At 68.9% G+C, this 52,865-nt stretch carries 58 protein-coding genes, 1 tRNA gene and 3 pseudogenes (2 of these 62 only partly in view); 31 read left to right on the top strand and 31 right to left on the bottom strand.

Going from position 1 to position 52,865, the window contains the following annotated elements:
- From CK951_RS14395 to CK951_RS14355, 9 genes are all read left to right on the top strand, one after another.
- On the top strand, nt 1-146 hold the final stretch of the coding sequence (locus tag CK951_RS14395) for an RsmB/NOP family class I SAM-dependent RNA methyltransferase (protein ID WP_096786804.1). 1,087 nt of this gene lie to the left of the window's left edge; 146 of the gene's 1,233 nt are visible here — the last part of the coding sequence; its start codon lies off the left edge, out of view; the stop codon is at nt 144-146.
- Nucleotides 147-288: 142 nt separating this feature from the next.
- Nucleotides 289-1,986, top strand: a complete 1,698-nt coding sequence (locus CK951_RS14390) for a heparinase II/III family protein (protein WP_096786803.1) — start codon at nt 289-291, stop codon at nt 1,984-1,986.
- A gap of 30 nt (nt 1,987-2,016) precedes the next feature.
- Nucleotides 2,017-3,606: a bifunctional phosphoribosylaminoimidazolecarboxamide formyltransferase/IMP cyclohydrolase gene (purH, locus tag CK951_RS14385; protein ID WP_096786802.1), complete on the top strand. Its 1,590-nt coding sequence runs from the start codon at nt 2,017-2,019 to the stop codon at nt 3,604-3,606.
- Nucleotide 3,607: 1 nt separating this feature from the next.
- On the top strand, nt 3,608-4,159 hold the full coding sequence (lspA, locus tag CK951_RS14380; protein ID WP_096786801.1) for a signal peptidase II: 552 nt from the start codon (nt 3,608-3,610) through the stop codon (nt 4,157-4,159).
- A 52-nt stretch (nt 4,160-4,211) separates the two neighbouring features.
- On the top strand, nt 4,212-4,739 hold the full coding sequence (locus tag CK951_RS14375) for a DUF3035 domain-containing protein (RefSeq protein WP_096786800.1): 528 nt from the start codon (nt 4,212-4,214) through the stop codon (nt 4,737-4,739).
- 82 nt (nt 4,740-4,821) lie between these two features.
- Nucleotides 4,822-6,162, top strand: a complete 1,341-nt coding sequence (locus CK951_RS14370; protein WP_096786799.1) for a pitrilysin family protein — start codon at nt 4,822-4,824, stop codon at nt 6,160-6,162.
- Nucleotides 6,159-7,466, top strand: a complete 1,308-nt coding sequence (locus tag CK951_RS14365) for a pitrilysin family protein (protein ID WP_096786798.1) — start codon at nt 6,159-6,161, stop codon at nt 7,464-7,466. The genes CK951_RS14370 and CK951_RS14365 overlap by 4 nt, the downstream gene beginning before the upstream one ends.
- 88 nt (nt 7,467-7,554) lie before the next feature.
- Entirely contained in the window at nt 7,555-9,390 is a 1,836-nt protein-coding gene (gene mutL / locus CK951_RS14360) for a DNA mismatch repair endonuclease MutL (RefSeq protein WP_096786797.1), read from the top strand.
- A 10-nt stretch (nt 9,391-9,400) separates the two neighbouring features.
- Nucleotides 9,401-10,537, top strand: coding sequence for a DNA recombination protein RmuC (locus CK951_RS14355; protein ID WP_096786796.1), 1,137 nt, complete (start codon nt 9,401-9,403; stop codon nt 10,535-10,537).
- A gap of 86 nt (nt 10,538-10,623) precedes the next feature.
- Here the strand turns inward: CK951_RS14355 and CK951_RS14350 are convergent, their stop codons facing one another.
- On the bottom strand, nt 10,624-11,265 hold the full coding sequence (locus tag CK951_RS14350) for a ChrR family anti-sigma-E factor (RefSeq protein WP_096786795.1): 642 nt from the start codon (nt 11,263-11,265) through the stop codon (nt 10,624-10,626).
- Between the two features lie 8 nt (nt 11,266-11,273).
- The gene (gene rpoE / locus CK951_RS14345) at nt 11,274-11,855 is read right to left on the bottom strand and encodes an RNA polymerase sigma factor RpoE (protein WP_394341570.1); all 582 of its coding nucleotides are present in this window, start codon (nt 11,853-11,855) and stop codon (nt 11,274-11,276) included.
- Nucleotides 11,856-12,071: 216 nt separating this feature from the next.
- On the opposite strand from rpoE, the gene CK951_RS14340 reads away from it, so the two are divergent.
- The 5 genes from CK951_RS14340 to CK951_RS14320 are packed head-to-tail and all read left to right on the top strand — an operon-like array spanning nt 12,072 to nt 16,610.
- On the top strand, nt 12,072-13,364 hold the full coding sequence (locus tag CK951_RS14340) for an NAD(P)/FAD-dependent oxidoreductase (RefSeq protein WP_096786793.1): 1,293 nt from the start codon (nt 12,072-12,074) through the stop codon (nt 13,362-13,364).
- Nucleotides 13,361-14,110, top strand: coding sequence for a DUF1365 domain-containing protein (locus CK951_RS14335; protein WP_096786792.1), 750 nt, complete (start codon nt 13,361-13,363; stop codon nt 14,108-14,110). The genes CK951_RS14340 and CK951_RS14335 overlap by 4 nt, the downstream gene beginning before the upstream one ends.
- Nucleotides 14,097-15,311, top strand: a complete 1,215-nt coding sequence (locus CK951_RS14330) for an MFS transporter (protein ID WP_096786791.1) — start codon at nt 14,097-14,099, stop codon at nt 15,309-15,311. The genes CK951_RS14335 and CK951_RS14330 overlap by 14 nt, the downstream gene beginning before the upstream one ends.
- 4 nt (nt 15,312-15,315) lie before the next feature.
- Entirely contained in the window at nt 15,316-15,876 is a 561-nt protein-coding gene (locus tag CK951_RS14325; protein ID WP_096786790.1) for a DUF3833 domain-containing protein, read from the top strand.
- Nucleotides 15,873-16,610: an SDR family oxidoreductase gene (locus tag CK951_RS14320; RefSeq protein WP_096786789.1), complete on the top strand. Its 738-nt coding sequence runs from the start codon at nt 15,873-15,875 to the stop codon at nt 16,608-16,610. The genes CK951_RS14325 and CK951_RS14320 overlap by 4 nt, the downstream gene beginning before the upstream one ends.
- Before the next feature lie 35 nt (nt 16,611-16,645).
- On the opposite strand, the gene CK951_RS14315 is transcribed toward CK951_RS14320, so the two are convergent.
- From CK951_RS14315 to CK951_RS14305, 3 genes are all read right to left on the bottom strand, one after another.
- The gene (locus CK951_RS14315) at nt 16,646-17,701 is read right to left on the bottom strand and encodes a saccharopine dehydrogenase (RefSeq protein WP_096786788.1); all 1,056 of its coding nucleotides are present in this window, start codon (nt 17,699-17,701) and stop codon (nt 16,646-16,648) included.
- Nucleotides 17,698-17,943 (bottom strand): WGR domain-containing protein, encoded by a 246-nt coding sequence (locus tag CK951_RS14310; RefSeq protein ID WP_096786787.1) that lies wholly within the window; start codon nt 17,941-17,943, stop codon nt 17,698-17,700. Before CK951_RS14310 ends, CK951_RS14315 begins: the two co-directional genes overlap by 4 nt.
- 97 nt (nt 17,944-18,040) lie before the next feature.
- Nucleotides 18,041-18,262 carry a hypothetical protein gene (locus CK951_RS14305; RefSeq protein ID WP_157764561.1) on the bottom strand — a complete coding sequence of 74 codons (222 nt, stop codon included), beginning with the start codon at nt 18,260-18,262 and terminating at the stop codon, nt 18,041-18,043.
- A gap of 328 nt (nt 18,263-18,590) precedes the next feature.
- Between CK951_RS14305 and CK951_RS14300 the strand changes: the two genes are divergently transcribed.
- Both CK951_RS14300 and CK951_RS14295 read left to right on the top strand, forming a co-directional pair.
- Complete coding sequence (locus CK951_RS14300) at nt 18,591-18,794, top strand: hypothetical protein (protein ID WP_096786786.1); 204 nt, start codon at nt 18,591-18,593, stop codon at nt 18,792-18,794.
- A 74-nt stretch (nt 18,795-18,868) separates the two neighbouring features.
- A complete protein-coding gene (locus CK951_RS14295; RefSeq protein ID WP_232520733.1) occupies nt 18,869-19,519 on the top strand; it encodes a winged helix-turn-helix domain-containing protein in 651 nt (216 codons plus the stop codon).
- On the opposite strand, the gene CK951_RS14290 is transcribed toward CK951_RS14295, so the two are convergent.
- Nucleotides 19,516-20,709: a glycosyltransferase gene (locus tag CK951_RS14290; protein ID WP_096787274.1), complete on the bottom strand. Its 1,194-nt coding sequence runs from the start codon at nt 20,707-20,709 to the stop codon at nt 19,516-19,518. The two genes, CK951_RS14295 and CK951_RS14290, sit on opposite strands and share 4 nt — an antisense overlap.
- A gap of 353 nt (nt 20,710-21,062) precedes the next feature.
- On the opposite strand from CK951_RS14290, the gene CK951_RS14285 reads away from it, so the two are divergent.
- Nucleotides 21,063-21,272 (top strand): hypothetical protein, encoded by a 210-nt coding sequence (locus CK951_RS14285; RefSeq protein WP_096786785.1) that lies wholly within the window; start codon nt 21,063-21,065, stop codon nt 21,270-21,272.
- Nucleotides 21,273-21,297: 25 nt separating this feature from the next.
- Here CK951_RS14285 and CK951_RS14280 read toward each other — a convergent pair whose 3' ends face one another.
- The 6 genes from CK951_RS14280 to CK951_RS14255 form a co-directional block, all read right to left on the bottom strand.
- Complete coding sequence (locus CK951_RS14280; protein ID WP_096786784.1) at nt 21,298-21,519, bottom strand: formate dehydrogenase subunit delta; 222 nt, start codon at nt 21,517-21,519, stop codon at nt 21,298-21,300.
- Nucleotides 21,509-22,327, bottom strand: a complete 819-nt coding sequence (gene fdhD / locus CK951_RS14275) for a formate dehydrogenase accessory sulfurtransferase FdhD (protein WP_096786783.1) — start codon at nt 22,325-22,327, stop codon at nt 21,509-21,511. The genes CK951_RS14280 and fdhD overlap by 11 nt, the downstream gene beginning before the upstream one ends.
- Nucleotides 22,324-25,206, bottom strand: a complete 2,883-nt coding sequence (gene fdhF, locus CK951_RS14270; RefSeq protein WP_096786782.1) for a formate dehydrogenase subunit alpha — start codon at nt 25,204-25,206, stop codon at nt 22,324-22,326. The genes fdhD and fdhF overlap by 4 nt, the downstream gene beginning before the upstream one ends.
- Nucleotides 25,203-26,732 (bottom strand): NADH-quinone oxidoreductase subunit NuoF, encoded by a 1,530-nt coding sequence (locus tag CK951_RS14265; RefSeq protein ID WP_096786781.1) that lies wholly within the window; start codon nt 26,730-26,732, stop codon nt 25,203-25,205. The genes fdhF and CK951_RS14265 overlap by 4 nt, the downstream gene beginning before the upstream one ends.
- Nucleotides 26,729-27,202, bottom strand: a complete 474-nt coding sequence (locus CK951_RS14260; RefSeq protein ID WP_096786780.1) for a formate dehydrogenase subunit gamma — start codon at nt 27,200-27,202, stop codon at nt 26,729-26,731. Before CK951_RS14260 ends, CK951_RS14265 begins: the two co-directional genes overlap by 4 nt.
- Before the next feature lie 91 nt (nt 27,203-27,293).
- Entirely contained in the window at nt 27,294-28,187 is an 894-nt protein-coding gene (locus tag CK951_RS14255; RefSeq protein ID WP_096786779.1) for a LysR family transcriptional regulator, read from the bottom strand.
- A gap of 88 nt (nt 28,188-28,275) precedes the next feature.
- Here CK951_RS14255 and CK951_RS14250 point away from each other — a divergent pair, with 88 nt between their 5' ends.
- The 7 genes from CK951_RS14250 to CK951_RS14220 all read left to right on the top strand — a co-directional run bounded on the left by CK951_RS14250 (nt 28,276) and on the right by CK951_RS14220 (nt 33,623).
- Nucleotides 28,276-29,073 (top strand): S49 family peptidase, encoded by a 798-nt coding sequence (locus tag CK951_RS14250; RefSeq protein WP_096786778.1) that lies wholly within the window; start codon nt 28,276-28,278, stop codon nt 29,071-29,073.
- Complete coding sequence (locus CK951_RS14245) at nt 29,074-29,259, top strand: hypothetical protein (RefSeq protein WP_096786777.1); 186 nt, start codon at nt 29,074-29,076, stop codon at nt 29,257-29,259. It begins immediately after the preceding gene.
- Entirely contained in the window at nt 29,259-30,032 is a 774-nt protein-coding gene (locus CK951_RS14240) for an SDR family oxidoreductase (RefSeq protein ID WP_096786776.1), read from the top strand. Before CK951_RS14245 ends, CK951_RS14240 begins: the two co-directional genes overlap by 1 nt.
- A 305-nt stretch (nt 30,033-30,337) precedes the next feature.
- On the top strand, nt 30,338-32,209 hold the full coding sequence (gene uvrC / locus CK951_RS14235; RefSeq protein ID WP_096786775.1) for an excinuclease ABC subunit UvrC: 1,872 nt from the start codon (nt 30,338-30,340) through the stop codon (nt 32,207-32,209).
- A gap of 61 nt (nt 32,210-32,270) precedes the next feature.
- Entirely contained in the window at nt 32,271-32,936 is a 666-nt protein-coding gene (pgsA, locus tag CK951_RS14230; RefSeq protein ID WP_096786774.1) for a CDP-diacylglycerol--glycerol-3-phosphate 3-phosphatidyltransferase, read from the top strand.
- Nucleotides 32,933-33,181 carry a molybdopterin converting factor subunit 1 gene (gene moaD / locus CK951_RS14225; protein ID WP_096786773.1) on the top strand — a complete coding sequence of 83 codons (249 nt, stop codon included), beginning with the start codon at nt 32,933-32,935 and terminating at the stop codon, nt 33,179-33,181. The genes pgsA and moaD overlap by 4 nt, the downstream gene beginning before the upstream one ends.
- 1 nt (nt 33,182) lies before the next feature.
- Complete coding sequence (locus CK951_RS14220) at nt 33,183-33,623, top strand: molybdenum cofactor biosynthesis protein MoaE (RefSeq protein WP_096786772.1); 441 nt, start codon at nt 33,183-33,185, stop codon at nt 33,621-33,623.
- A gap of 3 nt (nt 33,624-33,626) precedes the next feature.
- Here CK951_RS14220 and CK951_RS14215 read toward each other — a convergent pair whose 3' ends face one another.
- From CK951_RS14215 to argB, 3 genes are read right to left on the bottom strand one after another with little or no spacing between them, the layout of a single operon-like run.
- Complete coding sequence (locus tag CK951_RS14215) at nt 33,627-34,133, bottom strand: histidine phosphatase family protein (RefSeq protein ID WP_096786771.1); 507 nt, start codon at nt 34,131-34,133, stop codon at nt 33,627-33,629.
- Nucleotides 34,130-34,774 carry a ferredoxin gene (locus tag CK951_RS14210; RefSeq protein ID WP_096786770.1) on the bottom strand — a complete coding sequence of 215 codons (645 nt, stop codon included), beginning with the start codon at nt 34,772-34,774 and terminating at the stop codon, nt 34,130-34,132. Before CK951_RS14210 ends, CK951_RS14215 begins: the two co-directional genes overlap by 4 nt.
- Nucleotides 34,774-35,655, bottom strand: coding sequence for an acetylglutamate kinase (gene argB / locus CK951_RS14205; protein ID WP_096786769.1), 882 nt, complete (start codon nt 35,653-35,655; stop codon nt 34,774-34,776). The genes CK951_RS14210 and argB overlap by 1 nt, the downstream gene beginning before the upstream one ends.
- Before the next feature lie 129 nt (nt 35,656-35,784).
- On the opposite strand from argB, the gene CK951_RS14200 reads away from it, so the two are divergent.
- Complete coding sequence (locus CK951_RS14200) at nt 35,785-36,516, top strand: SDR family oxidoreductase (RefSeq protein ID WP_096786768.1); 732 nt, start codon at nt 35,785-35,787, stop codon at nt 36,514-36,516.
- A gap of 97 nt (nt 36,517-36,613) precedes the next feature.
- Here the strand turns inward: CK951_RS14200 and yihA are convergent, their stop codons facing one another.
- The 11 genes and pseudogenes from yihA to CK951_RS21055 form a co-directional block, all read right to left on the bottom strand.
- The gene (gene yihA / locus CK951_RS14195) at nt 36,614-37,267 is read right to left on the bottom strand and encodes a ribosome biogenesis GTP-binding protein YihA/YsxC (RefSeq protein ID WP_096786767.1); all 654 of its coding nucleotides are present in this window, start codon (nt 37,265-37,267) and stop codon (nt 36,614-36,616) included.
- Nucleotides 37,264-38,007 carry an MOSC domain-containing protein gene (locus CK951_RS14190; protein WP_096786766.1) on the bottom strand — a complete coding sequence of 248 codons (744 nt, stop codon included), beginning with the start codon at nt 38,005-38,007 and terminating at the stop codon, nt 37,264-37,266. Before CK951_RS14190 ends, yihA begins: the two co-directional genes overlap by 4 nt.
- Nucleotides 38,004-39,875: a membrane protein insertase YidC gene (gene yidC, locus CK951_RS14185; RefSeq protein WP_096786765.1), complete on the bottom strand. Its 1,872-nt coding sequence runs from the start codon at nt 39,873-39,875 to the stop codon at nt 38,004-38,006. Before yidC ends, CK951_RS14190 begins: the two co-directional genes overlap by 4 nt.
- A gap of 133 nt (nt 39,876-40,008) precedes the next feature.
- Nucleotides 40,009-41,541, bottom strand: coding sequence for a bifunctional diguanylate cyclase/phosphodiesterase (locus CK951_RS14180; RefSeq protein ID WP_096786764.1), 1,533 nt, complete (start codon nt 41,539-41,541; stop codon nt 40,009-40,011).
- A gap of 71 nt (nt 41,542-41,612) precedes the next feature.
- On the bottom strand, nt 41,613-42,479 hold the full coding sequence (gene ttcA, locus CK951_RS14175; protein ID WP_096786763.1) for a tRNA 2-thiocytidine(32) synthetase TtcA: 867 nt from the start codon (nt 42,477-42,479) through the stop codon (nt 41,613-41,615).
- Between the two features lie 562 nt (nt 42,480-43,041).
- Entirely contained in the window at nt 43,042-43,590 is a 549-nt protein-coding gene (locus CK951_RS14170) for an AAA family ATPase (protein ID WP_232520732.1), read from the bottom strand.
- 51 nt (nt 43,591-43,641) lie between these two features.
- Entirely contained in the window at nt 43,642-44,010 is a 369-nt protein-coding gene (locus tag CK951_RS21695) for an AAA family ATPase (protein WP_232520632.1), read from the bottom strand.
- Between the two features lie 150 nt (nt 44,011-44,160).
- A pseudogene (locus CK951_RS22110) lies at nt 44,161-44,277 on the bottom strand (hypothetical protein); the annotation flags it as partial.
- 135 nt (nt 44,278-44,412) lie between these two features.
- Nucleotides 44,413-44,559: a hypothetical protein gene (locus CK951_RS21060; RefSeq protein WP_157764560.1), complete on the bottom strand. Its 147-nt coding sequence runs from the start codon at nt 44,557-44,559 to the stop codon at nt 44,413-44,415.
- A 251-nt stretch (nt 44,560-44,810) separates the two neighbouring features.
- Entirely contained in the window at nt 44,811-45,200 is a 390-nt protein-coding gene (locus tag CK951_RS14160; RefSeq protein ID WP_096786760.1) for a hypothetical protein, read from the bottom strand.
- Between the two features lie 5 nt (nt 45,201-45,205).
- Nucleotides 45,206-45,358: a hypothetical protein gene (locus CK951_RS21055; RefSeq protein WP_157764559.1), complete on the bottom strand. Its 153-nt coding sequence runs from the start codon at nt 45,356-45,358 to the stop codon at nt 45,206-45,208.
- A 59-nt stretch (nt 45,359-45,417) separates the two neighbouring features.
- Between CK951_RS21055 and CK951_RS14155 the strand changes: the two are divergent.
- Nucleotides 45,418-46,390 (top strand): annotated as a pseudogene (locus CK951_RS14155) (DDE-type integrase/transposase/recombinase); the annotation flags it as partial.
- 13 nt (nt 46,391-46,403) lie between these two features.
- On the opposite strand, the pseudogene CK951_RS14150 reads toward CK951_RS14155, so the two are convergent.
- The 4 genes and pseudogenes from CK951_RS14150 to rpmH all read right to left on the bottom strand — a co-directional run.
- Nucleotides 46,404-46,577 (bottom strand): annotated as a pseudogene (locus tag CK951_RS14150) (tRNA 2-thiocytidine(32) synthetase TtcA); the annotation flags it as partial.
- Nucleotides 46,578-46,598: 21 nt separating this feature from the next.
- The gene (gene yidD, locus CK951_RS14145; RefSeq protein WP_096786759.1) at nt 46,599-46,850 is read right to left on the bottom strand and encodes a membrane protein insertion efficiency factor YidD; all 252 of its coding nucleotides are present in this window, start codon (nt 46,848-46,850) and stop codon (nt 46,599-46,601) included.
- Nucleotides 46,847-47,260, bottom strand: a complete 414-nt coding sequence (gene rnpA, locus CK951_RS14140) for a ribonuclease P protein component (protein WP_096786758.1) — start codon at nt 47,258-47,260, stop codon at nt 46,847-46,849. Before rnpA ends, yidD begins: the two co-directional genes overlap by 4 nt.
- A 22-nt stretch (nt 47,261-47,282) precedes the next feature.
- Entirely contained in the window at nt 47,283-47,417 is a 135-nt protein-coding gene (gene rpmH, locus CK951_RS14135) for a 50S ribosomal protein L34 (protein WP_002721419.1), read from the bottom strand.
- Between the two features lie 198 nt (nt 47,418-47,615).
- On the opposite strand from rpmH, the gene CK951_RS14130 reads away from it, so the two are divergent.
- The 4 genes from CK951_RS14130 (at nt 47,616) to CK951_RS14115 (ending at nt 51,346) form a co-directional block, all read left to right on the top strand.
- Nucleotides 47,616-48,332: a TVP38/TMEM64 family protein gene (locus tag CK951_RS14130; RefSeq protein WP_096786757.1), complete on the top strand. Its 717-nt coding sequence runs from the start codon at nt 47,616-47,618 to the stop codon at nt 48,330-48,332.
- On the top strand, nt 48,333-49,745 hold the full coding sequence (locus CK951_RS14125; RefSeq protein WP_096786756.1) for an NAD(P)/FAD-dependent oxidoreductase: 1,413 nt from the start codon (nt 48,333-48,335) through the stop codon (nt 49,743-49,745).
- 61 nt (nt 49,746-49,806) lie between these two features.
- Entirely contained in the window at nt 49,807-51,210 is a 1,404-nt protein-coding gene (locus CK951_RS14120; protein WP_096786755.1) for a HAMP domain-containing sensor histidine kinase, read from the top strand.
- Nucleotides 51,211-51,269: 59 nt separating this feature from the next.
- Nucleotides 51,270-51,346: transfer RNA gene (locus tag CK951_RS14115), tRNA-Arg, on the top strand.
- A gap of 368 nt (nt 51,347-51,714) precedes the next feature.
- Here CK951_RS14115 and CK951_RS14110 read toward each other — a convergent pair.
- On the bottom strand, nt 51,715-52,533 hold the full coding sequence (locus tag CK951_RS14110; RefSeq protein ID WP_096786754.1) for a sulfotransferase family protein: 819 nt from the start codon (nt 52,531-52,533) through the stop codon (nt 51,715-51,717).
- A gap of 112 nt (nt 52,534-52,645) precedes the next feature.
- On the opposite strand from CK951_RS14110, the gene CK951_RS14105 reads away from it, so the two are divergent.
- On the top strand, nt 52,646-52,865 hold the 5' portion of the coding sequence (locus tag CK951_RS14105) for a DUF5928 domain-containing protein (protein ID WP_096786753.1). 1,358 nt of this gene lie beyond the right edge of the window; only the first 220 of its 1,578 coding nucleotides appear in the window; it begins with the start codon at nt 52,646-52,648; the stop codon falls past the right edge of the window.

Here is a 52,865-nt window from a genome sequence, read left to right as displayed (position 1 = left end):
CCGGCCTTCGGGTCGAGCGGCCCGAGATCGCGGGGGTGGAAGCCGTATGGGTGACCGAGGCCGGCGGGCTGCGGCTGCGCCCTGACCTCTGGGCCGACCGCGGCGGGATGGACGGCTTCTTCATGGTCCGGGTGCGCAAGCCGTGAGGGGCGCGGGCGGCCGGTTCCATGGCGGCCTGCCGCCCGTGGCTCGGTCGCGGGTCCCGGGCAGGGCGGGCGTGGAAGCCCTGCCTCCCCCGCTTCCCCGATCGGAGCATCGCCTGCGACAGCAACCGGAAGGGGTGCGGCCATGACCGGCGCGGGCAGGGTCGGGTTCCTCGACCGGCTTGCAGCGCGGCTGGCCGGCCTCCGCCGCGGATCGCGGCGCTTCGTCCTGCTGCCCGAACCGGGATGCATCGGCCTTGCAGAACGGGGGCGCTGGCTGCTGGCCGGCAGCCACCTCGTCGACGGCCGGCTGGTCCAGGCCGTCACCGTGCCGCCCTGGGAAGTGCCGGGCGCGGATGCCGCGGTGCTGGCTGCGGCGCATGGCTTCGGCTGGCTCGACGATCTGGCGGGGCTGGGCGACCGCGCCGCCCGCAGGCAGGCGCAGGACTGGACGCTGCGCTGGATCGCCCGCTACGGCCGCGGTGGCGGTCCCGGCTGGGCGCCGGCGCTGGCCGCGCGCCGCCTTGGCCGCTGGCTCTGCCATGCCGCGCTGCTGACCGACGGGGACGAGCGGCTTTCGGCCGACCTTGCCCGCGCGGCGTCGCGCACCGTCCCGTTCCTCGTCCGCCGCTGGACGACCGCCGAGGGCACGGCCCGGATCGAGGCGCTTGCCGCGATCCTCCGCGCGGGGCTGGCGCTTGACGGGATGGAGCGGCACGTCACGCCCGCTGCCGTCGCGCTGGGCCGCGAGGCCGCGGCGCAGGTCGATGGCCATGGCGGCATCGTATCGCGCAGCCCCGAGGATCTGGCCGACCTCTTCGTGCTGCTGGTCGAGACCGAGGCCGCGCTGGTTGCCGCGGGCCGTCCGGTGGCCGAGCCGCATCGCGCCGCGATCCGCCGGATCGCGCCCGTCCTTCGCATGCTGCGCCACGCGGATGGCGGGCTTGCGCGGTTTCACGGCGGCGGCCGCGCCTTTCCCGAGCGGGTGGAACGGGCGCTTGCGGCGGCCATGGTGCGGGCGGTGCCCGCCGACGGCGCCGCGATGGGCTTCATGCGTCTCGCCGACGGGCGCACGAGCGTCATCGTCGATGCCGCCGATCCGCCGCCGGGCAGCCATGCCCATGCCTCGACCCTGGCCTTCGAGATGACCTCGGGGCGGCGGCCGGTCGTCGTCTCCTGCGGCTCGGGCCGGGCCTGGGGGGCGGAGTGGCACCGCGCCGGGCGGGCGACGCCCTCGCATTCCACCCTGACGCTGGAGGGATTCTCGTCCTCGCGGCTCGGCCGTTCGGGCGAGGCGATCGCGGACCGCGCCCGCGTCCTTTCGGCGCACCGGCAGCGCGGACCGGCCGGCACGCAGCTGCATCTGATCCATGCGGGCTGGGCCGAGACGCATGGCCTGACCCACCGCCGCGATCTCGTGCTGGCGCCGGACGGGCGCAGCCTGTCGGGCGTGGACACGCTGGCGGCGCTGACGGCGGCCGAGCGCAGGCGGCTGGACGCCGTCCTGAAGGCCGCCCGCGGCGCCGGAGTGCGCTACGCGCTGCGCTTCCACCTGCATCCGGACGTCGATGCCGCCATCGAGCCGGGGGGGACGGGCGTCCGCCTGACCCTTGCCAGCGGCGAGCACTGGACCTTCCGCGCCGAGGGTCCGGCCCGCCTGACGCTCGACCCGTCGGTCTATCTCGATCGCGCGCATCTCTTGCCGCGGGCTTGCCGGCAGATCGTGCTGGCGGGCGTGCTTCTCGATGTCGAGGCCCGGATCGGCTGGACCTTCGCCAAGACAGAGGATACTCCGCTGGCCATTCGTGACGTGGAGCGCGACGACCTGCCGGACCGCCCCTGACCTGACCGGTTTTGACCTGGAGGCACTGTGATGACGAACCTCGTTCCTGTTGGCCGCGCCCTTCTGTCGGTTTCCGACAAGTCGGGGCTTCTCGATCTCGCGCGGGCTCTGGCAGAGCTGGAGGTGGAGCTGATTTCCACCGGCGGCACCGCGGCGACACTGCGCGCGGCCGGGCTGAAGGTGCGGGACGTGGCCGAGGTCACGGGCTTCCCCGAGATGATGGACGGCCGGGTCAAGACGCTGCATCCGATGGTGCATGGCGGGCTTCTGGCGCTGCGCGACGATGACGAGCATCTGGTGGCGATGGCCGCGCACGGGATCGAGCCGATCGACCTGCTGGTCGTGAACCTCTACCCGTTCGAGGCGGCCGTGGCGCGCGGCGCCTCCTACGACGACTGCATCGAGAACATCGACATCGGCGGCCCGGCGATGATCCGGGCGGCGGCGAAGAACCACCGCTTCGTGAACGTCGTGACCGATACCGCCGACTACAAGGCGCTGCTGGACGAGCTGAAGGCGCATGACGGCGCCACGACGCTCGCCTTCCGGCAGAAGCTGGCGCTGACGGCCTATTCGCGCACCGCGGCCTATGATGCGGCCGTTTCCGCCTGGATGGCCGGGGCACTGAAATGCGAGGCGCCGCGGCGCCGCGCCTTCGCCGGGACGCTCGCCCAGACCATGCGCTACGGCGAGAACCCGCACCAGAAGGCGGCGTTCTACCTCGACGGCTCGAACCGCGCGGGCGTCGCCACGGCGAAGCAGTGGCAGGGCAAGGAGCTGTCCTACAACAACATCAACGACACCGATGCGGCCTTCGAGCTGGTGGCGGAGTTCGATCCGACCGAAGGCCCGGCCTGCGTGATCGTCAAGCACGCCAACCCCTGCGGCGTGGCGCGCGGCGCTACACTGGCCGAGGCGTATTCCCGCGCCTTCGACTGCGACCGCGTTTCCGCCTTCGGCGGCATCATCGCGCTGAACCAGCCGCTCGACGGGCCGACGGCCGAGAAGATCGCCGAGATCTTCACCGAGGTGGTGATCGCCCCCGGCGCCGACGAGGCCGCCAAGGCCGTCTTTGCCGCGAAGAAGAACCTGCGCCTGCTGACGACGGACGGGCTGCCCGATCCGCTGGCGAAGGGGCTGGCGTTCAAGCAGGTGGCGGGCGGCTTCCTCGTGCAGGACCGCGACGCGGGCCATGTCGACGCGCTGGACCTGAAGGTGGTGACCCGGCGCGCGCCGACGGAAGCGGAACTGGCCGACCTGCTGTTCGCCTGGACCGTGGCCAAGCACGTCAAGTCGAACGCCATCGTCTATGTGAAGGACGGCGCGACCGTGGGCGTGGGCGCCGGCCAGATGAGCCGCGTCGACTCGACCCGGATCGCGGCGCGCAAGGCACAGGACATGGCGCAGGCGCTGGGGCTTGCCCTGCCGCCGACCCAAGGTTCGGTCGTGGCCTCGGACGCCTTCTTCCCCTTCGCCGATGGCCTGCTGGCGGCGGCCGAGGCGGGCGCCAAGGCGATCATCCAGCCCGGCGGCTCGATGCGCGACGACGAGGTGATCGCCGCGGCCGATGCGGCGGGCCTTGCGATGGTCTTCACGGGGCAGCGGCATTTCCGGCACTGAGATGCGGCTGACGGTCTACACCGCCCTCGGGACCTTCCTGCTCGACCAGCTGACGAAATGGATCGTCGTCTGGTGGATCGGGCTGGCGCATCGCGGCGCGATCGACCTCGTCCCGCCCTACCTTACCTTCCGCATGGCGTGGAACCGGGGGATCAACTTCGGCCTCGGCTCGTCGGACCAGGAGTTCGTGCGCTGGGGCCTCATCGCCGTGGCGCTCGCGATCTCGGTCTGGGTCTGGCTGTGGGTGGCGCGCAGTCAGCCGACGAAACTGGCGCGGATCTCGGGCGGGTTGCTGATCGGCGGCGCGCTGGGCAACGTGGTGGACCGCGTGCTGTTCGGCGCCGTGGCCGATTTCCTGAACATGTCCTGCTGCGGGATCGAGAATCCCTATGCGTTCAACGTGGCCGACATCGCGATCTTCGCCGGGGCGATCGGCCTCGTCCTCTTCACCCGCGACACGCGCGAGAAGCAGCCCGGCAAGCCGAAGGCCCCGGGCGCCAAGCCCCGCAAGCCCGGCGCGGACGGCAAGTCCGGCCGTGGAAAGACCCCGTGACGGCTGGAAACCTTTGCGCTAAAGACGGGCGGAGGCAGCAAGGAGGCAAGGCATGCGGGCAGCTCGAGGCGCAGGGGCGGGTGCGGCACTGGCAATGCTCCTGCTGGCAGCCTGCGGCGGCGGCGATCCGAGGCTGATGAACCTGCGCTCGACCGGGCAGGGTCCGGACGAGTTCAGCATCCTGCCGTCGAAGCCGCTGGAGATCCCCGACACGCTGGGCGCGCTGCCCCCGCCGACGCCCGGCGGCGCGAACCTTGCCGACCGCAACCCGGAAGCCGACGCGATCGCAGCACTCGGCGGTGACCCGAGCCGGTCGCGCGCGATCCCCGCCTCGGACGCGGCCGTGGTGGCCCACGCGCGGCGCTACGGGTCCGATCCGGGCATCCGGCAGACGCTGGCGGCCGAGGATCTGCAATGGCGCCGCGACAACGACGGGCGCCTGCTCGAACGGGTGTTCAACGTGAACGTCTACTTCAAGGCCTATGAGCCGATGTCGCTCGACCAGCAGGCGGAGCTTGCCCGCTGGCGCGCCGCCGGCGCCCGCAACCCCTCGGCGCCGCCGCCGCAGGCGGGCGAGTGATCACAAGCCCGTAGGGGGGCTTGAAGGCCCCCCGCCACACGGTAGCTTTCGCGCGACGCCGATCTTCTGGAAGGACAAGCCGATGCTGCGCCGACTGGGCCTTGCGGCCGCGACCGCGCTTACCCTCTCGCTGCCCGCCTTTGCCGAAGCCGTGACGGATTTCCGCCTCGCGAACGGGCTGGAGGTCGTGGTGATCGAGGATCACCGCGCCCCGGTCGTGACCCATATGGTCTGGTACCGCGTGGGCGCCGCCGACGAGCCGCCCGGTCATTCCGGCATCGCGCATTTCCTTGAACACCTGATGTTCAAGGGCACCGACGAGCTGAAGCCGGGCGAGTTCTCGGCAACGGTCGAGGCGCAGGGCGGCGACGACAACGCGTTCACGTCCTGGGACTATACCGCCTATTTCCAGCGGGTCGCCGCGGACCGGCTCGACCTGATGATGAAGATGGAGGCCGACCGGATGCGCGACCTCCAGATGAGCGAAGATGACGTGAAGACCGAGCGTCAGGTGGTGCTGGAGGAGCGCAGCCAGCGCACCGACAGCGACCCGGACGCCATCTTCGGCGAGCAGCGCCGCGCCGCCCAGTATCTGAACCACCCCTACGGCATTCCTATCATCGGCTGGCGCCACGAGATCGAGCAACTCGACCGCGAGGACGCCTTCAGCTTCTACCGGACCTATTACTCGCCGAACAATGCGATCCTCGTCGTGGCGGGCGACGTGACCCCGGACGAGGTGAAGCGTCTGGCGGAAACCCACTATGGCGCGCTCGAACCGACAGAGAACCTGCCGCCTCGCCTCCGCCCGCAGGAGCCGCCGCAACTGGCCGAGCGGCGCCTGACCTTCACCGATCCGCGCGTGGCGCAACCCTATGTGGCCCGCAGCTACCTCGCCCCCGCCCGCGAGAGCGGCGCGCAGGAGAAGGCCGCGGCGCTGACCATCCTCGCCGAGCTTCTCGGCGGCAGCCCCACCACGTCGCTCCTCGCCAGTGCCCTTCAGTTCGGCGAGGCGCCGAAGGCGGTGTGGAGCCAGGCCTATTACGATGGCTCGGCGCTCGACTCGGGCAATTTCTCGCTGGCCGTGGTGCCGGTGCCGGGCGTCAGCCTGCAGGCGGCCGAGGAGGCGATGGATGCGGTGATCGAGGATTTCCTGAAGACGGGGCCTGACCCCGAGGATTTCGCCCGCATCAAGACCCAGCTTCGCGCACATGACATCTATTCCCGCGACAACGTGGACGGACTGGCCCGGCGCTATGGCGCGGCGCTGACCACCGGCCTCACGGTCGAGGACGTGGAGCGCTGGCCCGAGGTCTTGCAGGCGGTGACGCCCGAGGAGGTGGTGGCCGCCGCCCGCGAGGTGTTCGACCGCCGCCGCGCCGTGACGGGCTGGCTGGAGCAGGAAGAGGAAGAAAGCCAATGATGTTACGTCTGGCCGCCGCGCTGATCCTGTTCGCCCTGCCGGTCCGGGCGGACGTGCAGATCCAGGACGTGACCTCGCCCGGCGGCATCCGCGCCTGGCTGGTCGAATCGCACGAACTGCCGTTCACCGCGCTCGAGATCCGCTTCCGTGGCGGCACGAGCCTCGATCCCGAGGGCGCCCGGGGGGCGGTGAACCTGATGACCGGCCTGATCGAGGAAGGCGCGGGTGATCTCGACGCGCAGGGCTTCGCCCGGGCGCGGGACGCGCTGGCGGCAAGCTTCTCCTTCCGGCCGAGCGCCGATGCCGTGGCGGTCTCGGCCGAGTTCCTGACCGAGAACCGCGATGCGGCCACGGACCTGCTGCGTCTGGCGTTGGTGTCGCCACGTTTCGACGCGGAGGCGATCGAGCGGGTGCGCGGGCAGGTGCTGTCTGGCCTTGCGTCGGATGCCAAGGACCCGACGAGCATCTCGGGCCGGGTCTTCGACGAACAGGCCTTTGGCGCCCACCCCTATGGCTCACAAGGCGAGGGCACACCCGAGAGCGTGCGGGCGCTGACGCGCGAACAGATCGTGGCAGCGCACAAGGCGGCGCTCGCCCGCGACCGGATCTATGTGGCCGCGGCGGGCGACATCACGGCAGCCGAGTTGGGCACGCTCCTCGACCGGCTGCTGGGCGACCTGCCCGCCGAGGGCGCGCCGATGCCGGGCCGGGCCGAGTGGCGGGTCGGCGGCGGGGTGACCGTGGTCGATTTCCCCACGCCGCAATCGGCGGTCCGCTTCGGACATGCCGGGATCAAGCGCGACGACCCGGACTTCTTCCCTGCCTATGTGCTGAACGAGATCCTCGGCGGCGGCGGCTTCGGCTCGCGCCTGATGACCGAGGTGCGCGAGAAGCGCGGGCTGACCTACGGCATCGGCACCTATCTGGCGCCCATGGACCATGCCGAGCTGATGATGGGCCATTTCGCCTCGGCCAATGCCACGGTGGCCGAGGCTATCGGCATCGTGCGCGACGAATGGCGCCGCGCCGCCGCCGAGGGCGTGACGGCCGAGGAACTGGCCGCGACGAAGACCTATCTCACCGGCTCCTATCCGTTGCGGTTCGACGGGAACGGCCCGATCGCGAGCATCCTCGTCGGCATGCAGATGGAGGATCTGCCGATCGACTACCCGACGACGCGGAACGCGAAGATCGAGGCGGTGACGCTCGAGGACGTGAAGCGCGTCGCCGCGTGGCTCCTGAAGCCCGATGCGCTGCACTTCGTGGTCGTGGGCCAGCCCGAGGGAGTCGAGTCGGACGGCTGAGGCTCCGTGGTCGTTGTGATATCGGGCGGTCGCATCCTGCATGATGTCAGTGTGGCGCGGATCCGCCGACTCTGCTAATGCTGGTGGCATGACCGCAGCCAGCCCCAAGATAAGCCCTGCCCGGCCGGTGATCCGGCAGCTCGACGAGGCCGCGATCAACCGGATCGCGGCGGGCGAGGTGGTGGAGCGTCCCGCCTCGGCGGTGAAGGAGCTGGTCGAGAACGCGCTGGATGCCGGCGCGCGGCGGATCGCCGTGGACATCGCCGACGGCGGCAAGGTGCTGATCCGCGTCACTGACGACGGCTGCGGCATGACGGCGGCGGACCTGCCGCTCGCGCTGTCGCGGCATGCGACCTCGAAGATCGACGGCTCGGACCTTCTGGACATCCGCAGCTTCGGTTTCCGGGGCGAGGCGCTGCCCTCGCTGGGGGCGGTCGGGCGGCTGACCATCACCTCGCGCGTCGCGGGCGAAGAGGGCGCCTCGGTCTCGGTCACTGCGGGGCGGATGGAGCCGGTCCGCCCGGCCGCGCTCTCCGTCGGCACGGTGGTCGAATTGCGCGACCTGTTCTTCGCCACGCCGGCGCGGCTGAAGTTCCTGCGCACCGACCGCGCGGAGACGCAGGCCATCGCCGAGGTGCTGAAGCGGCTGGCGCTGGCCGAGCCCGAGGTGGGCTTCACCCTCACCGATGTCTCGGGCGGCGAGCCGCGCATCCTGTTCCGGACGGAGCCCGAGGCGGGCGACCTGTTCGACGCGCTGCATCGCCGGGTGGCGCGGGTGCTCGGCGCCGACTTTGCCGAGAACGCGCTGCGCATCGAGGTGGAGCGCGAGGGGCTGAGGCTGCAGGGCTATGCGGCGCTGCCGACCTATTCGCGCGGCTCCTCGGCGGCGCAGTTCCTGTTCGTGAACGGGCGGCCGGTGCTGGACCGGATGCTGCTGGGAGCGCTGCGCGCCGGCTACATGGATGTGCTGAGCCGCGACCGTCACCCGGCCGCCGTGCTGAACCTGATCTGCGACCCGCAGCGGGTGGACGTGAACGTGCATCCCGCAAAGGCCGAGGTGCGGTTCCGCGAGGCGGGCGAGGTGCGGGGGCTGGTGGTCTTGGCGCTGCGACATGCGCTGGCGGGGGCGGGGCATCGCGCCTCGACCACCGTTGCGGAGGAGACGCTGGGCGCCTTTCGGCCGGAGCCCGGCTGGACGCCCCGCGTCTACCAGATGGACCGGCCCTCGGCCTCGGCGATCTGCCGCAGCCTTGCCTTCCAGGCTCCCGATCCGCAACCCGCGATGGCGGGCCTTGCCGAAGCCCCGGCCGCGCGCTTCGAGGAGGCCACGCCGTCGGCCGAGCAGAACCCGCTTGGTGCGGCGCGGGCGCAGATCCACGAGAACTGGATCATCGCCCAGACCGCGACCGGCATGGTGATCGTGGACCAGCACGCAGCGCACGAGCGGCTGGTCTACGAGAAGCTGAAGCGCCAGCGCGACGGGGCGGGCATCGCGCGTCAGGCGCTGCTGATCCCCGAGATCGTGGACCTGTCGCCCTCGGACGCCGCGCGGCTTCTCGATGCCGCCGGGGATCTGGCGGCGCTCGGGCTGGTGATCGAGCCCTTCGGCGGCGGAGCGGTGGCGGTGCGCGAGGTGCCGGCGATCCTCGGGCGGATCGAGGCGGCGCCGCTTCTGCGCGACATCCTCGACGATCTGGGCGAGACCGGCGCCTCGGACCGCTTGCAGGCGCGGATGGATGCGATCCTCAGCCGGATGGCCTGCCACGGCTCGGTCCGGTCGGGCCGGCAGATGCGGGCCGAGGAGATGAACGCGCTCCTGCGCGAGATGGAGGCGACGCCGCTGTCCGGCCAGTGCAACCACGGCCGGCCGACCTATGTGGAACTGAAGCTCGCCGACATCGAGCGGCTGTTCGGGCGGCGATGATCCGCGACCGATGATCCAGATCCTCGGCCAGAGCTATGCCTGGGACGATCCGCGCGTCCTGATGGCTGCCGGGGCGGCGGCGGTCCTGATCCTGCTTCTCCTGATCCTGCGCGCGGCCGGGCGGTCGGCGCGGGTCGCCGCGCCGCTGGTGCGCGAGTTGGGCTGGCTCTCGCAGCAGGTGCAGATGCTGTCGGACGGGCAGGAGCGGCTTGCGGGCGGGCTGCACCATGTCTCGGACGCGCAGGCGGCCAGCCAGCATGCCATGCTGCAACTGATGGAGCGGCGGCTGGCCGAGGTGCAGCGCGGCATGGCGGAGAGCCTGCACGGCACGGCGGTCCGCACCGCGCGGTCGCTGGGCGACCTGCAGCAGCGGCTGGAGACCATCGACCGGGCACAGGCGAACATCGAGAAACTCTCGGGCGACGTGCTGGGCCTGCAGGACATCCTGTCGAACAAGCAGACCCGGGGGGCCTTCGGCGAGATCCAGCTGCACGACATCGTGCGGAAGGCCCTGCCGCCCGACAGCTACACGATGCAGGCGACGCTTTCGAACGGGCGGCGGGCGGACTGCCTGATCCACCTGCCCGAGCCTCCCGGCCCCATCGTCATCGACTCGAAGTTCCCGCTGGAAGCCTACGAGATGCTGCGCGAGTCCGAAGGCCCCGCGGAGACGATGGAGGCGCAGCGGCTTATGCGGGTGGCGGTGCGCGCCCATATCCGGGCCATCGCCGAGAAATACATCCTCGACGGCGAGACGGCCGACGGGGCGATGCTGTTCCTGCCCTCGGAAGCGGTCTATGCCGAGTTGCATGCGAACTTCGGCGACATCGTGCGAGAGGGGTTTGCGGTGAAGGTCTGGATCGTGTCGCCCACCACCTGCATGGCGGTGCTGAACACCATGCGCGCCGTGCTGAAGGACGCTCGGATGCGGGCGCAGGCCGGTGCGATCCGGCGCGAACTGGCCGAACTCGGGCGCGAGATCGAGCGGCTGGTGGAGCGGGCGGGCAACCTCGACCGGCACTTCGCGCAGGCCGCGCGGGATGTGGAGGAGATCCGCATCTCGGCCGGAAAGGCCGGAAAGAAGGCGCGCCGGCTGGACAACTTCGACTTCCAGGATCTGGCGCCCCCGGCTGACGCCGCGGAATAGCGCCCGATGCCGGTGTGCGCCCGCGGGACCCAGGCCCGGACGGCACCGCAGGGACCTGGCATCCGCAGGCCTGTGGCCGGGTGTCCTCAGATCCGCACGAAGGGCTGCACCAGCCGCGGCAGCAGGCTGTTGAAGCGCAGCGGCGCATCGGTGGCGGCAAGGCAGATGCAGTCCGGCCCGGCCTCGGCGACCGGGGTGTGCTCCATCTCCTCGTCGGCAATCTCGAGGTCGCCGGGACCGAAGCGGTCGGTCTCGTCGCGGAACGCGCCCTGCAGGACCAGCGTCAGTTCCATCCCGCGGTGGCCGTGGTCGGGCACGGACTGGCCGCCCGGGATCCACAAGAGCCGCGCGATCGCCTCGCCCCCCGTGGGCAGGATGGCCTGCCGCACGCCGCCGCCCAGCGGGCGCCAGCGCACCGCGTCGAGGCTGCCACCGATGTAGTCCGCAAGCGGCGCGGGGGCCCGCGGATCGAGCCGCCTCACCGGGCGGGGCGTCTCGATCCGTCGGTCGAGCCGGGACATCACCGCGGCGAGGCTGCCGGCGGCCATCGCCACCTGTGCCGCATCCTCCATCAGGCTGCCGCCCACCGCTTCGAAGGCTGCCAGGCGCGCCCGGCACTCGTCGCAGAGCGAAATGTGCGTCGCCACCACCAGCCCGAAAGCCTCGGGCAGGTTGCCCGAGGAATGGGCCAGCAGCAGGGAGTCCGATATGTGGTGCCGGATCGTCATCGTTTCCTTCAACCCATGTGGTGGCGCAGGCGTTCCAGGGCCAGCCTGATCCGCGACTTGATGGTTCCAAGCGGCAGCCCGGTCTCCTCGGCCAGTTCCCTGTGCGAGACATCGCCGAAGAAGGCGCGCTCGATCAGCGCCCGCTGCTTGTCGGGCAAAAGGGCGATCGCCCGGCCGAGACGGTCGTTCTCCTGCTGCATCTCGTAGATGTCGGCCTGGTCGGGCTCCACCTCCGGACCCCAGAACAGGTCTTCCGGTTCCGGATGGCGCGCCCGACGCAGGATGTCGATCCGCCGGTTCCGCGCGATGGTGAAGATCCAGGTCGCGACCGAGGCCCGCGAGGGATCGAACAGGTGGGCCTTCTGCCAGACCGCGGCCATCACGTCCTGCGCGCATTCCTCGGCTTGCGCCGCCGCCGTGCCGGACTTCATCAGGAAGCCCTTCACCCGCGGGGCAAAGTGCTCGAACAGCCGCGCAAAGGCCGCCTCATCGCGTTGGTCCCGGACCGCCTGCATCAGCGCTACCCAATCCGTCTCGTTACCCTGACCTGTCACCGTCGGCCTTCCGTTTCGTCGCCCGAGGGGAAACATAGGCAACCGCCCCCCCGCTTGCATCCGCATTTTTTGGCCGGCCCCGGCATGTCATCTCTTCTACGGCCGAGCGGCCCGAGCGGATCATCCGCCGCCCTGCAGAAAAAGCACGGGCGAGACCGGATCATCCGCCGCCGTGCAGAAAAATCGCCACCGGGTTGATCCGTTCCTCTTCGCGGGGCGTATCGGCCCCGAGCAAACCGGGAGACTGCAGGCATGCCATTCGAGACGTCTGAATTCGCGCGTCGGCGCGTTGCTGTGATCGGCGGAGGCGTTTCGGGAATGGCGGCGGCGCATCTGCTGGCCCGCGACCATACGGTGGTGCTGTTCGAGGCGGAGAGCAGGCTTGGCGGCCACGCGCGCACGGTCTTGGCCGGCAAGCGTGGCGACCAGCCGGTGGACACCGGCTTCATCGTCTTCAACAAGGTGAACTACCCGCATCTGACGCGCCTCTTCGACGAGCTTCAGGTGCCGGTGGTGGAAAGCGACATGAGCTTCGGCGCCTCGGTGCGCGGCGGGCGGCTGGAATACGGGCTCAAGGATCTGAAGGCTGTCTTCGCGCAGAAGCGCAACGCGCTCGACCCGCGGTTCCTGAACATGCTGATGGACGTGCTGCGCTTCAACGCCCATGCGATGGACCATGCCGACGATCCGGTGATGACGATCCGCGACCTGCTGGAGCGGCTCGACCTGGGCGACTGGTTCCGCGACTACTACCTGCTGCCGATCTCGGGCGCGATCTGGTCCACGCCCTCGCGCGGGATCCTCGACTTCCCGGCACAGGCGCTGCTGCGCTTCTTCGAGAACCATGCGCTGCTGTCGCACACTGGGCAGCATCAGTGGTATACGGTGGCCGGCGGTTCCATCGAATATGTGCGCAGGCTTCAGGTGGCGATGACCTCGGCCGGGGTCGATCTGCGGCTGGGCGCCGACGTGGCGGGCGTCCGGCGGCAGGGCGACGGCGTGCAGGTGCGCGTGACCGGCGGCGACTGGGAAGCCTTCGACGAGGTGATCTTCGCCACTCATTCCGACGATACGCTGCGGCTCCTGTCCGACGCCTCGGAGGAGGAAGCGAAGGCGCTGGGCGCGGTGCGCTACCAGCCGAACCGGGCGGTGCTGCACGCCGATACCTCCGTGATGCCGAAGCGCCGCGCGGCCTGGGCCTCGTGGGTCTATGTCGAGCCCGAGGACCCGCAGGCCCCCATCGACATCACCTACTGGATGAACTCGCTGCAGCCGATTCCGCATGACGATCCGCTGTTCGTCACCCTGAACGGCGAGCGGCCGATCCGCGACGAGCTGGTGCATGACGTGGTGACCTTCCGTCACCCCGTCTATGACCTTGCGGCGCAGCTGGGGGTCGCGGCGCTGCGCATGATGAACGGCAAGCGCAACACGTGGTTCGCCGGCGCCTGGATGCGCAACGGCTTTCACGAGGACGGCTTTGCCAGCGCGGTGGACGTGGTCGAGGCGATGCGCCGCCGCATCGCGACGCCGGTGGCCGCATGAGGGTCGAGCATGTCCGGGGCGAGACCTTCCACGGCCGGAAGGGGGCGCTGGAGAACAGCTTCCGCTATGGCGTGGACTACGTGATCCTCGACCCCGAGGCGGTCGAGGCGCCGGCGCTGTTCTCGCGCAACCGCGCCAATCTGGTCGCGCTGCACGATCGCGACTATGGCGGCGAGCCGGGCAGGGGGCGCGGCGTTGCCTGGGTGCGCGAGGTGCTGGCCGCCCATGCCGCGCCGGGGGGAGAGCGCATCCTGCTGCTCACCCAGCCGAGGGTCCTGGGGCATGTCTTCAACCCCGTCAGCTTCTGGCTCTGCCACGAGGCGACGGGCGCCCTGCGCACCGTCGTGGCCGAGGTGTCGAACACCTTCGGCGACCGGCACTGGTATCTCTGCACGAAGCCGGACGGCAGCCCGATCACCCGCTCGGACACGTTGACCGCGACCAAGATCATGCATGTCTCGCCGTTCCAGCCGGTCGAGGGCAGCTATCGGTTCCGTTTCGACATCCGCGACGACCGCGTGGGCATCTGGATCGACTACAGCTTCGGCGAGGGCGGCCTGTTCGCCACGCTGACCGGCACCCGCGCGCCGCTGACCAATGCCGGCATCCTTGCCGCCTGCCTGCGGCGGCCCTTCGGCTCGCGCCGGGTGCTGGCGCTGATCCACTGGCAGGCGCTGAAACTTGCCCTGAAGGGGGCGCGCTACCGCACGCGTCCCGCGCCGCCCGCCCAAGATGTCAGCAGGTGAAGGCCGCCTTGCGCCGTGGTCGCTCTTTGCCGGGCTTATCGCCGCCGCCGGGCTTCCGATCTACATCCACGCGCCCAAGGTCTATGTCGATGACTACGGCATCAGCCTCGGCACGCTGGGGGCGGTGCTGGCGGGGCTGCGCCTGATCGACGTGGTGCAGGACCCCGCGCTGGGCTGGCTGGCCGAGGTGACACGACAGAAGCGGGCGGCCATGGTGGCCGGTGCGGTGGCGCTGATGGCGCTGGCGATGATCGGCCTCTTTGCGGTCGAACCTCCTGTCCTGCCGCTCCTGTGGTTCGCGCTGACGCTGGTGGTGCTGTTCTCGGCCTTCTCCTTCCTCAGCATCGCCTTCTATGCCGAAGGCGTCGGCAAGGCGGGACGGCTGGGCCGGGGCGGTCATCTCCGGCTGGCCGGCTGGCGCGAGGCCGGCGCGCTCTGCGGGGTGTCGGTCGCCGCCGTGGCGCCGGTTCTGCTGGGCAGCTTCGCGGCCTTCGCCTGGGGCTTCGCAGGCCTTGCCGTTCTGGCATCGTTCGCCATGCGGCGCGAATGGGCGGGACTGGCCGAGGCCCCCGTTCCCGACCTGCGCGCCGTGCTGGCGGACCGGATGACCCGGAGGCTTCTTCTGCTGGCGCTGGTCAATGCCGCGCCGGTGGCGGTGACCTCGACGCTGTTCCTGTTCTTCGTCGAAAGCCGGCTTGCCGCGCCCGGTTCGGAAGGGCCGCTGCTTCTGCTCTTCTTCCTCGCGGCAGCGCTCAGTGCGCCGGCGTGGAGCCAGTTGGCACGCGGCTTCGGCGCAAGACGCACGCTGCTGGCCGGGATGGTGCTGGCGGTGGTGTCCTTCATCTTCGCCTTCACGCTCGGCCCGGGCGACGTTGCGGCGTTTGCCGTGATCTGCGCCGCCTCGGGGGCGGCGCTCGGGGCGGACATGGTGCTGCTGCCCGCGATCTTCGCCCGGCACCTGTCGCGCAGCGCGGGCGGAGATGCGGCGGCCTTCGGCTTCTGGTCCTTCGCCTCGAAGCTGGCCCTTGCGCTCGCGGCTGCCGCGGTGCTGCCCGCGCTCGGGGCCGCAGGCTTTGCGCCGGGCGCGGCCTCCCCCGCGTCGGCCCTGCTGTTCCTCTCGGTGCTCTACGCGCTGGTCCCCTGCGGGCTGAAGCTGCTGGCCATCGTCCTGCTCCTCGTCACCCCCATCCCGGAGACCTGATCCCGTGCTGTCCCTGCTGTTCCTCGTCCTCGGTTTCCTGCTCTGCCTCGGGCTTTTCGGCCTGCGCGACCGGACGCTGGCGTTTGCCGCGCAGCGGCCTGCCGACTATTCCGGGAAGGGTCCCGCCCTTGACCCGCGCAGGGACCTTTCGGGGCCGCTGCTGTGCGAGGGCGTGATCTACGGGCCGACCGGCCGGGTCACCTCGCGCTTCGTCGCCGACATGGTGGGCCGGTGGGAGGGCAATGCCGGGATCCTCACCGAACGCTTCCGCTACGACAGCGGTGCGGTGGACAATCGCGAGTGGCGGTTCCAGCTTGGCAACGACGGGACGCTTCATGCCGAGGCCGATGATCTTGTGGGCAGCGGCGTCGGAAAAGCCGAAGGATCAGCCCTCTGCCTGCGCTACCGGCTGCGGCTTCAAGATGACGCAGGGGGGCATGTGCTGGATGTCATTGACTGGATGTACCGGCTGGAGAATGGCACGATCATCAATCGGAGCCAGTTCCGCAAGTTCGGGATCAAGGTTGCCGAGCTTGTGGCGACACTACGACGGATCGAGACATGAGACAATTTGTTGGTAAGCGGTACTGGCTTATCGGCGGCAGCGAGGGTCTGGGGCTCGCGCTGGCGAAGAAACTGAGCGGCGCGGGGGCGAAGGTCATCCTTTCGGGCCGTGACGAGGAGCGGCTGAAGACGGCGGTCGCCGAGATGCCGGGTCATGCCGAGGCGGTTCCGGTGGACGTGCAGTCGGACGAGTCGATCCGCACCGCGCTGGAGACGATCGGCGAGGTGGACGGCATCGTGTTCAACGCGGGCGTCTACTGGCCGATGACGGCGCAGGAATGGGACCGCAAGGCGATCGACGCCATGCTCGACACCAACCTGATGGGGCTGGTCCGGCTGGTCTCGGCCGTCCTGCCCGGCATGATCGCGCGCGACCGCGGGCATCTGGTGGTGACCGGCTCCATCGCGGGGTTCCGCGGCCTGCCGGGCGCGATCGGCTATGCCGCCAGCAAGGCCGGCGTGGTCGGGCTGACCGAGTCGCTCTATGCCGACCTGCGCGGCACCGGGGTCGACGTCCAGCTGGTGAACCCGGGCTTCGTGAACACCCGGATGACCGCGAAGAACAAGTTCCGGATGCCGTTCATCATGGAACCCGACGCGGCGGCCCGGCACATCTTCGAGCACATGTGCTCGGACAATTTCCGGCTGAACTTCCCGGCGCCCTTCTCCTCGTTCTTCCGCTTCGCGCAGCTGCTGCCGGACGGGCTGTTCTTCCGGCTGGTGGGCCGGCGCTGAGGATCGAAGGGGCGCCCGGGGCGCCCCTTTCCGTTTCAGACCGTGGCTGCGTGGCGGTCGAACTCGGCCTTCGCGCGGCCCCAGACGCCTTCGTCCAGCGCATCGAGCGCGAGGAGCGAGGGCAGAAGCTGCGCGGCATAGTCGAGGCTGCTCTCGACCGGCAGCAGCGAGGGCAGGTTGTCGATGGCCATGACGTCGAGCGGCGGATCGGCATGGACGCGCAGCGCCGGCGCGGTCCAGCTCGTCACCCGGTCATAGACCTTCACCGGCGAGAAGTCCGAGGTCGGGTCGCAGGCGATGTCGCCGATCACCGCCAGTGCGCGCGGGGCGGCCGCGGCCCCGGCCGGGACGAAGACGGGGCAGCCCGGCCGGGCAAGGATGCAGTTCAGGAAGATCTCGTGCTCCAGCACCTCGGGGAAGGGACCGCCATGCGCGGTCTCCTCGATGTCCCAGCGGGTGACCGCAAGGCCCATCGACTCGCACAGATCGGCGGCGCCGGTGCCGACGCGGCCCTTCGCCCCGATCACCAGCGCCCGCGGCTGGGTGGCATGCGCGGCAGCGAGTTCCGCGCCGAGATCGGCCAGCAATCCCTCGCGTCCCGGCCAGGTCGAGACGGGGTCGCAGATCCCGCCGCGCGCCTGCGCCGCCCAGCACTTCAGCGCCACCGCAGCCCCGGCATAGCCCGCCCAGTAGCCGAAGGCGGCAACCCGGCGACCCGTCTCGTCCACCAGCGATTCGAGATCGTAGAGCGTCCCGCCGCCCGCCTTGAAGCGCCCGAGCAGCACCCGGCCCGCTGGCTGGCCCTTGTAGGCGTGACCGAACAGGATGTGGCGATGGGGCAGGGGCGTGCCGTCCTCGGGCAGCTCCTTCAGACCGAAGATGATCGCGTCGCGCGGCGCATCCGGCCAGGAGCCCTCGGGGGCGATCCCGCAGCCGGCGGCGGCATAGCCCTCGATCGACAGGGCCCTCGTCCGGCTCGCCTCGACCGTGACGCGCAGTCCGCGCGCGATCAGCGCCGCGGCGCCATCCGGGGTGAGCCCCACCCGTTCCTCGTTCGGCCGCTGTTCGGCCCTGACCCAGAGATGCGTCATTCGCTGCTTTCGACAGTGGTGCGGTAGCCGCGGCGGCGCGCGCGCTGGTGCCAGCGCTCGGCCGCAAGGCAGGCATCCCGCAGATTGGAGAACCAGGTGACGAGACGGCCACCGGAGCCGCGCGGGCCGCGCCGTCCCCATTCCCGCAGGACGGTATATTCGCCGAACAGGTTGTAGACGAGTTCCACCCGGTAGAAGCGGGAGGGGCCGTCGGTCTCGCGCAGGCAGAGGTATGTCAGCATCTGGGGCCTCCGGTGGCGTTCTCGCCTTCAGGGATACCAGATCTGCGACGGCATGACAGCCGGAAAGGCGGGCGGCGCAGCGGCGGGAGGCCGTCGCTCAGGCCGGCAGCCGCGTCCTGTCGGGCATGCCGACCGGCCGCTGGCGGCTCTGCCCGCCCTGGCCCGCGTGCGAAAGCTCTGACGAGAAGAGTTCCCTGAGTTCCTCGCGCGTCAGGATCTTCGGCGACTTCGCGGCCCCTCGCGGATGGGGGAGGGTGCCCAGGAAGAACGGCCAGGCAAGGCGGATGCCGTCAGCCCAAGAAATGAAGTTGATGCGCATGATGTCGTTTCCCCGGAACGATGCCCTTGTACTGACGCTTCTTCATACCGCTTTCGAGGTGGCAGCCCCGTTCTCAGCCAGAGAATGATTCGTCGTCCTTCCACGCTCTCACAAGTAGTAGGCGGATTTGTGCCGAATATGCGGACAGGTGGGAACCAGCCCATACCTAGGAGAATTTCTTCTCCTTCGTGCAAATCTGCCACAGCGGTTTTCCGCAGTCCCGCCAAGCGGTTGCAAATTTCTCATCGGCACAACTAAAGCGGGTGTGCTTCTCGCCGTTTCCTCCATTGAACGCAATTCCGTGGGGACGATGAGGAGGAAAAGACACATGTCGATTGTTCTGCTGCAACTCGCCCGGATGCGCAGATTGCGCGCCCTTCGCTATCTTCATCGCGAGGGACTCGAGACTGCCAACGTCTTCATGCTACCTTCCGCGCCGGACGCCGGCCGCGAGCGACTGCCGCGCTCATCCTACCCTTTGGCGATTGCCATGGATGCGGAACACGCTAAGGTTGTCCAAATGATAAGGTGAGGGATAGATCGGAGTGTCGGATGATGGCCCCCTGCATCCTGGCTCTCGATGACGAGGCGTCTGTCTTGACGGCTGTGCAGGAGACCCTGGAGGATCGGGGCTTCCGCGTGATCACGGCCAAGAACATGGCGCAGTTCCGAAAGCTGGACGCCGAGGAGGATGTCGATCTTTATCTCATCGATACCTCGCTGCCGGATGGAAGCGGGCTCTCGCTGGTGCGGGAACTGCGTCAGGTCACCGACAGGGGCATCATCCTGCTTGCCGGTCGCCGCGACGAGGGCGAGGGGGTGCGCGGGCTGGAGCTTGGCGCGGACGACTCGCTGGTGAAGCCGTTCCGGCAGCGCGAACTGGCGGCGCGCGTCACGGCGGTCTATCGGCGCACCGGACGCGGCACGCCGGTCCGCCCGCCGGAGCAGCCGAATGTCGATCATCGCTTCGAGGGCTACAGCATCAGCCTGCAGTCCCGGCAGGTCTGGGCCGCGGACGGCAGCGAGATCATGCTGACCACGTCGGAGTTCGAGCTGCTGGCCGCGCTGATCGCCCGGCGCGGGCAGGTGCTGAGCCGCGACCAGATCATGAATGCCATCAAGGGCCGGCACTGGGAAAGCTATGACCGGGTCGTGGACGGGATCGTCAGCCGCCTGCGCCGCAAGATCCCCTCGGCGACCCGCGGCAGCCATTTCATCCGCACGGTCCACGGCGTTGGCTACGCCTTCACCGCCTAGGCGCCGGCGAAGAGCTGCGCCAGCCGCGCCGCCTCGCGGTTGATGTCGTGGCGCTCCAGAACCCGCAGGCGGGCCGCGTGCCCCATCTCGGCCAGCGTCTCGAGCGGGGTGGCCGCGAGTCGCTCGATGGCGGCGGCCAGCGCCTGCGCGTCGCCCGCGGGCACGAGATGCCCGGTCTCTCCGGGCAGGACCAGTTCCGGCACGCCCGCCACCATCGTGCCGATCACCGGCCGGCCGGCCGCCATCGCCTCCATCACCACCGTCGGAAGCCCCTCGGCGAACGAGGGCAGGATGAGGGCCTGTGCCGCCTCCAGTTCGCGCCGGACGCGGGCCTCGTCCGCCCAGCCGGTCAGCGTGATGCGCGAGGCCAGGTTCCGCGCGCGGATCAGCGTCTCGATCCGGCCACGCAGGGGTCCGTCGCCCACCAGCGTCAGGTGCAGGTCCGGCAAGCGCGCAGCCGCCAGCGCGATGGCCTCCACCAGCAGCACGAAGCCCTTCTGCTCGGACAGGCGCCCCACGGCCACCAGCCGCGGCCCGCTCGGCGGAAGCGGTAGGGTGGTCGGGAACAGCTCCGGCTCGATCCCGCAATGCACCACGTGGATGCGCCGCCAGTCCTGTGGCTGCGCCCAGCGGTAGAGCTGGCTGCGGCCATAGGAGCTGACGGCGACGGTGAAGGTCGCGCGGTGCATCTTCAGCGGCAGGCTGAGGGCCACCGGTGCGTCGAATTCGTCCGGCCCGTGGACGGTGAAGCTGAACCTCGGCCCGCCGAGCGCCTCGGCCAGCATCGCCACCGTTGCCGAGGCGGTTCCGAAATAGGCGTGGAGGTGGGTGATCCCGAGATCCCGGCACCGCCGGGCAAGATGCGCAGCCTGGATCAGGTAGCCGATGTGGCGCAGCCGCCCGCCCTGGGTTCCGCACCTGGCCGCAAGCCGCAGCCCTCGCGAGGCCTGGCGGGGCCTGCCGGCCATCCAGAAGAGGGCCGACAGCGCCAGCCGGACCGGCCCCTGACGCAGCAGGTGCTCGGTCAGGTCGTCCTCGGCCAGGTCGGCGGCATCGGTAAGAGCCGCCCGGTCGCTGCGGATGGCAAAGCGGTGGACCCGGTGCCCCGCACGCTCCAGCGCCTGGATCTCGCGCCGGATGTAGCCGTGCGTCGCGCGCGGATAGATGGTCACCAGGTAGCCGATATTCATTTGGCAGAACCGATTTGCGGAAATGTCCAAGGCATAGGCCGTGCAGCCAGCCATTCCTAGCCCCGCGGCGACATGATGATGCAGCGGGCAAAGTGCCGCCCCCCTCCGGGCAGGGACGCTTCCAGGGCCGGCCTGCGCCGGGGGGCGGTTCTGCGGTCGACCTTCCGGCCGCGGGACAGCCGCTTCGTCACGGCAGATCGGCCTTTGTGCTGCAGGCAGGCCATGGGGGCAGGATTGCAGCGGAATGCCATGATTTAGCCGCAAACCGTCCGCGGTTTTGAACGGTTTGCTAACGATTGTCTGCAAAGATTGAACGCACCGCACGATATGGCGGGACATTTCAGGATCTGCCGATGGCCTTCGGACTCATCTTCTCCAGCATCATCCCCGGCCTGAGCCTCGCCATCTGGGGGCTGTTCCACGGCTATTCGATCCCTGCGGCCGTGCTGCTGCATTCGCTGGCCGGCACCGCCGGCGCGATCCTGTTCATGGCCTTCGCCGTCATCCGTCCGGGTCTGCGCGACCGCGTCGTCGTCGCGCATCAAAGCCCCGGCCTGAACTGACCTTCGCCTCCCGCCGGGCCGGCAGTCAGACTTCCGTCGGTCGGCGGATGCCCGGCGCAGCTTCCAGCACCATGGGCCGCAGGCCGGGCGTGCCGGCCTCGATCAGCGCCAGGAGCTGACGGCGCATACGCGGCTCCCAGAAATCGTTTATATGGGCCGCCGTGCCCGCGACGCCCTCGGCATGAGGCTTCGATTCAAAGAAAGTGGCGATCTGGTTCGCCATGTGGATCAGCTTCTCAGGCGACATGCGCGGCCTCGTCGGAATGGATGCGATGGGGATGGGAGAAGACCTCGCAGCGCCCGCCGCGTGCCAGGGCCACAAGCGTGATCCCGGCCGCTTCGGCCATCCTCACCGCATGGGCGGTCGGCGCCGAGACGGCGATCAGCAGGGAAGACCCGAGGCGGGCGCATTTCTGCACCAGATCGATCGACACGCGGGAGGTGAGCACGACCGCGCCAGCCGCCGTCGCGGTGCCGCGGCGCACCAGCGCCCCTGCCAGCTTGTCGAGCGCGTTGTGCCGCCCGACGTCCTCGCGCGCCGCGACCATTCCCAGTCCGGGCATCCAGAAGCCCGCCGCATGGACGGCGCGGGTCGCGTCATGCAACGGCTGGTGCTGGGTCAGGGCGGAGACCGCCTCGGCCGCCTGCGCAACCGTCAGCCGAAGCGCATTGTCCGGCACCGGCGGCGGATCACGCAGCGCCTCGTCGAGCGAGTCGATGCCGCAGAGTCCGCAGCCGACGGGACCCGCCATCCGACGCCGGCGCGCGGCAAGCCGCGCCTCGGCCGCGGGGCGCAGCCAGATCTGAAGGTCGATGCCGCGCGCAACTTCCACCGGCGTGATGCTGTCGATCTCCTCCACCTGGGCGAACCCTTCGGTCAGCGCAAAGCCTGCCGCGAAATCCTCGAGATCCGCCGGAGTGGCCATCATCACGGCCTGCGTGCTGCCGTTGAAGGTGAGCGCGATCGCCACCTCCTCGGGCAGGCAGCGGGAGCCCCCCTCCACGTGCCCCGGCGACATGGCCAGCCGGGGCAGCAGGCGGCTGGTCTCCATCATTCCGCCGCGGGCAGGATGCGCCGGGCAAGTTGCGTCTGCGCCATGTAATCCTCCTGCCAATCCGACGGACCGTTCGACAACGAGACCTGCACCGCCGTCACCTTGTATTCCGGGCAGTTGGTCGCCCAGTCCGAGAAGTCGGTCGTGATGACGTTGGCCTGCGTCTGCGGGTGGTGGAAGGTGGTGTAGACCACGCCCGGCGACACCCGGTCGGTGAGCTTCGCCCTCAGCGTCGTCTCGCCGGCGCGGGAGGCGAGCCTCACCCAGTCGCGGTTCTTCACGCCGCGCACCTCGGCATCGTGGGGATGGATCTCCAGCACGTCCTCTTCGTGCCAGACGACGTTCGCGGTGCGGCGGGTCTGCGCGCCCACGTTATACTGGCTGAGGATCCGGCCGGTGGTCAGCAGCAGCGGGAAACGCGGGCCGGTCTTCTCGTCAGTCGCCACGTATTCCGTGCGGATGAACTTGCCGCGCCCGCGCATGAAGCTGTCGGTGTGCATGAGCGGCGTGCCGAACGGGTGCTCCTCGTTGCAGGGCCACTGGACCGAGCCGACCTCCTCGAGCAGGTCATAGCTCACGCCAGCGAACGAAGGCGTCGTCGCCGCGATCTCGTCCATGATCTGGCTCGGGTGGGTATAGGTCCAGCCGGCGCCCATCGCATTCGCGAGCATCTGCGTCACCTCCCAGTCGCCGTAGCCGTTCTTCGGCGCCATCACCTTGCGCACGCGGTTGATGCGGCGCTCGGCGTTGGTGAAGGTGCCGTCCTTCTCGAGGAAGGACGAACCCGGAAGGAAGACATGGGCGTAGTTCGCCGTCTCGTTCAGGAACAGGTCGTGCACGATCACGCAGTCCATCGCAGCAAGGCCCGCCGCCACGTGCTTCGTGTCGGGGTCGGATTGCAGGATGTCCTCGCCCTGGCAATAGAGTCCCTTGAACGTGCCCTCCACCGCCGCGTCGAGCATGTTGGGAATGCGCAGGCCCGGCTCGGTGTCGATCTCCACGCCCCAGAGCCGCTCGAACACCTCGCGTGCGGAATCGTTTTTCACGTGCCGGTAGCCGGGGAGCTCGTGCGGGAAGGATCCCATGTCGCAGGAGCCCTGCACGTTGTTCTGCCCACGCAGCGGGTTGACCCCCACGCCAGGGCGGCCGATGTTGCCGGTCAGCATGGCCAGGTTGGCAATGCCGATCACCGTCGTCGAGCCTTGGCTGTGCTCGGTGACGCCAAGACCATAGTAGATCGCGCCATTTCCGCCGGTTGCGTAGAGCCGGGCGGCCGCCCGCAGGTCCGCCGCCGGCACCCCGGTCAGGCTCTCGACCGCCTCGGGCGCATGCTTCGGATCCGAGACGAACTCGGCATAATCCTGGAACTCGTCCCAGTCGCAACGCTCGCGGATGAATTTTTCATCCATCAGGCCTTCCGTCACGATCACGTGGGCAATTGCCGTCACGACGGCAACGTTGGTGCCCGGCCGCAAGGCGAGATGGTGCGCCGCCTCGACATGCGGGCTCCTCACCAGGTCGATGCGGCGCGGGTCGATGATAATCAGTTTCGCGCCCTTGCGCAGGCGCTTCTTCAGGCGGCTGGCAAAGACCGGATGCCCGTCCGTCGGGTTCGCGCCGATGATCACCACCACATCGGCGTCATCGACCGAATCGAAATCCTGCGTGCCGGCCGAGGTGCCGAAGGTCTGGCCGAGGCCATAGCCGGTCGGCGAGTGGCAGACGCGGGCGCAGGTATCGGTGTTGTTGTTGCGGAAGACGGCGCGCGTCAGCTTCTGGACGAGGTAGGTCTCCTCGTTGGTGCAGCGCGACGAGGTGATGACGCCGATCGAGTGGCGGCCGTGCTGCTCCTGGATCGCACGCAGGCGGCGGGCGGCGAAGCCGAGCGCCTCGTCCCAGGTCACCTCCTGCCACGGGTCATGGATCGACTCGCGCACCATCGGCTTCAGGATGCGGTCCTTGTGCGCTGCATAGCCGTAGGCAAAGCGGCCCTTCACGCAGGAATGGCCGCGGTTGGCCTTGCCGGCCTTCCACGGCACCATCCGCACCAGTTCGTCGCCGCGCATCTCGGCCTTGAACGAGCAGCCGACGCCGCAATAGGCGCAGGTGGTGATGATCGAGCGTTCGGGCGTGCCGATCTCGATCATCGACTTCTCCTGCAGGGTAGCGGTCGGGCAAGCCTGCACGCAGGCGCCGCAACTCACGCAGTCCGAGGTGAGGAACGTGTCCCCCGTCATGCCGGCCGAGACGCGGCTGTCGAAGCCCCGGCCTTCGATGGTCAGGGCGAAGGTGCCCTGCACCTCCTCGCAGGCCCGCACGCAGCGCGAGCAGACGATGCACTTGGCCGGATCGAAGGTGAAGTAGGGATTCGACTCGTCCTTGGGGATCCATTCGGGGTTCGGATCGCCGCCGGTGCGGCGCGCTTCGAAATGGTTCTGCACGGCCTCATAGCGCACGTCGCGCAAGCCCACGGCGCCTGCCATGTCCTGCAACTCGCAATCGCCGTTGGCGGCGCAGGTCAGGCAGTCGAGCGGGTGGTCGGAGATGTAAAGCTCCATGACCCCGCGGCGCAGCTGCTTCAGATTCGGCGTCTGGGTGCGGACCTTCATGCCGGGCGTGACCGGCGTCGTGCAGGAGGCAGGCGTACCCGCGCGCCCCTCGATCTCGACGAGGCAGAGCCGGCACGAGCCGAAGGCGTCCATGTTGTCGGTCGCGCAGAGTTTGGGGACCATGATGCCGATCTCGGCCGCCGCACGCATCACCGAGGTTCCGGCCGGAACACTGACTTCGAAACCGTCCACCTCCAGCGTGACCAAGGTCGTGGATTTCGACTCGGGCGTGCCGTAGTCGCGGTCGTCGGGGATGATGAAGTCTTTCATTCGGCTGCCTCCTTCAACGGGGCGAAGTCGTCCGGGAAGTGGGTGAGGGCGCTCATTACCGGGTAGGGGGTGAAACCGCCCAGAGCGCAAAGCGATCCCGATTTCATCGTGGCGCACAGATCCGTGAGAAGCGGGATCGCGGCCGGATCGCCCTTCGCGATCCGGTCCACCGTCTCCATCCCGCGCACCGCGCCGATCCGGCAGGGGGTGCACTTGCCGCAGCTTTCGATGGCGCAGAACTCCATCGCAAAGCGGGCCTGTTTCAGCATGTCCACCGTGTCGTCGAAGACCACGATTCCGGCATGGCCCACGAGGCCCTCGGCGCCGGCGAATTCCTCGTAGCAGAAGGCGGTGTCGAACAGCGCGCGGGGAAAATACGCGCCGAGCGGGCCGCCGACCTGCACCGCCTTGACCGGCCGGCCCGAGGCGGTGCCACCGGCGATGTCATCGACGATCTGCCCGAGGCTCATGCCGAAGGCCACTTCGAACAACCCGCCGCGCCGCACGTTCCCGGCGATCTGCAAGGGGATCGTGCCGCGCGACCGGCCGAGGCCGAAGTCGCGGTAGTAGGCGGCGCCCTTCTCGAAGATCACGGGGATCGAGGCAAGCGAGATCACGTTGTTGACCACGGTGGGCTTGCCGAGGAACCCCTCCAGCGCGGGCAGCGGCGGCTTCGCCCGCACCACCCCGCGCTTGCCTTCGAGCGAGTTTAGCAGCGAGGTTTCCTCGCCGCAGACATAGGCGCCGGCGCCGACGCGGATCTCCATGTCGAAGGCGTGGCCGGAGCCCATGACGGAAGGGCCAAGCAGCCCGTGCTCGCGGGCGATCTTCACCGCCTCGATCATCACTTCGGTCGCGTCCGGATATTCGGACCGCATGTAGACGTAGCCGCGGGTTGCGCCGGTGGCGATGCCGGCGATGATCATGCCCTCGATCAGGGTGAAGGGATCGCCCTCCATGATCATCCGGTCGGCGAAGGTGCCGCTGTCGCCCTCGTCGGCGTTGCAGACGATGTATTTCTGATCCGCGGGCGCCTCGGCCACGGTCTTCCACTTGATGCCGGTGGGGAAACCGGCGCCGCCCCGGCCGCGGAGGCCTGAGTCGATTACCTCCTGCAGGATTGCCTCGCGGCTCATTCCGATCGCGCGGTGCAGGCCCCGGAAGCCATGGTGCGCCTCGTAATCCGCAAGGCAGAGCGGATCGGTGATCCCGCAGCGCGCGAAGGTCAGGCGGGTCTGCATCATCAGCCAGGGCAGTTCCTCGGTCGGGCCGAGCGCCAGTGGATGATCCGCCCATTCGGCGTCGAACAGCGCCGGCACGTCGGCAGGCGTGACCCGGCCAAAGGCCATGCGGCCCTCGGGCGTCGCGATCTCGACCAGCGGCTCCAGCCAGACCATGCCGCGCGTGCCGTTGCGCACCAGCGTCAGGTCAAGACCGCGGCGCGTGGCCTCGGCGCGGATCGCCTCGGCGACCTCATCGGCGCCCAGTGCCTTGGCGGCGGCATCTCGGGGAACGAAGATCCTCATGGCCGCACCTCCTCCAGCAGGCGGTCGAATCGCGCTTCGTCCACGCGTCCCACCACGCGACCATCGACCAGAGCGGCCGGCCCGCAGGCGCAGAGGCCGAGGCAGAACACCGGCTCCAGCGTTACGCCGCCATCCGCGGTGGTCTGGTGCCAGCCGATGCCCAGCCGCGCCTGCGCATGGCCTGCCACGCGATCGGCGCCCATCGACTGACACGCCTCCGCCCGGCACAGCTTGATGACATGGCGGCCATGCGGCTGGCTGCGGAAATCGTGGTAAAAGCTCATCACGCCATGCACTTCCGCCCGCGAGAGGTTCAGCCGCTCGGCGATCTGGGGCAGGGCCTCGAGGGGCACATGGCCGAAGGCGTCCTGCACGGCATGCAGGATCGGCAGGAGCGGTCCCTCCATGGCTTCATGCGCGTCGAGGATCTCTCCCACGCGCGCGTGTACCTCCGCCTCGTCCAGACGCATGCGGCCCTCCTCCTCCCCCGGAACAGGCGACAAAAATACGCAGCCTGATAGGTATATCAATATCAACTATCCGTGGGATGATCGAGAAAGCCTATCGAGCCGGAGCCTCGGTCAGGCGCCGCGCCGCATCGAGCAGCGCTGTCAGGATCGGCGTGTGCGGTTCACGATGGGCCGCGATCAGCCCGACCAGATGCTCCACCTCGGGCTCGCCGATCGGGATGGCCATCAGGCTGCCGTTCGCGGTGAAGAGGTCGGCCAGCTTCTTCGGCAGCACGCTGGCCCAGCGGCCCGTCATCACATGCGAGATCAGCGTGAGGGTCGAGTTCGACTCGACCGACGGCGTGATCGCGGCATCCGGCCCGGTCAGATGCTGGTTCACGATGCGCCGGTTCTGCATGTCGGCGGTCAGCAGGCAGAGCGGCAGGTCCGCGACCTCGGCCCAGGTGACGGCTGCCCGCCCCGCCAGCGCGAAACCGGGGGCGCAGACCAGCCGGTAGCCCTCGGCGTAAAGCGGCACCTGCGTCACGCGGCCCAGCGGCTCGTTATCGAGGTAGGTGATGCCCGCGTCGAACTCCAGCCCCTCGATTCCGGCAAGGATCTCGGCCGAGGTGCGCGACAGCACCCGCACATGCACCCCCGGGTGCCGTTCGAGGAAGGGCGCCGTCAGCTCGGCCACCATCGGCACGGCGGTCGGGATCACCCCGATCCGCAGGTTGCCCGAGAGGCCCGAGCGCACCGCGCGCATCTCGTCCCGCAGCGCGCGCACGTCGCCCACGATGCGCCGCGCCCAGTCCAGCGCGCGGGCCCCCTCGGGCGTCAGGCCCTGAAAGCGCGAGCCGCGGAAGACGAGCTGCACGCCCAGCTGATCCTCGAGCTGCCGGATCGCCGAGGACAGCGTGGGCTGCGTCACCCGGCAGGCTTCGGCCGCGCGGCCGAAGTGACGCTCGCGCGCGAGCGCAATGAACATTTCCAGCTTGTCGATCATTCGGCTCTCCAGGGAGTGGACGGCAAGAATTGCCGTGGACGTCCGGCTTCGTCTTGTTCCCCGACAAGCTCCGGCCTACATCGGGCGCATGAAACAGTATATCCCGTTCATCAGGAAGGACCCGGTCGTGCCGGTGATCCGGCTTCAGGGTGTGATCGCGACCGGGCCGCGTGCCGGCCTGTCGGACAGCGGACTGGCCAGCGTGATCGAAAAGGCCTTCTCGCGCGGGAAGCCGGCGGCCGTGGCGCTGGCGATCAACTCTCCGGGCGGCTCCCCGGTTCAGTCCAGCCTGATCGCGGCGCGCATCCGGCGGCTTGCCGACGAGAAGGGCATCAAGGTGCACGCCTTCGTCGAGGATGTCGCGGCCTCGGGCGGCTACTGGCTGGCCTGCGCGGGCGACGAGATCTGGGTCGATGACAGTTCGATCCTCGGGTCGATCGGCGTGATCTTCGCCAGCTTCGGCTTTCACGAATTCATGGCGCGCAACGGGATCGAGCGTCGGGTGCACACAGCGGGCCGGTCGAAGTCGCTGGCCGATCCGTTCCTGCCCGAGAAGGCCGAGGATGTGGAGCGGCTGAAGTCGCTGCAGGAGCCGATCCACCGCGCCTTCATCGACCATGTGAAGCGCCGCCGCGGCGCGCGGCTGGACGACTCGGCCGACCTGTTCAACGCCGACATCTGGGTGGGCGCCGAGGCGGTGAAGCTGGGCCTTGCCGACGGCGTCGGGCATCTCGTGCCGAAGCTGAAGGAGCTTTACGGCGAGAAGGTGCGCCTCGTGCCCTACGGCGTGCGGCGGCCGCTGCTGCAACGGCTGGGCGCGGGCCTCCTGCGCGATGCCCTGTCCGAGATCGAGGATCGCAGCCTCTGGGCGCGCTACGGGCTCTAGATGCTGCTCAAGATCACGCTCCTCTTCCTGCTCGGCATGGCGGCGATCGCGCTGATCGGCCGGTTCCGCTGGCCGCTGGGCGGGCGCAGGCCGCAGGCCAAGGTGCCGCCGCCGACGATCTGCGGCCATTGCGGCCGGTTCATCGTCGGCAAGGGCGGATGCGACTGCCGGAAGGGACGGGGCTGATGCGGGCACTGGTGACCGGCGCGGCGCGGCGTCTGGGCCGCGAGATGGCGCTGTATCTGGCCGGTCGCGGCTTCGACGTGGCGGTGCACTACGCCGGCTCTGCCGCCGATGCCGAGGATGTCGTGGCCCGGATCCGGTCGCTGGGCAGGGCCTCGGCCGCGCTGCGGGCCGATCTGCTGGTCGAGGCCGAGACGGCGACGCTGGTCCCCCGCGCCGCCGAGGCGCTGGGCGGGCCGCTCGACCTGCTGGTGAACAACGCCTCGATCTTCGAGCACGATACCATCGCCGGCGCCACGCGCGAGTCGTGGGACCGGCATATGGAATCGAACCTGCGGGCGCCCTTCTTGCTGACGCAGTGCTTCGCCGGGCAGGTTCCCCCGCCGGACCGGGACGCCCGGGGTGAGCCGCTGGCCCGCGGACTGATCGTCAACATGATCGATCAGCGTGTCCTGCACCCGACGGCGGACTTCGCAACCTACACGATAGCCAAGGTCGGGCTCTGGACGCTGACCCGAGTCGCGGCGCAGGAACTGGCCCCGCGGGTCCGCGTGAACGGCATTGGCCCGGGCCCCACGTTGCAGGGTGCGCACCAGACGCCCGAGACCTTCGCGGCCGAGCGTGCCTCGACCGTCCTCGGCCGTGGCGCGAACGTCTCCGATATTACCGCGGCGCTTGGTTTTCTCATCGATGCCCCTGCCGTGACGGGGCAGATGATCTGCGTCGACGGGGGGCAGCATCTGGGTCCCGGACCGCTCCGCACGCTCAGGGACTGACCGCTCCCGCCCGAGTTGTCCACTTTTGGAAAGTTGCGGACAGGGGCACCCGGAAAGCTGTGCCGTTTCATGCCTTTGGGATGTGGCGATAAAAATTATCATGCTTATTCAGTCCGTTACAGCATTGCCTAAAAAACACGCAAACAGGCGAAACCGCCTTACAACAAGGAAAATTCCGCACTGCCAGAACGTTTTGCGCAGAGTTATCCACAGAAACGGTGGACAGGTTTCCTCTTGTGGCCCTGCCGCTATCGTTGCAGCGAAGGACCGGGAATCGAGGACGTCGGAAAGGATCGGGAACGGTCGTGCAGGGTGACGAAACGGAAGGCAAGGCGGCGCCCACTGGGCATGCGGTCATTCAGGGCTACCTGAAGACGCTCGACGGCTCGCCGGGCGTCTACCGGATGCTCGATGCGCAGAGCCAGGTGCTCTATGTCGGCAAGGCCCGCAACCTCCGCGCGAGGGTGTCGAACTATGCCCGGCCCTCGGGGCACTCGGGGCGGATCGCGCGGATGATCCGCGAAACTTCCTCGATGATGTTTCTGACCACGCGGACCGAGACCGAGGCGCTGCTGCTTGAACAGAACCTGATCAAGCAATTGAAGCCGCGCTACAACGTGCTGCTGCGCGACGACAAGAGCTTCCCGAACATTCTCATCGCCAAGGACCATCCCTTTCCGATGCTGAAGAAGCACCGTGGCAAGCGCAGCGAGAAGGGCAGCTACTTCGGTCCCTTCGCCAGCGCGGGCGCGGTGAACCGCACGCTGAACCAGTTGCAGCGGGTGTTCCTGCTGCGCACCTGCTCGGATTCCATGTTCGAGAGCCGCACGCGGCCCTGCCTGCTCTACCAGATCAAGCGCTGCTCCGCCCCCTGCGTGGGCCGGATCGAACCCGAAGATTATGCCGCGCTGATCGGCGACGCCGAGCGCTTCCTGCAGGGGCGCACGACCAAGGTGCAGGCGAGCCTTGCCGAGCAGATGGCGGCAGCCTCCGAGGCGATGGAGTTCGAGCGGGCGGCCGCGCTCCGCGACCGGATCAAGGCGCTGACGCAGGTGCAGTCCTCGCAGGGCATCAACCCGAAGGGCGTGGCCGAGGCCGACGTGATCGCCGTCCATCTGGAAGGCGGGCAGGCCTGCGTGCAGGTCTTCTTCATCCGCGCAAACCAGTCCTGGGGCAACCGCGACTTCTATCCCCGCACCGGCGCGGGGGCGGAGGAGCCCGAGATCCTCGAGGCCTTCCTTGCCCAGTTCTACGACGACAAGGAACCGCCCCGGCTGATCCTGCTGTCGCATCCGGTCGACAACCCTGACCTCGTGGCACAGCTGCTGTCCGAGCGGGCCGGCCGCAAGGTCACGCTGGGCGTGCCGCAGCGGGGCGAGAAGGCCGAACTGGTCGAGAACGCGCTGAGGAATGCCCGCGAAAGCCTCGCGCGGCGCATGGCGGAAAGCGCCACGCAGAACCGGCTGCTGACCGGACTGGCCGAGGCCTTCGACCTCGACGCCCCGCCGAAGCGGATCGAGGTCTATGACAACTCGCACATCCAGGGCACCAACGCCGTGGGCGGGATGATCGTCGCCGGGCCCGAGGGGTTCCTGAAAAGCCAGTATCGCAAGTTCAACATCCGCGGCGCGGCGGGCGCGCAGGGCGACGACTTCGGCATGATGAAGGAGGTGCTCACCCGCCGGTTCGAGCGCCTGCTGAAGGAGGACCCCGAGCGGAAGTCCGACGCGTGGCCCGACCTTCTGCTCATCGACGGCGGCGCCGGACAGGTCTCGGCCGTGCAGGAGATCATGCAGGGGCTGGGTGTGGACGACATCCCCTTCGTGGGCGTGGCCAAGGGCATCGACCGCGACGCCGGCAAGGAGGAGTTCCACCGCCCCGGCGAGCCACCCTTCGCGCTGCGCATGAACGATCCCGTGCTCTACTTCGTGCAGCGGCTGCGCGACGAGGCCCACCGCTGGGCGATCGGGGCGCACCGGGCGAAGCGCGCCAAGGCGGTGAGCGCGACGCCGCTCGACGAGATCCCGGGTGTGGGCGCCACGCGGAAGCGGGCGCTTCTGGCCCATTTCGGCTCGGCCAAGGCAGTGGCGCGGGCGGGCGTGCCCGATCTCTGCGCCGTCGATGGCATCTCCGAGACGCTTGCCCAGACCATTCACGATTATTTTCACGGGACCTGAGGCGGGGCGCCGCTGCTTCTGCCTCTTCCCCCCGCCGCGGGGAATGGGCTAGACCATCGGCATGAACTGGTCGCTTCCGAATATCCTCACCGTGCTGCGTCTGCTCGCCGCCCCCGGCGTTGCGGTGATGTTCCTGTATTTCCACAGGCCATGGGCCGACTGGTTCGCGCTGTCGCTGTTCATCCTGGCGGCGGTCACGGATTTCTTCGACGGCTACCTCGCCCGGCTCTGGAAGCAGGAATCGAAGTTCGGCGCCATGCTCGACCCGATTGCCGACAAGGCGATGGTCGTGATCGCGCTGGTGATCATCACCGGCTATTCCGGCATGAACCCCTGGCTGATCCTGCCGGTGACGGTCATCCTGTTCCGCGAGGTCTTCGTCTCGGGCCTGCGCGAGTTCCTCGGCTCCAAGGCGTCGCTGCTGAAGGTCACGAAGCTTGCCAAGTGGAAGACCACGGCGCAGATGATCGCCATCGCGATCCTCTTCCTTGGCACCGGCCTCGAACACCTCGAGGGCATCGCCCGGCAGGGCATGACGTGGGAGCAATACGCCCAGGCGGTCAGCCAGGGCGACGCCGACCCGATCCGCAGCTGCGGCATGCGCGGCTGCTCGTCCTATGCGACATGGGTCGGGCTTGCGCTGATCTGGGTGGCCGCGGCCCTTACCTTCATCACCGGATGGGACTATTTCAGGAAGGCGCTGCCTTACCTGAAGGACGAGAAATGATCGACGTGCTCTACTTCGCCTGGGTCCGCGAGCGGATCGGGCTGCCGCGCGAGCGGCTGGAGACGGCTGCCCATACCGTGCAGGATCTGGTCGAGGAACTGCGCGGGCGCGAGGAACGCTACGCGCTAGCTTTCGCGGACCTCTCGTCCCTGCGCGTCGCGCTCGATCAGGAGCTTTCAGAGTTCGACGCCCCGCTGGCCGGCGTGCGCGAGGTCGCCTTCTTCCCGCCGATGACCGGAGGCTGAGATGCGCATCGTGGTTCAGGCCGAGGCCTTCGACTTCGGCGCCGAGGCCTCTGACTTCGCGTCCGGCGTGTCGGGGGCAGGCGCGGTCGTGACCTTCACCGGCCTCGTGCGCGACCTCTCCGGCGGGCTCTCGGCCATGGAGATCGAGCACTATCCCGGCATGACCGAGCGGGCGATTTCCGCCATTGCGGCCGAGGCGGCCGAGCGCTGGCAGCTTCTCGACGCCCTCGTGATCCACCGCCACGGCCGGCTCGGCCCCGGCGAGCCGATCATGATGGTGGCCACCGCCGCCGCGCACCGGGCCGAGGCCTTCGCGGCCGCCGAGTTCCTGATGGATTACCTGAAGTCGCGCGCGCCCTTCTGGAAGAAGGAAATTACCGAGGCGGGCGCGGACTGGGTGGCGGCGAAGGACGAGGACGAGGCCGCCCTCCGCCGCTGGTAGGGCTCAGGCCACCAGTTCGCGGGGCACGATGAAGTCCACCGGCTCGGCCATGCCATAGCCCACGTCGCTCCAGTCGATCTGGCCGAAGTCCGCCACCAGCGTTGCGCCGGTCGGATATTTCTGAAACTCGGTGTTCAGCGGCCGGTGCTTCACCAGCCGATGGGCGAACTCCGCGATGCCCGGGTTGTGGCCGATCATGCAGACCGTCTCGGCCGTGGCATGCCGCAGCACCGCCAGCATCACGTCCGAGCCGGCATGGTAGAGCGTGGGCTTCAGCATCGGCTCGGGCGCGTCGGGCAGGGCCGGCGCGATGCCTTCCCAGGTGGCACGGGTGCGCAGCGCATCCGAGCAGAGGACTTCGCCGGGCACATAGCCCCGCGAGGCGAGCCACTGGCCAAGATCGCGCGCGGCGCCGAGGCCGCGGGCGTTGAGCGGTCGGTCATGGTCGGGGAGCAGCGGATCGTCCCAGGCCGATTTCGCATGGCGAATCAGGATCAGACGCTTGTTCATCGGTGGAACTGCCTCATGTGGTAGGCGGATTGAGCTTCCATCCTTGCATGGCCCTGCGAGCGGGGGCAAGCGCGGCGAACCGCGCAGCCGCGTGACAGGCAGTCGGCGCCCGCTGCGGTGTCAAGGAAGGCATGGCAGGCGGGAACGTCATAGCCGTTCGCCGTCAATGCCCTGGGCGGGCAGGCGGTCAGGCAGGGCTGCGCCTCGCAACCCTCGCAGGGCGAGCGGGAGGCCTGGACGGGCAGCACCTCGCGCAGCGCCAGCGCGCCGCGACACGAGAAGTAGAGGCCTGCCTCGTCATGCACCAGCAGCCGGACCGGCGAGGCGAAGCTGCGGCCGGTGCGCAGCGCCCAACCGTAGAACGGCCAGTAGGGCGGGCCGCCGAAGGGAAAGACCGGCTCCGCCTCGAACTGACGGGCAAGGCTTTCGATCACCCGGCGCGACCAGCGGTCCATCGGATCGGGCGCGCGATCCTGCCATTCGGGGCTCTCCACGAACCGCGGCCAGAAGCCCGGTTCGCGCGGGCCGAGCAGGACAAGCGTTCTCGTCCCTTCAGGCAGCCCGTCCTCGGCCGTGACAGGACAGGCCCCGAGCACCGCCAGCGCATGGCCGGCGGCGCCTGCCGCGATCTGGTCGAGCATCAGGGCCGACCGCGCGGCTTCACCCGCGGCTCTGTCGAGCGGATCAGCGTGCCGGCGCCTTCGTCGGTGAACAGCTCGATCAGTCCGGCGTTCGGGATACGCCCGTCGAGGATCACCACGGCGCGCACCCCGGCCTCGAGCGCGGCCAGCGCCGTCTCGGTCTTGGGGATCATCCCGCCCGAGATCGTGCCGCGCTCGGTCATCTCGCGCACCTGTTCGGGCGTGATCTGGGTCAGCACGGTGCCGCTCTCGTCCTTCACGCCCGCGACGTCGGTCAGCAGCAGCAGCCGGTCGGCCTGAAGCGCGCCGGCGATCGCGCCTGCAGCGGTGTCGCCGTTCACGTTGAAGGTCTCGTTCTCCTCCATCCCCGTCGCCACCGGCGCCACGACGGGAATGATCCCGGCGTTGTAGAGGTCGCGCAGCACCTGCACGTTCATCTCGACGGGCTTGCCCACGAAGCCGAGGTCCGGATCGTCGGCCACGCAGACCATCAGGTCGTCGTCCTTGCCCGAGATGCCGACCGCGCGGCCGCCCTGATCGTTGATCGCCTGCACGATGCGCTTGTTGACCAGACCCGACAGCACCATCTCGACCACCTCGACGGTGGCCTTGTCCGTCACGCGCTTGCCGCGCACGAACTCCGACTTGATCCCCAGCTTTCCGAGCAGCTCGTTGATCATCGGCCCGCCGCCGTGCACCACCACCGGGTTGACCCCCACCTGCCGCATCAGCACGATGTCGCGGGCGAATTCGGCCATCGCGGCCTGATCGCCCATGGCATTGCCGCCGAACTTCACCACCACCACCGCTCCGGCGTAGCGCTGAAGATAGGGCAGGGCCTCGGACAGGGTGCGGGCGGTGGCGATCGGGTCACGCGTCATGGGGCTTCTCTTCATCGGGCGGTTGGGGATCGGCCCTCTGGTATCGCCTTTGGCTGACCCTGCCAAGGCGGCGCGCCTTGCAATTCCGCCAGCCGGGCATAGCTTCGCCGGAGGCGCAGGGGGCGGACAATGGGCGAACAGAAGATCATGGTGCTGACCGGGGCGAGCCGCGGCATCGGGCATGCGACGGTGAAGCGGTTCTCGAACGAGGGCTGGCGCGTGCTCACCTGCTCGCGCTACCCGTTCGACGACCGCTGCCCCTGGCCGCGCGGCGAGGAGGATCACATCCAGGTGGACCTCGCCAGTCCCGAGATGACCATCGCCGCCATCGAGACGATCAAGGGGCGCATCGACGGCAAGCTGCATGCGCTGGTCAACAATGCCGGGGTCTCGCCCAAGGGTCCGAGGGGAGAGCGGCTCGACACGCTGACCACCGACCTGCGCACCTGGGGGCAGGTGTTCCATGTCAACTTCTTCGCCTCGGTGGTGCTGGCGCGCGGCCTGCAGAACGAGCTGACGGCCGGTCAGGGATCGATCGTCAACGTGACCTCGATCGCGGGCAGCCGGGTGCATCCCTTCGCGGGCGCGGCCTATGCCACGTCCAAGGCCGCGCTGGCGGCCCTGACGCGCGAGATGGCGCATGACTTCGGCCCGCTCGGCGTGCGGGTGAACGCCATTGCACCGGGCGAGGTCGAGACGGCGATTCTCTCGCCCGGCACCGACAAGATCGTCGAGAAGCTGCCTCTGCGCCGGCTGGGCCAGCCGAAGGAGGTCGCGGACGCGATCTGGTTCCTGTGCTCTGACCAGTCGAGCTACATCTCGGGCGCCGAGATCGAGATCAACGGCGCCCAGCACGTCTGACCCTCGGCGGCCCGGTCCGGCCGGCAGTCGGCAACGATGCGTCCCGAGCGACGCCCCTCTGCGCCCGGACCGGCGGGAACCCCCGCCGGCGGATCCCTCAGGCCAGCGTGGCGATGATCGCCCGCAGCGTCTCGATGCCGTCGCCCTTCTCGGAACTGGTCATGACCAGCTCGGGGAAGGCCGCGGGATGCTTGCTGAGGGCGCCCCGCACCTGGTCCAGCACCGCCTCGCGTTCGGCCCGGCTGACCTTGTCGGCCTTGGTCAGCACGACCTGGAAGGTCACGGCCGACCGGTCGAGCAGGGTCAGGATCTCGTTGTCCACCGCCTTGATGCCGTGCCGCGTGTCGATCAGCACGAAGGCGCGGCGCAGGGTCTGGCGTCCGGCGAGATAGCTCTTCAGCAGGCGCTGCCAGCGTTCGACAAGGGGCTTGGGCGCCTCGGCATAGCCGTAACCCGGCAGGTCGACCATGTAACGGCTGTCGCCGAGGGCGAAGTAGTTGATCTCCTGCGTCCGGCCCGGGGTGTTCGAGGCCCGCGCCAGCGACTTGCGCCCGGTCAGCGCGTTGATGAGGCTCGACTTGCCGACGTTCGACCGCCCGGCAAAGCAGACCTCGATCCGGTCGGCGGGCGGCAGGGCCTCCATCGTGGTCACGCCCTTCACGAAGTCCACCGGCCCGGCAAAGAGCAGACGGCCGGCCTCGCGGGCAAGGTCTTCCGGCTCGGGCGACAGCGGGAAGGGAAGGGAGGTCATGTCCGCACCTCTTCGCCGATCGCGATCTGGCCGCCTTCGACCACGGTTGCGTAAACCCCGAAATCGCGGTGGCCATAATGCCGTTCCAGCGCGCCGAGCGTGTCGGCGTCGATCCGGCCGGTGTCCGGATCGGCCGAGGTGGCGCGGCAGCGGGTGATACGCTCCTCGATGCGGAGAAGGGCGCTGCCGACGCGAATCTCCTGGCCGATCAGCCCGAATTCGGCCCAGGGCGCCCAGCCCTCGACCCAGAGGTTGCCGCGCCAGCGGTGGATCGACATCGGCTGTCCCATGCGTTCGGAAAGGTCGCTCAGGCTCGAAAGCGAGAGGATCGCGACGGAGGGAAAGGCGCTGTCGGTCATGCCGCGCCCGGCGGTGACCACCCGGCAGGGCCGGGCACGGTCGGCGGGGACGAGCGGGCGGACCCAGTCCACCAGTCGCTCGGCCTCCTCGGCCACATCGGGACGGACGGTGATCGGCGACAGGTCGGGGTGGGCGAGGCTCACGGCGCGAGAGGATTCGTCGAATGTCGCCGTGATGGCCATCAGCGCCGGCGCCTTGGCGCCGCGGCTGAAGTTGTGACAGGGCGACCAGCCGGGTTCCAGCTTCGCGCTCTCGTGCGCGATGGCCCAGTGGCGGTCCCAGGGCAGGCAGGCGCCCGGCGAAAGCAGAACGGACGCGAGTTCCTCGCGTCCGTGGGCCTTGATCGGGTGCCGGCAGATGTGGCCGAGCCGCGCCGTCATGGTTTCTGCTTCTTCGCCGGCGGCCGGCTGTCGTTCGCGGCCTTTCCGGCAGGCGCAGCGGCCGGCTTGCGGCTGAAGCTCGACTTGATGTTGCCGAAGATGTCCGGGTGGTGGCCGTGGCTGCGCATGATCACGTATTGCTGGCTGAAGGTGATCAGGTTGTTCACGATCCAGTAGAGCACGAGGCCCGAGGCGAAGCTGCCCAGCATGAACATGAAGACCCAGGGCAGCCAGGCGAAGATCATCGCCTGCGACTTGTCGGTCGGCGCCGGGTTCAGCTTCTGCTGCAGCCACATCGAGACGCCGAGCAGGATCGGCAGGACCCCGATGAAGATGGTGGCCATCATCGTTCCCGGCATCGGCGCGGCCCAGGGGGCCAGCCCGAAGAAGTTGAAGATCGACGACGGATCGGGCGCCGAGAGGTCCTTGAGCCAGCCGTAGAACGGCGCGTGGCGCAGCTCGATCGTGACGAAGATCACCTTGTAGAGCGAGAAGAAGATCGGGATCTGGATCAGGATCGGCAGGCAGCCCGCGGCGGGGTTGACCTTCTTTTCCTTGTAGAGCCGCATCATCTCGCGCTGCATCAGCATCTTGTCCTCGCCGGCGCGCTCGCGCAGCGCCTCGAGTTCCGGCTGCAGCTCCTTCATGCGCGCCATCGAGACATAGGACTTGTAGGCGAGCGGCAGGACCAGCGCCTTGAGCACCACGGTCAGCGCGATGATCGCGAGGCCCATGTTGCCGAGGAGCGCGTGCAGCCAGTGCAGGACCGCAAAGATCGGCTTGGTCAGGAAGAAGAACCAGCCCCAGTCGATCGAGTCGATGAAGCCGGGGATCGGCTCGGCCGCCTCGCCGCCCTCGATGAAGCCCTCGTTCTGGTAGGCGCGGATGGCCTCCCACTCCTTTGCCCCGGCGAAGAGGCGCGAGGTGACCTCGGTGCTGGCGCCCGGCTCGACCGACACGAGGGGCTGGCGCGTCTCGGTCTGGTAGATGTCGGCGCCCGGAACGAATTTCATCACGCTGGTGAAGGGCTGGCCCTGCTGCGGGATGAGCGTGGTCATCCAGTACTTGTCGGTGAAGCCGATCCAGCCATCCTGCGTGGCCTCGGTGACCTCGGCCAGCGCGCCCTCGCGCGCGACTTCCGGAAGTTCCTCGAGATCGCCATACTTCGTCTCGGCAAGGGTCCCGTCGGTCCGTCCGACCACGCCCTCGTGCAGCACGAAGAAGTTCTGCAGGTTCAGGGGCTTGCCGTGCCGGGCCACGATGCCGTAGGGCGCAAGCCGCACGGCCTCGCCGGTGCGGTTCTCGACCTTCTCGGTCACGGTGAACATGTAGTGGTCATCCACCGCGACGCGGCGGGTGAAGACGAGCCCCTGGCCATTGTCCCATTCGAGGGTCACCGGCTGGCCCACGCCGAGCGTGGAGCCGCCCACCTGCGTCCACTGGGTGTTCGCGCCCGGCACGTCCTCGTAGTCGAGGCTGCCCGCCGGGGTCCAGCCATAGAGCGCGTAATAGGCATTGGGCTTGCCCACCGGCGACAGCAGGCGGACGATGTCGGACTTCGGGTCGAGCGTCTCGTGATAGGCCTTCAGCGACAGGTCGTCGATCCGGCCGCCGAGCATGGAGATCGAGCCCTGCAGGCGCGGCGTGTCGATGCCGACGCGCGGCGTCGCGGGCAGTTCGGCATCCGGGGGCACCGCGGTGATGGGCGCGTCCGGAGTGGCCGAGGGGGCCGCCGGGACCTCCTGCGTCGCGACGGGCTGGGTGGCGTCCGTCACCGTCTCAGGCGGCGGGAACAGGAAGAACCAGACCATGATCACGAGGAAGCTGAGTCCGGTTGCCAGGATGAGGTTCTTGTTCTGGTCGTCCATGAAAGACACGCGGTTCCTGTTCAGGGGTGCGGCCGTTCAACAGAAGGGGGCTGCAAAGGTCAAGCGGTTTTCCCGGCCGCCCCCGGGCGTGGGGCGCTTTGCCCGGACCCCTGCGCGGGCAGGCGCCGCCGGGTCAGATCCCGCGCGATCCGCGCCGGGCGGCGCTGACGCGGCGGGTGCCCTGCGACTGGAGCCATGTGACCGCCTCGGCGAAGGGCATCGGCCGCGCGATGCCGAAGCCCTGCAGGTGGCCGCAGCCGAGTTGCGCCAGCATGACCCGTTCTCCCGGCGTTTCCACGCCTTCGGCCAGCGTCTCGAGGCCCAGCCGCTCTGCCATGGAGATGATCGCCGCCAGCATGGTCTGCTGGTCCCTGTCCTCGTCCGCGCGCGTCACGAAGCTGCGGTCGATCTTCAGCCGGCGCAGCGCGAAGCGGCGGATCGTGGTGATCGATGCGTGGCCGGTGCCGAAATCGTCAAGGTCGATGCCGCAGCCGAGCGCCCCAAGCCCCGCGATGTTGTGAACGACCACGTCGCTTGCCCCTTCCGCCACGACGGTCTCGAGGATCTCGATCGAGAGCCGTGACGGCGCCAGTTCGAATCGGTCGAGCTCCCACTTCAGGCGTTCGACGAGGCGCGGATTGCGCAATTCGGCCACGGAGAAGTTCACCCCCACGCTCGGCACGGAGAATCCCTCGCGATCCCATTGCCGGAGGGCCGTCAGGGCCTGGTAGAGCATGACCTCTCCCAGCCGTTCGGACAGGCCGGCTTCCTCGATGGCCGAAAGGAACTCGGACGGCGGGATCAGCCCGCGATCGGGATGCTGCCAGCGCGCCAAGGCCTCGAATCCGCTGACGCTGCCGGTCCGGCTGCAGATCTGCGGCTGGAACCAGGGCACGATCTGGCCGCCGTCCAGCGCAACCTCCAGCAATTCGCGCAGGGCATCCCGGTCGGCACGCTTGCGCGCCATTTCGGGTGCATAGGCCCGGACGGCGCCGGGACCGTTCCGCTGCGCCTCGTCGGCCGCCACCTGCGCCGCATCGAGCATGGCGCGCCCCCGTGGCGCGGGCGAGCGGGCCGCGAGACAGAAGCCGATCGAGCAGGTGACATAGAGCCGGACCCCGTCGAGGCTGATCGGGGCCGCCGCCGCGGCCTGCAGGCGCGCGGCCAGCTGGATCATCGATTCGAGATCGAGCCGGCGCACCGGATGCAGGGCCACCGCGAAGCCGCCGCCTTCCAGACGCGCCACGACATCGCCCTCGCGCAGCGCCGCACAGAGTCGTTCGCCGCTCCGGGCCAGCACCTCGGTCTGCGCCGCGCGGCCATGCCGGTCGAGCAGCTTTTCCATCTCGTCGAACTGCAGCACGAGGCAGCCGGTCGTCCGGCCCGCGCCCCCGTCGGCAAGGACGGCATCTAGGGCGGCAATCACCTGCGGCCGCAGCGCCAGTTCGTCGAGCCTGTCGCGCAGCCCGGCGGTCTCGCCCTCCTCGAAGGTGCCGGCAACGGCATAGATCAGGGGCAGGCCGAGCGCGACCAGGACAAGATGCATCTCGCCGCCGAGCCAGTAGGCCAGGAGGCTGATGGCAGGCAGGAAGGCGAGCGCCTCCGGCCGGCGCAGCCGCCTGCCGACACGGGCGATCCCCGTCCAAGATGCACTCCGGTCCTGCATCGCGATTCCCTTCCGCCGCCGGGGGCACAACCCCCAGTGGCGGACCTTAGGCAGCGATTCTCAGCGGAGGGTTAATCGTCGACGCGAAGTTGCGGCGGATTTTCCCGGATTTGTCCGGTCTGCAGGCCGGCAAAGTCGAAAAGCTGCGGGTCGAGCAGATGCGAGGGCCGCGTGTTCATCAGCGCGCGGAACATCACCTGGCGCCGCCCGGGGCTGCGCGCCTCCCATCCGTCAAGGATCTGCTTCACCTGCTGGCGCTGCAGCCCTTCCTGCGAGCCGCAGAGATCGCAAGGAATGATCGGATAATTCATCCCTTGGGCGAACTTCTCGCAATCGGCCTCGGCCACGAAGGCCAGGGGCCGGTAGACGTAGAGGTCGCCGTCCTCGTTCACGAGCTTCGGCGGCATGGTCGCAAGTCGCCCGCCGTGGAAGAGGTTCATGAAGAAGGTCTCGAGGATGTCGTCGCGATGGTGGCCGAGCACGATGGCCGAACAGCCTTCCTCGCGCGCAATCCGGTAGAGGTTGCCACGACGGAGCCGCGAGCAGAGCGAGCAATAGGTGCGCCCCTGCGGGATCTTGTCGACAACGATCGAGTAGGTGTCCTGGTACTCGATGCGGTGGGGGATTCCCATCCGGGCGAGAAACTCCGGCAGGACCGTGGCCGGAAAGCCAGGCTGGCCCTGGTCGAGGTTGCATGCCAGCAGGTCCACCGGCAACAGGCCGCGCCACTTCAGCTCGATGAGGGCGGCCAGGAGAGTGAAACTGTCTTTCCCGCCGGACAAGCAAACGAGCCAGCGTGCATCCCGCCCATCCACCATGCCGTAGTGGTCAAGGGCTTCGCGAACGTGCCGTACGATCCGCTTGCGCAGCTTACGGAATTCCGTGGTCTGTGGAGCGCCTTGGAGAATGGGATGGATGTCATCAAGCTCATCGATCATAAGCGGCGCCTCATGGGAAAGCACGGGTTCTGGAAAGGGACATTTGCCATAGCTGCCACCGAACTGACAGTGGTCGCGTGGACTGCCTTGGTCTGCTGTCCATCTGATGTGAGAGAAGCTCGGCGGGATTTTAACGTCTTACCGCCACGGAACCGGATGCGACAGGTTCAGGACGGACCGAGCCGTCTCTCTGGCCCGTGCCCAACCGGGCGCGGGCGAGCAGCAGCCAGTCGCCGAAGCCCACGTCGCGCCGGTCGGCGGCGGGCGGCCGGCGACCTCGAGGGCCTTCTGATCCCCAAGAAAGATCAACTGCTCCTGCGCGCGCTTGAGCGCAGTATGGATCTAAGGAGCGGTCGAGGATCCGGCTCTGGAAATCCGGAACGATCACCCTTTGCCATTGCGAGCCTTGCGCCTTGTGGACGGATCCGCGTAGGCGAGCTGCAGGAATGCGCCATCTGACGGCGCGAGCTCGTGAGTGTCCCCGTCGAGTACGGCCGTGATGCTGTCGGGTCCGATATGCAGGACGCGGCCCATCGAGCCGTTTGTCAACCCTCGCTCGGCATCATTCCTTGTCCAGATCACCGGTCGCCCTCGGCCACATGGGCCATGCCGGGCCACGCCGCATGGCGATGCTGTGGAAATAACCGTTGAGCGCCTCGATCTCGCGGCTCGTCGGCGCAATGATCTGGATGCCGTCGCGGTCTGCCCTGGCCGGAGCCAGGGCGCGCCCCATCGCGTGGACCTCTGCGGGAAGCCTTTCCGAGCTGCAGCGGGTGAAGCTCACTCCGGCCCCAGCCCCGGCGAAGACGGGCAGACTCGCGATCCTTCCGTGACGAACGGCCTCGGCAACCGCAGGGATGCCGGTGCCCTCGTCCTGGCGATGGACGCGATCGAGGATCACGCGCGCGATATCCCCGTCGTCCACGCGCTCATGAAACACAACACCCGGACTTACAGGCGGCAGCTGCCCCGGGTCGCCGCACAGGAGGAGCGAGGCGTCCCCGAGACGCCGCAGGATCCGCCAGAATTCCACGAGACCCGGCATTGATGCCTCGTCCGCGATAAGCGCCGTGGTCACCTCGAGCGGGCCGTCGGCCTTCTCCTGCTCGATCAGGAACCTGGCAACCGTGATCGCCCGCCTGCCCGTCGTCTCCGCAGCGCGCTACGCGGCACAGCCGGACAGCGTCACGATGAGGGGCGCACGCCCCACTGCCTCCAGCGTGTCGCAGACGCCCCGCAGGACGGTCGTCTTGCCCGACTCGGCATAGCCTGCCAGCACCATCAACCGGTGCCGGTGGGCCATCCGCACTGCTTCGCGCTGCATTTCCGTCAGCGGGAACGGCTGGTCGTCCCCATTAGCCTCGAGCAGCGCATCCAACTGGGCCGGGGGCGTGACCCTCATGACCGGCGAGGCATTCGCCAGACGCGCCAGCCTGAGGGCGCACTCGCCCTCCATATGGGCCGTCCCGGGCGGATGGAGCGCATCAGCGAGCCGCACCGCGCCGCCCGAGGCAACTGCAGCTTCTTCCACTCCCGACGCCACAGGGCGCGCAAGGAGGCTCTGCGCAGAGCGGAGAGCTTCGCTGGCGGGTAGGCGGGTCGATCCACTCCCCAGGCATGCCTCCCCCAGAAGGACGGCCTCCACGGCTGCCACATCGCGGCGCGGATCGTTGGCATCTACCCGGGTTGCAAGGGCGATGGCGTCGACGGCCTTCCAGTCCGCAATCGCCAGCAGCAGGTAGGGGTTCCCACGTACGGCCTCGACCCCCTTCGGCCCCCAGGCCCGCGCAAGCCGGATCGCCTTGGCAACGAGGATTTCGGCCCTGATCTCGTTGAGCCAGCCAAGGAACGCCGTCTTGCCTCCATCGCGGCCGCGGCCGCGATGGAGGCCTCGTCGCCGACGTTTCGATGACGCGTTCGTCCAGCGCGAGGATCAACGCTTCAAGGTCGTCCGGAGGGCGTCGGCGAGGGCGGCGGCACGGCGTGGCCCGATGCCCCGGAAAGCCTTCTCGCGCGCCATGTAGGTGGCGAGCAGGCCAGTCACGCGAGGAATACCGGACGGCTCCGAACCGAAGCTCATCACGGCACCCCGTCGGCGCGATCCGACCGCCCGAAGCGATAAGCTCAGTGACCTCATCGCCGCGCATGATCTGCGCCCTCAGCCTCGCGTTCTCGGCGCGAAGTTCCGCCAACCGTGTCTCGGCTTGCGACAGCTGGCGCTGCGCGTCCCGCAGTCGCGAAGCGGGGACCATTTCCGCAGGGTCGAGAGGTGGTGGCGGCATGCTCTCCTCAGGTGCCACGCGACAAGGACGTCCCAAGGCCACCCTATGCTCATCGGGCGGCCAGGAGGGAACGCACATCCTTCCGATCCATGTCTGCGTAGGAAACGCCCGCAAGGTCCGCGATCTCGCGATGCACCAGCGCACCGTCGGTCACGGGGAGAGGCTCTCCGGAAGAACGACGCTCAGTGATCGGCGCGGAAACGCGCGCAGCCGGTGGGGTCTTGCCGTCACTCCATGTCGTATCGAGGCGCCCGGCCAGAGCTTTCAGGCCCGGGTTCGTCTGCCAGGCGGATCGCGAGAAGCCGAGACGCACCGCCACAAGGCTCCTGTTCAGCGCGCCCGACCGGATGAATGCATCCGCGCGACTCGATGCCTCGATCTCGGCGGCCCAGGTCTCCGCCAGGCGTGCAATCTCGCGATCCTTTTCGATGTTCGACATCCATGTCAGTCCTTCGCAGCGAGCTTGAGGGGCCGGTTGATGTCGGACAGCTCGACGTTCGCGCGCCGACACCGCTGGGTCAAGAACGCGAGTTCCACGTTCCTCTGCTCGACCTCCGCTTCAAGATCCGCGATGCGCTTCCGGTATTTCGCGATCATCGCCGCGAGATCGCTTTCCGAGGTGTTTGCTCCAACGGTTTGATGGTGCGATCCATTCGATGGAATGGAAGGAAGCCCTACATCACGGGAGCGCCACGACCACGCACGCTGTCAGAGCAGCAATACAGCGGTCGCAAGCTTCGCTCGCGCAGCCGAGCCGGGAACTGGGCGTCAATCCGAAGACGGTGGCGAAGTGGCGCAAGCGCGCGACGGTCGAGGATTTGAAGACCGGGCCGAAGGAACCGCGCTCGACGGTCTTGACCGAGCCCGAGGAAGCGGCGGTCGTGGCGATCCGGCGCCACACGCTTCGCCCGCTGGAGTTCGAGCGTCAACCAGACGATCCGGGGGATCGTCTGAAGCGAGGAACGCCTCTATGCCCTGCAGCCCTCCATCCCGCACCTGACACGGTCGGCGTTGCATCGGGGCCTGCAGCGTCATGGCATCTCGCGCCTGCCGGATGTCGAAGGCGACACATCAAAGCGCCAGAAGTTCAAGCGCTACCCCATCGGGTTCTTTCACATCGACATTGCCGAGGTTCAGACCGGCGAAGGGAAGCTCTACTTGTTCGTCGGAATCGACCGGACCTCCAAGTTCGCTATCGCTCAACTCGTTGCAACGGCTGATAGAAGGACCGCCTGGGAGTTCCTGCAGCACATGCTCGAGGCCGTGCCCTATCAGGTCCACACCGTTCTCACCGACACCGGCATCCAGTTCGCCGAGCAGCCCCGGAACCGGAACACCATCTACTCCCGGCCGATGCGCTTCGGCATGATCTGCGAAGCCAACGTGATCGAGCACCGCCTGACCAAGCCCAACCGCACGATTAAGGACGCGACCGTCAAGCGCTTCCAATACGATAGCCACGATCAGCGGCGGGCGCACCTCGGCGACTTCCTGGCAGCCTAAAACGTCGCTCGCAGGCTCAAGACGCTGAACGGCCTCACTCCCTACGGATATATCTGCAAGGTCTGGACCTCGGAGCCGGATCGATTCATCCTTGACCCGATCCACCAGATGCCGGGACTGAACACTTGGACTAACTACAACTGTCCTTGCCGCCCGACACGCAGACCAGCCAGCGCGCGCCGTGCTCGGCCATGCCACAGGTCTCGATCGCCTCGCGCACCTCGCGGACGATTCGCTTCCTCAGCTTGCGGAACTCGGTCGTTCGGGGCGCGCCAGCAAGCAGCGGGTGGATCTCGTCCTCGTCGTCGAACATCGGAGACCTCCGGTCAGATCGTCAGGGGGCGCGGTGGTCATGCCCGGGATCGCTGCCCGGCACGGGATCGTAGCCCGAACCGCCCCAGGGATGGCAGCTGAGCAGCCGGCGCGCCGCGAGCCAGCCGCCCTTCAGCGCACCATGCCGTTCCAGAGCCTCGAGCGCATAGACGGAACAGGTCGGCTGATAGCGGCAGCCATGACCGACCCAGGGGCTGAGGACCAGCCGGTAGGCCCGCACCGGCAGCGCCAGCAGATGCGCCAGGGGGCTCATCGCCCCGAGCCGTGGATCTGGCCGAGCGCCCGGTCGAGGTCGGACAGGAGGGCGGCATAGGGACGCTCGATCGTCGCGCCGGGGCGGCCGACAAGGACGTAATCCCAGCCCGGATGACCCTTGCCCGCGAGAACCTCGCGCGCCAGCGACCGAAGGCGCCGCTTCGCGCGGTTGCGCGTCACGGCGTTGCCGACCTTTTTCGAGCAGGTGAAGCCCACGCGGATGCCGCCCTCGTCGCCGCGGCGGCGGGCCTGCAGCAGGAAGCCGGGCGTGCCCTGGCGCCGCGCCTGCGCGGCGCGCAGGAAGTCGGCGCGTTTCCTGAGGATCTCCAGCGTCGGAAGCGACGAAACCGCCGGGGAACCGGCGGATGCGGCATCGCTGCCTGTCCCTCCGGCCTCCGGCGGCATCATGTCACTGGACCCTGGCGGGTGCTCAGGCCGAGAGCTTCTTGCGGCCCTTGGCGCGGCGGGCGTTCAGCACCAGACGGCCACCCTTGGTGGCCATGCGGGCGCGGAAGCCGTGGCGACGCGCGCGGACCAGGTTCGACGGTTGAAAAGTGCGCTTCATCGCGGATCTCCATCAGACGTGCAACGGGAACCCCCGCGGGATTCGCAGGCCACGTTCCTTTGAGGTCCGGTCCATACTGGCGCCCGGCGGCCAAGTCAATTCGTCCGCTTCAAGAAATTCCGACCTGCGGCGCCAGCCCTCTGGCCTTGGGCGCCGGGGCGTCCCATCCTGCGCCTCCGACCCGAAAGGAGCCGCAGCATGGGCCAGCGCCGATCCTCCGACCTCGTCCGGCGACTGCCGATCCTGCTGATCCTGGCCGTCGCCGCGGCGGGGGCCCTGTTGCTGCGCGACCGGCTGTCGTTCGAGGCGCTGGCACAGCATCGCGAGGCGCTGCTGTCCTTCCGCGATGCACACTATGGCCTCGCCGTGGCGGGGTTCGTCGCGACCTATGTGGCGGTTGTCACCTTCAGCCTGCCGGGAGGACTGATCTGCACCCTGACCGGAGGCTTCCTGTTCGGGCTGTTCCCCGGCGTGTTCTACAACGTGGCGGGGGCCTCTGCCGGGGCGGTCCTGCTGTTCCTTGCGGCGCGGGCGGGCTTCGGCGCCCGATTCGCCGAGCGCATCGCGGCGCAGGGCGGCGCCGCCGCCCGCCTGCAGGCGGCCCTGCGCGAAAGCGAATGGTCGGTGCTGTTCCTGATGCGGCTGGTGCCGGTGGTGCCGTTCTTCGTGGCGAACCTGCTGCCGGCGTTCCTGAACGTCCCGCTCCACCGCTTCGCCATCTCGACCGTGCTGGGCATCGTTCCGGGGGCGCTGGTCTATACCTCGGTCGGCACCGGGCTGGGCGAGGTGCTGGCGCGCGGCGAGGCGCCGGACCTCGGCGTGATCTTCACACCGCCGGTGCTGCTGCCGCTTCTCGGGCTTGCCGCGCTCTCGGCTCTGCCTATCGTCGTGAGGCTGTGGCGCAAGGGGTGGTGAATGGAGCGGATCAGGGCGGATGTCTGCGTGATCGGGGCGGGCTCGGGCGGCCTGTCGGTCGCGGCCGGGGCGGCGCAGATGGGCGCGCGCGTGGTGCTGGTCGAGGCCGGCGAGATGGGCGGCGACTGCCTGAACGCCGGCTGCGTGCCGTCAAAGGCGCTGCTCGCGGCGGCCAAGGCGGCGCAGGCCATGCGGACGGGCGCTGCCTTCGGACTGCGCCCGGTGGAGCCCGAGATCGACTTCGCCGCCGTGAAGGACCATGTGGCCCGCAGCATCGCGGCCATCGCGCCGCATGACAGCCAGGAGCGGTTCGAATCGCTCGGCGTCCGCGTGCTGCGGGACTGGGGCCGCTTCCTGTCGCCGGACGAGCTGCAGGTCGGCAGGCGGATCATCCGCGCCCGCCGCTTCGTGATCGCCACCGGATCCCGCCCCGACCTCCCGGCGATCCCCGGGATCGGCGAGGTCGACCACCTGACGAACGAGACGATTTTCGCGCTTCGTGAACGGCCGGACCATCTGGTGATCATCGGCGGCGGTCCGATCGGCATCGAGATGGCGCAGGCGCACCGGCGGCTTGGCTGCCGCGTCACGGTGATCGCGGGACGCCGGGCGCTGCCGAAGGACGATCCCGAGCTGGCCGCCATCGTGCTGGCCGCCCTGCGGAGCGAGGGCGTCGAGATCCTCGAAGGTGTCCATGCCGAGGCGGTCTCGGCGCGGTCCGGGGGCGTCGCGGTGACGGCGGGCGGGCGCACCATCCTCGGCTCGCATCTTCTGGTGGCGGCGGGGCGGCGGCCGGCGCTGGAGGCGCTGGATCTCGACCGCGCGGGGGTCGAGGTCACCGAAAGGGGCGTGAAGGTCGGGCCGGACCTGCGCTCCGGAAACCGCCGGATCTATGCCGTCGGCGATGCGGCGGGCGGACTGCAGTTCACCCATCTGGCGGGCTACCACGCTTCGGTGGTGATCCGTGCAATCCTGTTCGGCCTGCCGTCGAAGGCGACCGCCGCGATCCCCTGGGTGACCTATACCGAGCCGGAACTTGCGCATGTCGGCCTGACCGAGGCCGAGGCGCGCGACCGCCACGGCCCGCGGCTCGACGTGCTGCGCGTTCCGTTCGCCGCCAGCGACCGGGCCCAGACCGAGGGTCGCACCACCGGCCTCGTCAAGCTGATGGTCGCGGGCGGGCGGCCGGTGGGCGTGTCGATCGCGGGCGCCCACGCCGGCGAGATGATCGGCCTCTGGGCGCTGGCGCTGGCGGGCCGGGTCAGGCTTTCGACCGTGGCCGGCATGGTCCTGCCCTATCCCACGCTCAACGACCTGTCGAAACGCGCCGCGGGAGCCTATTTTTCCCCGAGGCTGTTTGATAGTCGGGTGGTGAAGGGGGCGGTGCGGCTGGTCCAGCGCGTGCTTCCCTGAGGCCGGACCCGCGCCGTCCGGTGGCCATGTTCGTATCGGGTAGGATCGGAAGGGCAAGATCGTGCGGCGGTTCCTGAACACGCTCTCCGGGCGGTTCCTGATGCTGACCGTGGCCTTCGTCATGCTGGCGGAGGTCCTGATCCTCGTTCCCTCGGTCGCGGGCTTCCGCGAGGATTACCTGCTCCTCCGGCTGGAGAAGGCGCAGATCGCCTCGCTGGCGCTGCTGGCGTCCGACGACATGATCACGCCGGAACTCGAGGCCGAGCTTCTGGCCAATGCCGGCGTCTACAACGTCGTGCTGCGCCGCGACGAGGTGCGCCAGCTGGTGCTGTCCTCGCCCATCCCGGTCCCGGTCGAGGACACCTACGACCTGCGCCTTGCCGGCCCCTTCCGCCTGATCCGCGACGCCTTCATGGATCTCCTGGACATCGACGGCGGCGTGATCCGGGTGATCGGCGAGCCGGTGAAAAGCGGCGGGTCGCTGATCGAGGTGACGCTGGAAAGCGGCCCGATGCGTCTCGCGATGCTGGAATACGGCGCGCGGGTGCTGGTGCTTTCGGCGCTGATCTCGGTGGTGACGGCGGTGTTGCTGTTCCTGGCCGTGCGACGCCTGCTGGTGCTGCCCATCCGCCGCGTGGTGGCGCACATGACGGCCTATGCCGAGGCGCCCGAGGACGCCCGCCGCGTCATCGCGCCCACGGCAAAGGTGCGTGAACTGCGCGAGGCCGAGGAGGCGCTGCAGATGATGCAGACCCAGCTGATCGGTGCGCTGCGCCAGAAGGAGCGGCTGGCCCAGCTTGGCGCGGCGGTGGCGAAGATCAGCCACGACCTGCGCAACATCCTGACCACGGCCCAGCTCTTTGCGGACCGACTCGGCGCCTCGGCCGATCCGGCGGTGGCGCGGGCGGCGCCGAAGCTGGTCGGCTCGATCCGCCGCGCCGTGTCGCTCTGCGAATCGACGCTGACCTTCGGCCGCGCCGAGGAGCCGCCGCCGCAGCTTGCGCGCCTGCCGCTCCGCCGGCTGATGGAGGAGGTGGCCGAGGCCGAATCGCTGGGAGCCGACAATCTCGTGACCTGCCTGATCGACGTGCCGCCCGGCATGGTCATCAAGGCCGACGGCGAGCAGCTCTATCGTGTCCTCGGCAACCTCGTCCGCAACGCCCGCCAGGCGATCGAGGCAACGGGCCAGTCCGGCACGATCGAGCTGTCGGCCGGTGAGGGCGAGGAGGAATGGTGGATCAAGGTCGGCGACACCGGCCCCGGCCTGCCGCCCAAGGCGCGCGAGCACCTCTTCACTGCTTTCCAGGGCGGCACGCGCAAGGGCGGCTCGGGCCTCGGGCTCGCGATCTCGGCCGAGCTGGTCCGCGGGCATGGCGGACGGTTGAACCTGCTGCGCACCGGCGAGGACGGGACCGAGTTCATCATCCGGCTGCCGAAAGGCGCCGGCCTCGGCGAGGCGGCCTGAAGTTTTTGCGGATCGGCCCTTGCATTGTCCTGCCGCCCCGGCTACATGGCCCTCACCGCGCACCCGTAGCTCAGCTGGATAGAGCATCAGACTACGAATCTGAGGGTCGGGCGTTCGAATCGCTCCGGGTGCGCCAATTTTCCTCTGCAACGACGCCGTAAGCGGGCAGATGTCCGCGCCGCAGGCTGGATCAATCGCTGTTCCGTGGATCGATCGGCGCTGGACGCCGTTGGCATTCGGCTGCGTCCAGGGGGTGAGCCTTGCCGACTGCGGCGAGACCGTGTCGTGCCAGATGGCGCAGTGAATGCTGCCGCCAGCTTCGTCGTCCGCGGGCAAAGGCTGGTTTCCCTTGGCCTGTCGTGGACGGCCGCAGGCATCGACCGCATGCCCCCAGCCATGAACGCAGAAGGCCGGCCTTGCGGGCCTTCTGCGTGCCCGTGGCATCATGTATCCGGCCACCGGGGTGCCCGCAGGCCGCCGCCCGGCGTTGCGCCTGAAGATCGCTCAGTCGCCCAGCTTGGCGTGGATCTCGTCGAGGTCGACCTCGCCCTTCGGCATGCGGTTCGCCGGGTTGTCGAAGTCGTAGCGGAAGAGCTGGAAGTCCTTCTTGTAGATCTCCCACATCAGGTGCATCGACAGGTCGTCGAAATAGGCCTCGACCGGGTGCGCCCGTGCGGGGCCATGGCCCTCGCTTTCGTTGAACCGCGGGATCGCGCCCAGATCGACCGGGTGGCGCAGCGTCGCGCGATCCAGCACGGCGCGCAGGCCCTCGTCGAATCGCTCGGTGAAGAAGATCGCGTCGTAGCGACCGCCGTTGACGATGAAGGTCGAGATGTGGCCCGACATGGCGGACCAGTGGATGTCCGCCTCCATCGGCTTCTTCCAGCGGATCGTGTCCCGCGCGAACAGCAGGAAGCGCCGGAAGCTCGCGATCTGGTCGAACTCCTGCCGGCCATCCTCGCCGCCGACCTCGATGCCGTATTTCTGCATCAGCAGCGGTACGAGATTGCCGCGGTAGCGCCTGCCGTTGCGCTGGATGCCGCAGATCTTGTCGAAGAACGACGACAGGATCCGCGAGTACGGGTTCCTCACGCAGGTGAAGGCCGGCGCGCGATGGGCCTTCACGTTCGCCTCGATCAGCGGCTGGCTGTCCTCCTGCGCCCATTTGTGCAGGCCCGCGGTGGCATCATGGATGTCGCCGTCGAAGAAGCGTCCGTGGTCCGAGTAGAACATGATCTGCCCGATGGTCGAGCAGGCGCATTTCGGGACGACGCGATACACGAGGCTTTCGCTTTCGGTCATCCAGGTTCCGGGGAAACCCATGTCTGTTCCTCTTCAGGCGGCAGCCCTCAGAAAGCAGACTATTTATTGCTTTTCAATGACCGGCGGCCGGCTCTAGAACAGCGCGGAGCAGGGGGCGGTCAGAGCTGCAACGATGGCGAGGGTCGCCTACATCCTTTTGTGCCACAAGGATCCCGAGGGCATCATCGCCCAGGCCGAGCGGCTGACCGCGGCCGGCGACTTCGTGGCGATCCACTTCGACGCCCGGGCCCCGCGCGAGGCCTACGGGCGCATCCGCAGTGCGCTCGGGGCCAATTCGTCGGTCACCTTCGCGGCGCGGCGCATGAAATGCGGCTGGGGAGAGTGGAGCCTCG

Source organism: Rhodobacter sp. CZR27 (genome assembly GCF_002407205.1).
In the GTDB taxonomy this organism is placed as follows: Bacteria; Pseudomonadota; Alphaproteobacteria; order Rhodobacterales; family Rhodobacteraceae; genus Cereibacter_A.
Note: the sequence above shows the minus strand (reverse complement) of the source record. Positions and strands in the feature narration are given on the sequence as shown.

Excerpts from the sequence above, each read along its gene's own strand:
- CK951_RS14390 (WP_096786803.1), top strand. The coding sequence starts at position 289 with ATGACCGGCGCGGGCAGGGTCGGGTTCCTCGACCGGCTTGCAGCGCGG.
- purH (WP_096786802.1), top strand. The coding sequence starts at position 2,017 with ATGACGAACCTCGTTCCTGTTGGCCGCGCCCTTCTGTCGGTTTCCGAC.
- lspA (WP_096786801.1), top strand. The coding sequence starts at position 3,608 with ATGCGGCTGACGGTCTACACCGCCCTCGGGACCTTCCTGCTCGACCAG.
- CK951_RS14375 (WP_096786800.1), top strand. The coding sequence starts at position 4,212 with ATGCGGGCAGCTCGAGGCGCAGGGGCGGGTGCGGCACTGGCAATGCTC.
- CK951_RS14370 (WP_096786799.1), top strand. The coding sequence starts at position 4,822 with ATGCTGCGCCGACTGGGCCTTGCGGCCGCGACCGCGCTTACCCTCTCG.
- CK951_RS14365 (WP_096786798.1), top strand. The coding sequence starts at position 6,159 with ATGATGTTACGTCTGGCCGCCGCGCTGATCCTGTTCGCCCTGCCGGTC.
- mutL (WP_096786797.1), top strand. The coding sequence starts at position 7,555 with ATGACCGCAGCCAGCCCCAAGATAAGCCCTGCCCGGCCGGTGATCCGG.
- CK951_RS14355 (WP_096786796.1), top strand. The coding sequence starts at position 9,401 with ATGATCCAGATCCTCGGCCAGAGCTATGCCTGGGACGATCCGCGCGTC.
- CK951_RS14350 (WP_096786795.1), bottom strand. The coding sequence starts at position 11,265 with ATGACGATCCGGCACCACATATCGGACTCCCTGCTGCTGGCCCATTCC.
- rpoE (WP_394341570.1), bottom strand. The coding sequence starts at position 11,855 with ATGTTTCCCCTCGGGCGACGAAACGGAAGGCCGACGGTGACAGGTCAG.
- CK951_RS14340 (WP_096786793.1), top strand. The coding sequence starts at position 12,072 with ATGCCATTCGAGACGTCTGAATTCGCGCGTCGGCGCGTTGCTGTGATC.
- CK951_RS14335 (WP_096786792.1), top strand. The coding sequence starts at position 13,361 with ATGAGGGTCGAGCATGTCCGGGGCGAGACCTTCCACGGCCGGAAGGGG.
- CK951_RS14330 (WP_096786791.1), top strand. The coding sequence starts at position 14,097 with ATGTCAGCAGGTGAAGGCCGCCTTGCGCCGTGGTCGCTCTTTGCCGGG.
- CK951_RS14320 (WP_096786789.1), top strand. The coding sequence starts at position 15,873 with ATGAGACAATTTGTTGGTAAGCGGTACTGGCTTATCGGCGGCAGCGAG.
- CK951_RS14315 (WP_096786788.1), bottom strand. The coding sequence starts at position 17,701 with ATGACGCATCTCTGGGTCAGGGCCGAACAGCGGCCGAACGAGGAACGG.
- CK951_RS14310 (WP_096786787.1), bottom strand. The coding sequence starts at position 17,943 with ATGCTGACATACCTCTGCCTGCGCGAGACCGACGGCCCCTCCCGCTTC.
- CK951_RS14305 (WP_157764561.1), bottom strand. The coding sequence starts at position 18,262 with ATGCGCATCAACTTCATTTCTTGGGCTGACGGCATCCGCCTTGCCTGG.
- CK951_RS14300 (WP_096786786.1), top strand. The coding sequence starts at position 18,591 with ATGTCGATTGTTCTGCTGCAACTCGCCCGGATGCGCAGATTGCGCGCC.
- CK951_RS14290 (WP_096787274.1), bottom strand. The coding sequence starts at position 20,709 with ATGAATATCGGCTACCTGGTGACCATCTATCCGCGCGCGACGCACGGC.
- CK951_RS14285 (WP_096786785.1), top strand. The coding sequence starts at position 21,063 with ATGGCCTTCGGACTCATCTTCTCCAGCATCATCCCCGGCCTGAGCCTC.
- CK951_RS14280 (WP_096786784.1), bottom strand. The coding sequence starts at position 21,519 with ATGTCGCCTGAGAAGCTGATCCACATGGCGAACCAGATCGCCACTTTC.
- fdhD (WP_096786783.1), bottom strand. The coding sequence starts at position 22,327 with ATGATGGAGACCAGCCGCCTGCTGCCCCGGCTGGCCATGTCGCCGGGG.
- fdhF (WP_096786782.1), bottom strand. The coding sequence starts at position 25,206 with ATGAAAGACTTCATCATCCCCGACGACCGCGACTACGGCACGCCCGAG.
- CK951_RS14265 (WP_096786781.1), bottom strand. The coding sequence starts at position 26,732 with ATGAGGATCTTCGTTCCCCGAGATGCCGCCGCCAAGGCACTGGGCGCC.
- CK951_RS14260 (WP_096786780.1), bottom strand. The coding sequence starts at position 27,202 with ATGCGTCTGGACGAGGCGGAGGTACACGCGCGCGTGGGAGAGATCCTC.
- CK951_RS14255 (WP_096786779.1), bottom strand. The coding sequence starts at position 28,187 with ATGATCGACAAGCTGGAAATGTTCATTGCGCTCGCGCGCGAGCGTCAC.
- CK951_RS14250 (WP_096786778.1), top strand. The coding sequence starts at position 28,276 with ATGAAACAGTATATCCCGTTCATCAGGAAGGACCCGGTCGTGCCGGTG.
- CK951_RS14245 (WP_096786777.1), top strand. The coding sequence starts at position 29,074 with ATGCTGCTCAAGATCACGCTCCTCTTCCTGCTCGGCATGGCGGCGATC.
- CK951_RS14240 (WP_096786776.1), top strand. The coding sequence starts at position 29,259 with ATGCGGGCACTGGTGACCGGCGCGGCGCGGCGTCTGGGCCGCGAGATG.
- pgsA (WP_096786774.1), top strand. The coding sequence starts at position 32,271 with ATGAACTGGTCGCTTCCGAATATCCTCACCGTGCTGCGTCTGCTCGCC.
- moaD (WP_096786773.1), top strand. The coding sequence starts at position 32,933 with ATGATCGACGTGCTCTACTTCGCCTGGGTCCGCGAGCGGATCGGGCTG.
- CK951_RS14220 (WP_096786772.1), top strand. The coding sequence starts at position 33,183 with ATGCGCATCGTGGTTCAGGCCGAGGCCTTCGACTTCGGCGCCGAGGCC.
- CK951_RS14215 (WP_096786771.1), bottom strand. The coding sequence starts at position 34,133 with ATGAACAAGCGTCTGATCCTGATTCGCCATGCGAAATCGGCCTGGGAC.
- CK951_RS14210 (WP_096786770.1), bottom strand. The coding sequence starts at position 34,774 with ATGCTCGACCAGATCGCGGCAGGCGCCGCCGGCCATGCGCTGGCGGTG.
- argB (WP_096786769.1), bottom strand. The coding sequence starts at position 35,655 with ATGACGCGTGACCCGATCGCCACCGCCCGCACCCTGTCCGAGGCCCTG.
- CK951_RS14200 (WP_096786768.1), top strand. The coding sequence starts at position 35,785 with ATGGGCGAACAGAAGATCATGGTGCTGACCGGGGCGAGCCGCGGCATC.
- yihA (WP_096786767.1), bottom strand. The coding sequence starts at position 37,267 with ATGACCTCCCTTCCCTTCCCGCTGTCGCCCGAGCCGGAAGACCTTGCC.
- CK951_RS14190 (WP_096786766.1), bottom strand. The coding sequence starts at position 38,007 with ATGACGGCGCGGCTCGGCCACATCTGCCGGCACCCGATCAAGGCCCAC.
- yidC (WP_096786765.1), bottom strand. The coding sequence starts at position 39,875 with ATGGACGACCAGAACAAGAACCTCATCCTGGCAACCGGACTCAGCTTC.
- CK951_RS14180 (WP_096786764.1), bottom strand. The coding sequence starts at position 41,541 with ATGCAGGACCGGAGTGCATCTTGGACGGGGATCGCCCGTGTCGGCAGG.
- ttcA (WP_096786763.1), bottom strand. The coding sequence starts at position 42,479 with ATGATCGATGAGCTTGATGACATCCATCCCATTCTCCAAGGCGCTCCA.
- CK951_RS21060 (WP_157764560.1), bottom strand. The coding sequence starts at position 44,559 with ATGAGCTTCGGTTCGGAGCCGTCCGGTATTCCTCGCGTGACTGGCCTG.
- CK951_RS14160 (WP_096786760.1), bottom strand. The coding sequence starts at position 45,200 with ATGTCGAACATCGAAAAGGATCGCGAGATTGCACGCCTGGCGGAGACC.
- CK951_RS21055 (WP_157764559.1), bottom strand. The coding sequence starts at position 45,358 with ATGATCGCGAAATACCGGAAGCGCATCGCGGATCTTGAAGCGGAGGTC.
- yidD (WP_096786759.1), bottom strand. The coding sequence starts at position 46,850 with ATGAGCCCCCTGGCGCATCTGCTGGCGCTGCCGGTGCGGGCCTACCGG.
- rnpA (WP_096786758.1), bottom strand. The coding sequence starts at position 47,260 with ATGATGCCGCCGGAGGCCGGAGGGACAGGCAGCGATGCCGCATCCGCC.
- rpmH (WP_002721419.1), bottom strand. The coding sequence starts at position 47,417 with ATGAAGCGCACTTTTCAACCGTCGAACCTGGTCCGCGCGCGTCGCCAC.
- CK951_RS14130 (WP_096786757.1), top strand. The coding sequence starts at position 47,616 with ATGGGCCAGCGCCGATCCTCCGACCTCGTCCGGCGACTGCCGATCCTG.
- CK951_RS14125 (WP_096786756.1), top strand. The coding sequence starts at position 48,333 with ATGGAGCGGATCAGGGCGGATGTCTGCGTGATCGGGGCGGGCTCGGGC.
- CK951_RS14110 (WP_096786754.1), bottom strand. The coding sequence starts at position 52,533 with ATGGGTTTCCCCGGAACCTGGATGACCGAAAGCGAAAGCCTCGTGTAT.